Raw genomic sequence first — 57,671 nt, forward strand, 5'->3', positions numbered from 1 at the left:
ATTGGACATGTTTTCACTATGTTATTATAGCATATTTCAGCTAACTCTACCAAAAAAAGAGGTGAAAATCAATATTCTTCCGACAAAAAGCCCTTTAGATTTATCTAAAGAGCTTCTCGCCTTATCTGATGACTATGCATATACTAATTCCTGAGAATTATTCGAAAAAGCACCAATAATATCTTGAGTACCTTGAACTATTTGGCCTGTTGTATGGCTTGCAGATTGAGCAACTTCCTGACCAATGCTTATGGCCGTGGATTTCATCGCCGCTGCTTCTTCCTTCACCATTTGATATTGACTCTTCATTGAATCCATGCGATTACTTATCTCTTCTCGCCCTCTTTGAAAATCTTCCGGAATGCTGTTCAGCGGTTCAAAAGCAGTAGCCATCGTCTGGGTTCCCCGAGCCAAATGCCCAGCCCGCTCGCTTAAACTCTGATTTTTTCCAAAAGCTTCCCCCATCTGCCGAAGACCTTCCACAAGATTAGCACCAGATTGTACCACATCCTGCCCTATCGAAACCGCGGTTTTTACCCCAGCAGACACCATAGCTGTAGCATCTCCAACCATTCCTGCCGCCGCACTACTCAGACGAGCCACACTTTCAGAGGCTTCGCTTAGATGTCCTCGAACATTCGATGCCGTTTCACTTATATTGACAGCGATATTGGAAGCCGTTTCTTTTACTGTTCCAGCAACATCCTTGGCAATCGTTACAGCTGTTTCCCCTGTATTCCTTACTGTATCAGCAGCTGAGACAACGCTTTCTCTTACAGAGTTAAAAAAACCTCTTAGTCGTCCATTTCCCTGAGATTTTGTTTCAACGCTTTCAGCTTCTTTCAAGGAAGGTTCTTGGATTTTTTTTGACAGATCCATTTTTATTCCAGTATTACTATTATCCCGATTTTGCGATTCTTTTATTTGATTTTGATTCCCTATCGGTTGATTTATTTCCCGGTTTGCATGAGCTGCATTGAGATGATTCATACCTATTTTTGTCATAACAACACCTCCCTATTTAATCTTAGATTTTCTTTCACTTACTCATGTTTTCTTAGTATTTCATTTTTCTTCAAGAAGCTCCTTTTTATTGATGAAATGGGCCATAAATGGTTTGTTCATTAATCACAAAACTATCCTCTAGTATATAGCGTCCATCAATAAATAACTTTAATGTCCATTTGCCCACAGGAATCTGTTTTTTAGATTCCTTTAAATCTATCCAAAACCAAAGCTTGATTTTTTCATTGTCCGTTTCCGGCTCCACCAGATATTGCTCGGCAAACCGATCTAGGGTTCCATCCGGCTTATACCAAGCCACGGTAACACAATGAAGTCCTGTAACATCGCTAAAAGTAAACCGGGCGGCTACTTTGGGATCCATCCGCTTATTAAAGTTTTTTTTAACCGTTACCATTTCCTGTTCCGATATAAAAGAACTCAGTTGGTAATGATCAATATGCAGCCGATATTCTTTATTATTGTATAAGCGCTGACCCTCTTCATTGATCAATATTACGGACCATATCTTCTGATTTTCATCCGGTGCGTACATATTTGCTTCCGGATCATTGAGCCTTAGGTTCCCATTAATCAAAAAAGCATAACGATGTTCTCCAGAAGGCAGGTTTTTTTCCAGAACCCATTTATTTCCCTTTTTTTTCATAGGAATCTTTTCTTCAGGAGATTTATCATTATAAAAAAGACAATCCACCTCTTGAACCATTATTTTTTCTGAATTTTGATAGCTTAGCAACGTAGTCATCTCAACCACCTTCTATTACCTTTATCATTCATTTTATCGTTTTAGGCTTATTTCTCAAGTAAAATCTCTGTTTATTATATACCCTGCTTGAAAAGAGTATAACACTTTTGATCAAACTTTGATACTTTTATAACAACATTTGCGTCATTTTCTTTCTTTTTCGGTAAATTCTTAGGATTCCACGCGGTTTTTCCCACTTTTTTTAGCGATATACATCGCCTGATCGGCGGCTCGAATCAAGTCTTCCGGCAACTTGTTCAGCGATGGAATAATGCTAGCAACACCTATGCTTACAGTTACTCCTATTGCTTCAACAGCCCTTCGTAATTCCTCAGCTACTGTGATTGCACCCGTCTGATCAACGTTAGCCAAAAGTACCACAAACTCTTCGCCTCCATAACGAGCCACTACATCTATTCTTCGTTTGATCTTTTCCTGTAGAACCTTCGCCACTTTTACCAAACAATCGTCTCCTGCCTGATGACCAAATTGATCATTATAGTCCTTAAAATCATCAATATCCAGAAATAACAAAGATACTGGAGATTTCGTCCTTAGAGCACGCTGCCATTCAAAGTCGAGAGAGTCATCAAAGTACCTTCGATTCCACACATTCGTAAGAGCATCTTTCTGTGACATTTTTTCCAGTTTTCGGTTCGTTTTTTCTAATGCATGCTTTTGTTCTTCAATTTTTTGATAGGATTTTCGTAAATCGGTTGTTCTCTGCTCCACCAACTGTTCCAAGTTTTCATTAAGATCAATCAGTTCATTAGTCATTTTCTCATTTTTGTTAAACATCTCCGCATATGTAATCGCTAAGGCAAAAGAATGCGTAAGAGAAAAAACAAGTAATCCAAAAGAAGAAAGATTGCCCCTGCGAATAATATTATTTAAGAACTGATAATCACTCATAAGAATGCTTGAATAAATAAGATCGTGAAAAACTGTAACAATTAAAACGACATACCCAAAAGCAATAAATAGCGTTCCTGACTCTTTTTTCTGACATGTCCGAAAAAGAATTACCAATATATAACCGCTTACCAGAATGGTAAACACTTGAAAAACAGGATTAATATGATTAAACACTCGTGCAGGCGTTGCCAATACCAGTAAACTAAAGATGCCCGTTGTCACCATGCAGCTATTTACTACCCAAACCGGAACGTAAATTCGATACCTTTCTCTAAAAAACAACATCAGAATCAAAACGGCGCTATAATAGCTAAGCGTTTGCATTTTATGCGCTACTTCCCAATTGAAATTTGGATACACTTGAATAAAGAATATTTCACCTACTAAAACTGTTCTCAATCCTATAACGAGGCAGTAAATAGAAAAAAACAGAAGCGCTCGGTCTTTTTTACGATAATAATAGAGCACCAAGTGATATACGCCTATTACCATCAAGCTGCCAAAAAGAAAAAGTTCGTACGCTAAGGCATTTTTTGTTGAAGCAAGAACTTGCTCACTTCTTCCAACATAAATATTTTCTAAAATCCCTCCACTTCGATGATTAAAATTCGATACTTGAATAATAATTTCCGCAATATCTTCTTCAACCTTCACAAAAGCTTGTTGTGTCAAATACTGCGGTTTACTTTCACTTCGACAAGTACCTACCCTTCCTGCTCCAGCTATTTCCTCGCCATTTACCCACATTCGATAGGCCGTTAATATTCGTGGTATCTTAAAGGCTATGATATCCTCCCCGTTTGCCCGTACAAAGGTGCGATATGTTGCATACCCATCTCCTGTAAGTTGCTTTCCGTTAATCAAATAACCATTCCAAGCTCCTGGAATCAAAACATGTTCTGCTGATTCGACAGGTCTAAGTCGAAAATCCTCTGGCTCTAATAACTCATTCCAATAAAATTCCCACAGACCTTCCAGGGGTTGCAGTGAATCCTTATTACACCTTAAATCAACAAGGTGTTTATGCTCTGATGCCTCCACTGGCTTCATTAGCATAATAATAATAATAATTCCCATTACTCCAACAACAGCCAACTTTCTCATTTTCTCACTCCACTAGGTTACTGTTTTTTTTCTTCTTTCTTTTTATAGGACTATCTTATCATATTTTGAACAAACCATACCAGAAGTAATATGGTTATAAGAAACCATCAACAGCAGGTAAACCCCTGCTGGTTATCTTAAAATTCCAAATTAACTATCAGGTAAATTTTTAGGATGATTTGTCGATAATCTTATAGGATGTTATTATTGAAAAATGATATTATTATTAAAAATCCACACCTTATGCCCCTTGCGTAGACTAGAAAGGAATTCTTCGTATGAACAAAATTTTTCAGCACTTACTTTCGTTTACTATCCCTTTCCTTTTTTTAGTGATTGCCTATGTAACCCATGCAAGCTTCGAAATACTCCCTGTTTCCTGGATAAATGCCATGCCGCTTCTAACCGTCACTCTTTTTGCTCTGGCGATTGTTCTTGGTATATGGTTTAATCGTGGTTCCATTGTCTTTACATCTATCGTTTTGCTTTTTCTCTGTTATAACCAAGCGGAAGGACTTGGTTTTTCAGATAATTTTATCTCAGCGGACCAGCCGCAACATACACTGATTCTGATCGTAGGCATCTCAAACCTGCTATTTTTTTCCTTTTCCACCGAAAGGGGAGTTTTTAGCTTTTGGGGAAAAATCAAACTTACTGCCCTTGCTTTTCAGGGCTGGCTGCTTCTTTCTGCATCCAAAAGTTTAAGTACCGACCTTGATCGCCTGTTGCTGGAGCATGTATCATTTCCCCTTGTCAAAAAAATGGATGTTCAAACTTTTTCTCTTATCCTTCTTACGGGGACCATTTTTATCCTTGCGATTAAAGCTATCAGAACCGGTTCTTTTACAGACCGATCCATGGTAACCAGCGTCCTGATAATTGCTATCATTATTTTTATGGATATTCCATCAGAAACTGTGCCTATCTTTTATGCTACCATAGGCCTTCTCCTGATCCTCTCTGTGATTAGCTCGTCCTATCATATGGCTTACATAGATGAGTTAACACAAATTCCCTCCCGAAGAGCTTTAGAAGAAAAACTGTTGCAGTTGGGGAATCACTATACCATTGCCATGCTTGATATTGACTTTTTCAAGAAATTTAATGACCGGTATGGCCATGATGTAGGGGATGATGTGCTTGCTATGGTAGCATCTGTCTTGAAAAACGTGGAGTCCGGTGGAAAAGCTTATCGTTACGGAGGAGAGGAGTTTACAATTGTTTTTCCAGGCAAAGGCTTGACAGAGATTCTCCCAGTCTTGGATGAACTAAGAAAAACCATCGCTCAACAAACTTACCTTTACAAACCTAAGCCGATGAAAAAACCGCAAAAGCGTGGCTCATCCAGAGGGAAAAACCTCAGAGTCACCATTAGCATCGGGGTCGCCGAAAAAAATCATCGGTTCAAAACTCCTGAAGAGGTAAGAACTGCTTCGGATAAAGCTCTTTATCGCGCAAAGAAAAAAGGGCGAAACTGTGTAAGCAAATGAAAAGATAATCACATCAAAAAAAGATCGCTACCTATCAGCGATCTTTTTTCCTTAGATAAGACACAGCGGCAGAAGCCTTTTTTATAGCCTGACCGCCTTTAATTTCACGATATCATTCCAGTTTTTAGACGTTACCATTTCTATGGTGCTCAAATCCTGCCTTGTTTTTTGTGTCTCTTCGTAGACATTTTGTATTTCTGTTTTCAACTCTTCTCTGGTGATTTCATGTTCCTGGGTTAATCGTTGATCTATCAATGCCATCTGTTGACTCAGGTCTTCTTTGGTAGCTGTTAATGTTTTTTCCAAGTTGTTTTGATTTACCTTAAGTCCTTTTACTTCTTCTCTGGTTTCAGCCATTTCACCACGAATTTGGATTATATCGCCTTTTATTCCACTGATGTCTTTCTTCATTCCGTTAATCTCTACCTTCATTCCATTCATTTCTGTCTTTATTCCACTGATGTCTTTCTTCATTCCAGTCATTTCTGTCTTAATTCCACTGATGTCATTCTTCATTCCAGTCATTTCTGTCTTTATTCCATCAATTTCTATTTTCATTCCAGCAATCTCTGTTTTCATTCCATTCATTTCTGTCTTAATTCCACTGATGTCATTTTTCATCTCATTAATATCAGTCTTGATCCCACTCATTTCTCCTAGAATCTGCTTTAATAAGTTTTCCATCGTCCCGACTCCTTTTCCCTCAACCGCATCCTTCTTCTTGTCTCTCATTATATCTTCTTTGAGTCCCGTCTACAAGCGTATCATTTTTCTTTCTATCCAGGGTCTGTTAGAGAACCTTCTGCATGATTAGATTTGTATCCGCCTCTTTGAAACCTGCTTTTTTATACAGATTTAAGGCGTTTTTATTTTCTCCTGCCACCAGTAAAGAAGCTGTTTTTATTTCCTTTTGTTTTAGTTCAAGAATGCACCGTTGTAATAAGTAACTCCCCCATCCTTGCCCTCTATAATCTTTCACTACGGCAACATCAAAAATATATCCCAGGGATAGGTTTTTTCTAAACTGTATCGTCGTTGACCCTATCTTTTTCCCTTTATGCTCCAACATATATACCGACACGGAGGGATCTTTCAGTAATTGTTCCAGAGCATCTGCCCCTATATCATCTCCAAAGCATTCATGCATCATCCTTGCGTAGTCGTCGCCATCTTCTATCGTTGCTTTTCTAAAACAATGATTCTCCTTCTCTTCATGGATAACCATAGTTTCCGCTGGTATTGCCTCTAATTCCAGCTCCATCTGCCAAGAGTATAGAACCACTCGAAAGCTTCTTTTCTCAGCAAAGCCAACAGCATCATTCAGTCTTTTCTTAACATAAGCTTCTACTGTTTTCACCTGTTGTTCCTTGGCATGTTCCACTATTTTATTATATAAACTAGATCCAAAGCCTTTGTTTCGAAACTCAGGATGCACCACTACATTAAATATGGCTTGACCAATGTCTACTGAATTGACCATACAGGTGGCAAGTCCTATTAGTTGGTCGTCATCATATCCTACCAATATTCCTTCTCCTGCTTCAGTAATAACATAATCAAACCACGCTTCTGTCAGGGAGTATCCCAGGTTATCTATTTTATTGACTACCTCTATTAAATCATTAATGCCTTGTTTATCCTTTTTTTCAATCCTTCTGATCCTTAAGGCCATGATCCTATTTCTCCCTTGCTCAATCAGTTTTTCTCGCTTACTCTCCAGATCCCCACTTGCGGTTGTCAAAAATACCTTTGCTGATTTTAAAGTAAATTATTCAAGCCTGACCCCGCTTTACCCCGCCTTACACTTTATACATTGGTTTATTAATGGCCATGAGGATCCTTCGGTTACTTATTCCATGTTTTCTCTGAAGTTTTTGATGCCCTCGCCGTAGGCTTCCAGGGTTTCTCTTCCGGATAGGCCGGTAAAAAAGTCTTCCAGGGTTTCCTGCCTTAGGGCTTCGTCTTCAAATTTATTAATGATTGTTCCTGTGGTGTTAACAAAATCATTAAAAATCTTGGACAGATCTTCTCTTTCCCCTTCCATACTCAGAATGTCTCTTGTGGTGTTAATAAAACCATCTTGATTAGATGCGGTGTCCAGACTGCTAAAGGTCTTTAGCCAGGTGCCCATTCGGTTGCCACTGTCCTCTATTTCATGGACGGCGGTGAAAAAGTTGGTGAGAAAGCCCTCTTCCGCCTGTCTTGTCTGCATGATGTTGGAAAAATCCATGGCTAACTGGCTGTTGGGGGTTTCTGTCAGGTGAATGGCCATTTGACGCAGGCCTTCCAAAGCTTCCTGGCTTCCTTCGCTTCGCAGGGTTTCGTGGTAGTCGGCAAAGTTTTTGCCCACGAAGGAGAGGGAGACGGAATCCATGGCTGTGGAGATGGCTCCCATCATTTCTTTTTCATGGCTAACGTCTTTGACCTTCATCAGGTTTTGAATCAGCATTTCATTCGTGTTGTAACTGGATATTTGATTAACAGACATCTTCACACCTCCTTTGGGTGCTTATTGCTTGGGTCGGATCCCCATGGCCGTTAGGGGTTTTCTTCCAGTTCCTCTTCCATTTTTTCCAGCATCTGGTCCGCCTCTTTGCTTTCCCGGTCCAGAGCTCCCACTTCTTTTTCCAGGCGGTGCAGCTCGCTGTTCATGGCTTCAATGTCTTTATTCGTTGTTTCTGACTCCAGGGCTTCTCGGGCAATTTTTCGCATACGCCGGAGTTTTAATTCCATCTGGTCTAGAGCTTCCTGTCGCTGCTGAATCCATGCCAGCCAGTGTTGGTATTTAGCTCGTTTTTCCTGCCTTTCTGTTTCTGTCAAGAGGGTCGACTGGGGTTGGTTGCTGTGTTGGGATGGTTTCTGAGGGTGAGTAGTTGTTGATCTGGATTTGGCTTTTCTTAGGATGCGAAGCATCTTAAACCCTTCTTTCCATTATCTGAATATTCAAACTTAATAAGTCAAGTGACTGGCACCATCGACTTAGCACCATCGACTTTGGAATCAATCATAGTATGCCATCGATACTTTTTTATCTCTATCTACTGCTGGCTCATACTCATCAGAATTACATATCGGACATCTGGCTTTTGCTTTTATTCTATATTTGCCTCCCCTACATTCACCTGCATATGCCTCTATTCTTTCATGATATGAAATACCTGACTGATCAATGAGTGGCACATTTTTATCCAAATCGTTTTTCGTCAATAGCTTTTCTTTACCACACGTATCACAATGAAGAAGTACAGAATCTTTCCCGCCTCCTTCTCGAACATTAAAAATTTCACCACACTTTTTGCACTTTGCTAAAAACTCCCTACCCATACAGTAACATTCCCTTCTATTTAAAGTTCTTAGCTCAATAGCTGCAATACAGTTCGTGGCCGTTGATTAGCCTGTGAAAGCATTGCCATCGATGCCTGCTTCAATATATTTTGTCTCGCTAATTCCATCATTGTTTTCGCCATATCCACATCTCTTATTCTGCTTTCGGCAGCAAGCAAATTCTCTGAAGCATTATCCAAATTTGCAATGGTATGCTCCAGTCTATTCTGGAAAGCCCCCAACTTACTTCTTTCACCGGAAACTAATTCTATGGCATTGTCTACAATCGAAATAACCTGAGATGCCTTTTGATGGTCTGTTATATCCAACGTATCACCATCCTTTGTTATCCCTAATGCTTCTGCTGTCATATTAGCCAATTCAATTTTCATACTTTGTCCAGCATTAGCACCTATTTGAAAAACAAGTGCCGCTTCCTTTTTCGCGCCATCGTCAGCCTCTTCTTCGTCGGTTTCCATTCCTTCTGGCCAAATAATATTAAACCCTAACAAAGGTTGTTCCAGTTCAGGAGCGTCGACTCCACCTGCTTGAGGTAAAATAGCTTCTTCTGTTAAGTGTTCATCACCTGTAATAGAAGAACCAAAGATGGAACCTGTATCTTCAGCTACAAATCTTCCATCTACAACATTGAAATCTAGCTGTATTCCTGTGTGAGTCTCCAAGGCATCAAAATGATCAACATCTGTCTTAAACGCATCGATCCATCCACTGTGATTGTTAAAACTTATTAATCCTTCTTGATGCAAATGTGTGAGTCCGTCATCAATCGTTCTTGAATCATCATCTGCCAAATACTTCATTAAAACCTTAATACCGTCACTGTCTCCCGCTATACCTGCATTAGGGTTTACCATATGATCATCTTGCCTAATTTGCCAATCTAAATATCTTACCGCTACATAGGCTGCCGAATAATCAAGGGACGTCGAGTTCCAATCGGAGTCATTTCCATTACCGATCGCATCGATTACTGCCTGTAATCCTGTATTTTTTTCAGCTTCACTCATGGGAACAGAAATTGCTCCACTATTGGCATAAATATTATTCATAAGTCTTTCGTCTGCCCCATGAATAAATTCAGCTGTGCCTTCATTAAACCATATGCCTAAGTCTTGAAAGTTCATGGTGGTCATCATAACAGCATGCACCATTTCATGGGCCATCACTCGGCTAACATACTGTGGAGGTGATCCACCGTCTGTATTTTCATCCACTGGCCTAGAGTGAGCCAGGTTAATTTCTAAGGTAAGATTACTCCCTCCTCCGGTAAGACCAGGGGTTCCAACATTATTTGTTCCATCTACTGTAAACTCTGCTCGTACCAGTGCAGCTGCAGGATGATCCGGATCATCAAACATAATCACTTCCATATCAATATTCTGAGATTCTATTCCATATCCTTCTTTTACCAACTTCTCCGCTTCCGCCAACCACCACTTTTTAAGGTTTGATATGATGATTTCTTCTTCCGTAAGATTTGCGGAGGGGCTACTTTCCTCCACTTTCACTTCTCTATTAAGAAGCTGAATGGTGTTAAACTCTGTGGTATTGGCTATTCGATCTATCTCTTCTGTTAGTTGATTGATTTCTTTTTGAATTTCTTCTCGATCCCTTTCAACATAGGTATCGTTAGAAGACTGTACTGAAAGTTCTCTCATCCTTTGAAGAATTGCTTGCGTCTCACTAAGAGCCCCTTCTGCTGTTTGAATCAAAGATATTGCATCCTGAGCATTTCTTGATGCTTGGTTTAATCCTCGAATTTGCGCTCTCATTTTTTCGCTGATCGCAAGCCCCGCTGCATCGTCCGATCCTCGGTTGATTCTCAGGCCAGAAGACAATCTTTCCATGGCTTTTCCAATAGCGTTATCGACAATACCCATCTGTCGATGGGTGTTTATTGCCATTAAATTGTTATTAATCCTCATAGAATCACCTTTTCCTCTGATTATAATAGTACCTCTTTTAGTTTTTTACTAAAATGGACATAAAGGTTAAACTACCTGATCTTTTTCTTTTAACTGAGCAATCTTTTTGGGTGTATAGCTATTGTTATGCAGAAGTATGTTGGATAACAATTGTACCCATTTCACCACTAAAGCATCCGTTAAACCTTGATGGTATCCTGCTATGTAGGTTGTAAAACTATTCTTTTTTTATCCGTCATTGGTTTTTCTTCTCTTTGATTGGCAAAAAGGGCCAGAGGAAAAATCCTCTGACCCCCATTTGCCAATCTTTGCTATTTAAGCTACCAGTTTTATCCCAGTAACTGAAGTACAGATTGAGGAGCTTGGTTGGCTTGAGCAAGCATAGCCGTTGAAGCTTGTTGTAAAATATTTTGTCGAGTAAGCTCCATCATTTCCTGAGCCATATCTACGTCTCTGATTCTGGATTCTGCTGCCTGTAAGTTCTCAGCAGAGTTATCCAAGTTAGAAATAGTATGCTCTAATCGATTTTGGAATGCACCAAGATCAGATCTTTGAGCCGACACTTTTTCAATTGCATCGTTAACAGTTGAAATAGCTTCTTGAGCACTCTCACTGCTAGTTAAGTCTAATGCATCAATGCCAAGAGCTTCCGTTCCCATGTCTTCAATGCTTACACTCATGGTTTGATCTTCGTTAGCACCAATTTGTAATTGAATAGAACGATCTTCTACATCTTCTGGCGTCACTTCTGTCATTTCTCGTTCCATATCTACTGTGATTTCAAAGTCATCTTCCGCGTCCGCGTCAAAGGTTTCAACAGTAAAGGATACACCATGATTATCATACACAAAATCCGCGCCTGTACTACTAAGATCTACATCTTCGTAAGTATCTTCTGAAAGAGCATTGCCATCAGCATCTAATATACTTACGATCATAGTATTTTCACCATCATCATAATCAACCGTCACCTGTGCTGCTTCGGGGAAATCTTGCAATAAAGCACTAGCATCAATGCTTATTTCGTCATTTTCGAAACTCGCTGTGCCATCAGTGAATGTTTGTCCTTCTAAATTAACACCGCCGGTAATATCGTAACCATCATCATCTGGAACTTCTTCAAAATCTAATTCTATTTTTGCATCTGCTGTAGCCGCATTCCAAGCTTCTTCTGTGATAGTAAAAGACACTCCATGGTTATCATAAGTGTACTCACCATCCACAAACTCAGGTGTTATAATATCGTTTGAAGTAAGTTCTACATCACTACCCTGTTCTTGAGCATTAATATTAACAATTAGCTGGCCATCTTCATTCTTGAAGATTTCTACACCTGTATCTGCTTCTTGATCTACATCTTCCCAGTCAAAATTATTATAGCTAGCGTCAAAATTGATTTCACCATCTACTAATTCTAGAGCACCCTCATCAATTGACAAATAAGGAACATCTGAAATTGTGATGTCTTGATCTATAGCTCTTAGTTCTTCAACTGCTCCACTTGCAGAGTATGTCGAAGAAAGAGATCCATCTAAAAGTGTCTGAGTATTAAACTCTGTCGTTTCTGCAATTCGATCAAGTTCTTCTTGTAGCTGGTTAATCTCTTTCTGAAGTTCTTCACGATCGATTTCTACATTGGTATCATTCGCTGACTGTACTGCCAATTCTCGCATTCTTTGAAGAATTGCATGAGATTCGTTCAAAGCACCTTCTGCTGTTTGAATCATTGAAATACCATCTTGAGCGTTTCGAGAAGCTTGATTAAGTCCTCGAATCTGACCTCTCATTTTTTCACTGATGGCCAAACCTGCTGCATCATCGCCAGCTCGGTTAATTCTGAAGCCAGAAGATAATTTTTCCATTGATTTTGCTCCGCCACCCTGTGCAATACCAAGCTGTCTGTGAGTGTTCATAGCCATTAAGTTATTATTAATTCTCATTGTTAATTCCTCCTTGAAATTTAGTTGCCCCGTCTGGCATCCTTGCCATGGGGTGGGTTTTTGCCTTCCCTGTCTTCGGCCGAATAAGATCAGGCTTTGTTAACATTTTTCTTGCTCATTAATATTATCGGAAGGGAAAATAAAAACTTTAGAGAAATTCAGTTAAAAGTTTTAACTTCAGCTAAGAGTTATGAGTTAAAATCAAAAGATAAGTCAAGGGCGTCATTCAAGGTCAAAAGAATGAAAAAGCAGGGTGCAAGGGAATAGGTTAGAGGTTATAGAGGAGAAAACAGAGAAGGATTAAAAACAAGCTCCCAGAAAAATTGGGAGCTTGTTAGGAAGGGTCGTGCTGATTTATTTTTTCGTCATGACTTTTTTCAGATCGGCGGCATTAATCTTAAAGCCGGCGGCTTCTTTGTTTTCTTTCTGTATTTCCAAATATACTTCTTTCCGATGGATTTCCACATGCTTTGGTGCTTTAATGCCTATTTTAACTTTTCCTTCTTCCAAGGAAAGTATTTTTATTTCGATATCGTTTCCTAAAACGATGCTTTCTTCTGGTTTTCTTGTCAGTACCAGCATTATTTCTCCTCCTCTTTAGAGAGGGTTTCATTTCGTTTGAATTCATCCATTACCCGATGACGGGTATGGTACTGGTTTTCGTTTAGTACCACCTGCTGAGCCTTATTGTTTTTCTCGTTGATCACAATAGGGGCTAAGAGGTTAATGGTCATTTCTTCTATTTTTTCCGGAATTTTAACAATGGAAAAAAATTTCAGATCTTCCGGTGCTTCAATTTCCAATTTATCAATCACTGACTGAGGCAATTCGAACTCATAGTCGAAGCGGCATAAAAAGGGATTGACCACCACAAAGGCTAATTCTCCATCATCAATAGATTGAATCCAGTGGAAAGGAACATTTTCTTCCGGATTCTGGATAAAAACGTAGCGTTTCAGGTTTTCAAATCCTGGAATTCCTTCAGGAAAGTGAATGATATTGTCTTCTTCGATCTCTAACATGCCGAAGTTTTTGGTTTCCAGTTGCATGGGATACACTCCTTTGGTTAGGGGATAGGGATTAGGGGTTAGGGGAGAGGGTTCCTACTTATCTCAAAAAGTCCAGCAAGGATGGTTGAATCACTCGGGCGCCTACGTTCAATGAGGCTCTGTAGACGTTTTCTTCGTTCATCAGGTTCATACTGACTTCTGCCATGTCCGCATCTTCTATCTTTGACATCAGCTCCCGGAAATTCAGCACATCGTCTTCAATCCGGTATAAAATCAGTTCTGTCCGATTGGCTCTGGCTCCTGTTGAAGAACGGGCGGTCAGCATCGAATCCATATGAGCGTCAATATCTCCCAACATATTGCTAAGGGCTTCCTGATTGCCATCCAGCATGTTTTTCTCTAAATCATCTAGCAACTGGAAGAGTCCGGCTCGTTGGCCTTCGACAATATACTGATGTTTCCCTTTGCCCGCTACCACCAACTGGTCTTTTTTGAAAGCTTCTCTGTCAGTAGGGTCTACGGGAAGCAAGGAACCGCTAAAGAATTTTTTATTATGCAAGGTATCGGATTTTTTTGGTGCTATGGCTTTCAGCCCGTCTGCATCTCCAACAAAGGCAAAGCCTTGGACTTGAGAACCTCTCTGATCCGATAGTTTATTCAGTGCCTCGGCATAAGATTCCATGTAGTCTTCCTCACTGATGTCATCCGGATCTCCATGAACCGTTAATACAATTTTATCTTTGCTGGCTAATTCTTCCGGAATCACCACTTCCGCTGGATCGGCATCTGGATCACCTTGCACCAGCACTACTTCCGCCCCTCCAAAACTAAAGCTTTGCGGGGTTCCATTGGCAAAATTCGGGGTTGAAAATTGGTCTTCGGCTAAACTCCAAGCCGCTTGGGTTTCAAAGGTGTCTTCAATGACCCCATTCACTGGCACCGCTTTTAAGTAATTAATCTCTTCACTCGTAATGGCCGTACCATCATAGCTGGATTGCCGGTAGTCTGCCACTTCAAACTGATAGTCGATAATTCTTTCGCCTTCTATGGCTTTTATTTCTTTCATGGCTTCCGTTACAGAGTCTTCCAAGGAACCTTGCCAACCAGCTCCTACGGTCCAGTTTCCATCCGCCTCTTTTGTTGGTTCGCTATCGTCACCATCTCGTATGGTAAGCTCCATCTTTCCACTTCCATCGACATAGGGCAACTCGATGGTTGTATCTTCTCCTGCCACTACTTCTGCCCGAACAATCTCGTTGGATTCTGCTTCGAACACTTCAAAGCCAAGGGTGTTCACTTGAATTTTTTCTCTGGTACTGGTTTCAAAATTCCATACGTCATCGTTCATGGCCGGATTTTCATATTTTACTAAATCCATCTGGTAGTAGCCTTGACTATCCAACAAAGGTTGGTTGGTTTTCGTTCCGGAAAAAATATGTTTTCCAGAGTAGGTATAATTTGCCATATCAATCATTTGCTGACGTATTTCTTCAATTTCGGCTTGTATTTTAATGGTTTCGTCCTGAGTTAAGGTTTCACTGGATGCCTGGACCGTCAGTTCCCGAATTCGGTTCATTCCTTCTTGCTGCATATTTCGAATGGCTGTTTCGGTGGTGTCCATAAAAGAGTAGGCATCATTTACATTTCGTTCGTACTGTTCCATAGCACTGATATCACTGCGCAGGCGCATGCTTTTTGCAATACCTCGGGGATCGTCGGAAGGTTTATTGATCCGTTTTCCCGTGGCATACTGTGTCTGTGCCTGATTTAACCGGGTAGCATTGCGGTTCAAATTGTTTAACATGGTTTGTACCATCATATTATTCGTTATTCTCATCAGGTTTCACCTCGGTTATTGATAGTTTATCTACCTACTAATCCTACTCGGTTGATGACCACATCCAACATTTCATCCATGGTGGTAATCATCCGGGCAGAAGCATTATAAGCATGTTGAAATTTCACCATGTTTGCCAGTTCTTCGTCCTGAGATACGCCGGAGTAGCTCATTCGTTGATAATTAATCTGTTGGGTCAATACTTGCTGATTTTCCGCATTTCGCATGGCCTGTTGCTGATCTACTCCTAAATTAGCAACCAAGGTGCGCAGAAAATCTTCCGGTCGACCTTCCGCAAACATACTGTCTTTATTACGAAGTTCCAACATTTCCATCACGACGGAAGCATCGCCGGGTAAAGCGTCCGGCGAGCCTGCTGCCGGTATTTTATTGAGATCCTGCATATCCATAGATACGCCGATGTTTTTTGCATTAATAGCTGTATGCATCACATTACCGTTTTCGTCGTACATTTCGGCGGAGGTTTGGCCGTTAGCCGTAAACATTAGGTAGCCGGCGCCATTGGTATCATCGCCTAATGGATTTCCATCGGAATCTCGGAGAATTTCACCTTTTAACCCATATCCGGTTTTTGCTACTTCGTTTATTTCTTTCGCCAAGGTCTGAGCAAATTCATTGAGTTTGCTGATGTAATAAGGAATTCCTTTTTTCTGGGCTGTGTTCCCGTCCCGAAGTTCTATCAAGGCTTTCAATTCACCTTCTAAACTATCAGGATTTAAGTAACTGCCATCGGCCCATTGTACCCTATTGATTTCCATATCAACGCCCATATCATCAAAAAAATCACTTTTCTCCTTTTCAGAAGCGTCCAGTTGATAAGCCTTTCCATGATATACCAAAGGCTGTCCGGCGATCTGTAAAACCATTTTTTGAGGAGCGTTAGGAGAAGTATCTCTGGGATCCGTCACCATTTTAACATCCACTTTTACCAGTTCTGAAAGTTCATCGATCAGCAAATTTCGACGATCTTTAAGATCGTTAGCGCTGCTGCCATCCACTTCATATCGGAAAATCTGTTCGTTCAGACTGGCAATTTGTTCGGCGTAGAGGTTGATGGTATCAACGGTTGTTTTAATTTCTTCATTGACATCCACCACCATTTTTTCCAATTGATCGTATTGATGAGAAATACTTCCCGCCAAAGCTTCACTCTGATCATATACCAAAGCTCTGTGGGTCAGTTCATCCGCATTCTGTTCTTTACTTAACTCTTGAAGGGAATTAAAGAAATTGTCTACATTAGACAACATCCCTGTTTCGGAAGGTTCATTAAAACTGGCTTCGATAAACGAAAGCCCGTCTCTCCGTGCTTCCCAGTAAGCCATATTATTTACCTCGAACCGATATCGAAAGTCCAGAAATTCATTACGCATTTGTTCAATGCCTGTTGTTTGAACCCCTGTTCCCAACACACCTTTGCCACCACCAATGCGCCATCCGTCCGCATTGGATTGTTCTACTCGTTGACGGGTATAGCCAGGGGTGTTGACATTCGCAATATTGTGACCGGTAGTATCCAGGGCTCTTTGGGATGCAAAGAGGCCGGAGGTAGCTGTATTAAATCCTAAAAATGTTGATCTCATTGTTTTCACCGTCCTATTGTTAAGAGCAATTGTAAAAGCAGTTATAAAAGCAGTTGTAAAAGCAGTTGTAAGGGCAGTGGTAAAGGCAGTGCCTGTTCCCTATAACCTGTAACCTTTTCCCCTATAACCTGTAACCCGCTCTCTTGATTTTCCAACTTTTAACTCTTCACTGCACTTCTAACTGCTGTTCCCACTGCTGTTCCAACTGTTTTTATTAGTATTTCGCATCAAAAATTTGCCTGGTCTGCTTGTTTTTTGCGTCTGCTTTTTCTCCGTAAGGGTTTCCTGTTTCTAGTTGTGTAAGGGCTTCCAGGTTTACCTGAATAAAGTCCAAGCTTTGGTTAATCAAGGTTTCGTTTAACCGGTTTTTTTCGCTGATTTCCTGGATGGTCACTACCAATTGCTGACGAAGAGACTCTATTTCTTCCACTTCATTTTCGGGCAAAAAAGAAAGAAGGGCAGACAGATTTTGAGGCACTTCCGCGAGCTCCTTCTCTTTGGCAAAGTGGCCAAGTAATGATTGGCGTATTTGTTCAAAACGGCTTATTTCCCGGATAAACTGCTGTTCCTTCAGCGTTAGTTTTTCCAGTTCTTTGACTTTGTTTCGAACAACCATTAATGTTTTTTGATCCGCCAGTTCCAGTACTCCCTGATAAATCTGCTGTTCCTGGCGCAAGGCTTCTTTTAATTGTATGATTGCTTTAGACATAGGCACTCTCCTAGTAACTTCCAAACCGATACAAGTAATTAGATCTTGCTACGCATATTCAGATCCGCCAGCATTTTTTCAACCACTTCTTCCGGCGTGGCGCCTTCTCCCCGAGCCATCTTTTCTTTTACTTCCTGCACCCGTTCTTCACGAATTTCCGGCAGTTTCTGATAAGCTTTCACTGCTGTCTGAAAGTCGATGGCTTTTTCCGAAAGATCCATTTTATCTTTAGCCATAGACGTTTTTTCTTTTGTTTCTGTTGCCTTTGTTTTGTTATTTTGATAACTACGCATGGCTTGAATGATCTGTGGATGATTTTGAATTTTCATAAAAAACACCTCTTTCTAGCCGTATTCATCCTTCTAAGAAGAATATCGGCAGAAACAGGTGTTTCTTGAGTGAATTATTCTTTTTTATTTTTTCCGCCGGACATCCACATACATTCTTTGGCTTTTTTTGGTTTTCTCCGGTTTTTTAGGTTCTTCCTTTTGTTTTGGTGTTGCCGCTGATCGAAATTCGTTGGCCATTTCATGAGTGCATTTGTCACAAAACCTTCCAGATTTAATGCCTACTCCGCAACGTTCACAATCTAAAAAGAAATTGTTTTCATCCTTAATTTCCAGTCGGCCTTCCCGGAGAAATTTCAGTATCTTTTTCTCACTTACCTCCGTTTCTTCGGAAACTTCTCCCACACTGGCTCCTGGGTTATCATATAAATATTCTTTTACTCTTTTGTACTCTTCCTCACTATCTTGTCGACATCGCTTACAGAAAGCGTTGCCGTCGTACTGATAGGCACGTCCGCAATTTTTACAGTTTTTCAGATCTAAGGTCATGGGCACTCCTTCTCCTTTCTATTTCTCCCAATCAGTTCTTTTAGGATGGGGTTATATCAGCCAAGGCAAAGGTGATAACTGTGACACCTTCCGCTCCTGCCTCTTTTAAGGAACGGATACAGGCCTGAGCTGTCGCACCGGTTGTATAGACATCATCTACCAACAGAATCTTCTGATTTCTAATTCTATACCTTTCTGTCTCCCGAACCGTAATGCTATTCCACATATTCTGAATCCGCTGAAGGCGGTTCAGCCGGTACATTGGTTCCGTCTCCCGATTTCTTATCATTGCATTGGTTTCACATTCTAATTCTACCATGCGGGCAATATGTCTGGCAAGCCGTTCTGCCTGATTATATCCCCGCTGCCGTTGCCGACGCTGATGCATTGGCACCGGTATGACAAGTGAACTTCCTTTCGGCTCCAGATGTTGAAGCATTAGATTCGCCATTGGTTTTGCCAAATAAAGAGCTTCCTTGTATTTTAACCGATGAACCAAGGACTGGGCTGCTCCGTGATAGTGGGCCAAGGCCTGGACATTGGGCGGATTTTCTTCTTTTCGAAGAAAAGGAAAACTCTTAAAACAGGAAGGGCATAAGGAACCTGTCTCGCCTTTAATAGCTATGTCCGTTTCAAAACAATGGGGACAAGGATGATAGGGTGGATAGACAAGGTCTAAGAGCATTTCCTTGATAGGTTTGATCATAAAGGACTCTCCATGTATTCCATGACTTGTTTTAATCTTTCTTCTAATCCAGAAAATCGTTCCTGGGTTCGATTGTTTTGAATCATCCGGTACAAGACTTGTTTATGACCAATGAGCACCACCAAAGAACGAGCTCTGGTAATAGCTGTGTAGAGAAGGTTTCTGGTCATCAGCACCGGCGGTCCCGGATACATAGGAAGTACTACGGCGGGAAATTCACTTCCCTGAGACTTATGAATCGTGATGGCATACGCTGGTTCCAGTTCATCTACCAAGGCAAAGGGATATACAACCTGTCGATCGTCATCAAAAAGGATGGTCAGCAACTCTTTTTCAACTTGGATGGCGGCAATATGTCCAATGTCTCCATTAAAGACACCTCTTCCTGTTTCTTCCATTCCTAAAGGATCGATCCGACTCCACTCTAGGCTGTAATTATTGCGAATTTGCATGACCTTATCTCCTTCCCGAAAAACCTTGGAGCCAAAGGCTCTTTCCTGTCGGTCTTTTTCCGGTGGATTTAAGACTTGCTGCAAATGCTGGTTCAGATTAATGGTTCCGGTAATCCCTTTCTTGGTTGGTGTTAAGAGTTGAATGTCTTTGATCGGATCAAAATGGTAATGGTCCGGTAGTCGTTTGACCAGTAACTGCCGAATTTTTTCCAAGGCTTTATGAGGGTTTTCCTCTGTCATAAAGAAAAAATCCCGATCCCGATGGTTCAGCGTAGGTACTTCCCCTTCATTGATACGGTGAGCGTTCATAACAATCAGGCTTTCCTGTGCTTGGCGAAAGATTTCTGTTAAACGAATAACGGGAATAATGCCGCTATTAATAATGTCTTTCAGAACAGCCCCTGGTCCAACGGAGGGAAGCTGGTCCACATCGCCCACTAAAATAAGGGTGGTGGAGGTGCCGATGGCTTTTAATAAATGTCGCATCATCAGAATATCAACCATGGACACTTCATCAATGATTAAAAAGTCGGTTTCCAGCGGATTTTCTTCGTCACGGCCAAAGTAATGTTCTCCTGTCTCTTCTGAAAAGCCCATTTCCAATAAGCGATGGATGGTACTGGCTTCTTTTCCACTGGTTTCGGTCATTCGTTTGGCGGCTCTTCCGGTCGGTGCGGCTAACAGGACGTCCAACGCTTCTTCTTCAATTAAACGTATTAAAGAATTGATCAAAGTGGTTTTTCCTGTGCCTGGTCCACCGGTAATCACAAGGCTTCGGTGGTGAAAAGCCGCTTCCACGCCTTCTATCTGCGCTCTGGCTAATTGAATGTTTTGTTCTTTTTGGGATTGTTCCAGCCGTTTTTTCAGGTTTTCCGGTGCTGGCAAGGGAACGGTGCAAGCCAGCTCCAAAAGTTTTTTGCAGGTATCACTTTCTGCCTCAAAGCAGGAAAGCAAGTATACCCGCTGATCTTCCGCACCGCCGGTAAGTTGAATGCGCTGATCATAGGCCAGGGATTGGATGGTTTCCCTGGTGATTCCTTCTTCTACCCTCAGCCCGTCACATACCCGACGAAGCAGTTCTTCTCCCGGAAGATAGGTGTGTCCCTCAAAACTTGCCGCGGCAAGAGTGTGGAGAATGCCAGCTTCTACTCTTTGCGGATCTTCCGGCTCTCGCCCTAGCTTTAGAGCCATTCGGTCTACCGCCTTAAACCCTATCTCCGGCATGCTTCCCAATAATTGGTAAGGATTGGTTTCTACGATGGCTTTGGCTCCACTGCCAAAAGCCTGATGGATCCGAAGGGCAAAACGGGATTCAATGCCTTTTTCCGCTAACCAAAGAATCAATTCCCTCAACTGATTATGGGTCTGAAATGCTTCTGCCATAGGACGCCAGGTTTTTTTTCCTATGCCTTGGACCTCTTGCAGTCTTTCCGGTTCTTGTTGCATGATGGTAAAGATATCGGTTCCAAAGGTTTCCAGCATACGCCTTGCCATAACTTCTCCTACGCCGGGGATTAACCCGGAGGCTAGGTATTCCATCATCCCTTCCTGACTTTCCGGTAATAAGGGATAGTATTCCTCTACTTTTAGCTGTTCTCCATAGCGCTGATGCACTTGTTTTTTTCCCCGAACCCGAATCCGGTCTCCGGCATTGAGTCCGGGAAGAATGCCTACCACTGTCAGAACCTGTTCTTCACACTCTAAAATGCCTACCCGGTATCCGTTTTCATCGTTCTGGTAAATCATTTCTACTAATTTGCCTTCGTACTGTTCGGCTGAACTCAAGATGCCTTCACCTTCTCTCTTTCTCTCTCTTCTTTTTTAGCGCTTTCAGATCTTCATCGATAAATTGATGCCGCAAGTTTGCCACATCAAATCGAAACAGGTGAAAGGCAAACTGAACCATCGGACCGATGGTCAGCACAATCAGCAAAGTCCCCAAACCTACATGACCACCCAGCAGCCAACCGGTCACTAGGGCTATTCCTTCCATACTGCCACGAATAACTCCTACCGGGCGTTTGGTTCTTTTTACCAGCGCTACCATTAATCCATCTCTGGGACCACAGCCCAGACCAACGCTAATATATAGAAAACTTCCTATTCCGATAACAAAGAGGCCCGCCAGCACTTGTATGACTCCCAGCCAAAAGGTGTTTTGTATTGGTATGATTTCATTTATCATATAAAAATCAATAAAAAGGCCAATAAAAAGCATATTGCCCAAGGTTCCCCATCCAATCTTTTCACCAAAGATAACGTCCAGGATCACAATCAACAAGCCCATTCCAATGCTAGCCTGTCCAATGGTAATGCCTAAGGTTTTTGACAAGCCTTGATGGAAAACATCCCAAGGAGCTAGCCCTATATTTCCATGAATGGTCATCACAATCCCGGCTGCAAAAACGGCAAAGCCAATAATCATCCTGATGATTCGATACATCATATGCCTTTGTGTGGGATCTTTCATCCTGATCCTTCCTTTCCTTGTGAAAAAGCGTCCTTATTTTCCTCTTATATCTGGTTATATCTGGTTTAAAGGGGAACGGTCTACTCATTATAACATGTGGTTGTTCTTTATAAAAGAAGCCATCTTAACCATCGGCAAAACCTGTTTTCCTGGTGGTTTTTGTTGTATACTGGAGAAAAGAGGGAAAGGGTGAGGCTTGTGTATTATATCGGAATAGATCTTGGGGGAAGTTCTGTCAAAGCCGGTATTGTAACAGAGCAGGGCACGGTGGTTCTGAAAGATAAAAAGCCAACCAGGTCGAAGGAAGGGTCCGATACGATCATAAGAGATATCGCAACTTTGGTCGAGGAATTATTAGTGGCATCGGAGCTGGATGGTCAAGAGGTAGGTGGCATTGGGGTAGGTATACCAGGAGCTGCCAGCAAGGAAGGTTTTGTTTACTTTGCCACTAATATTTTTTGGACCGATATCCCCTTGGGAGAAACCTTGGGAAAAATGACAGGAAAACCTGTATTTGTTGCCAACGATGCCACCATGGCGGCGGTGGCGGAATACCGGCTGGGCGTTACTCAACAGGCTGCTAACTCTGTTTTTCTGACCCTCGGAACCGGTCTAGGCGGTGGCATTATTATTAATCATCAGGTATATAGTGGACATCATGGAATTGGTACAGAAGTTGGCCATATGACCGTAGGTCATAACTGGGATTATGACTGTACCTGTGGTAATAACGGTTGTTGGGAGACTTTCGCTTCCGGTACAGCGATGAAAAACCATGCTAAAAAGCTGCTTTCACAAAAAACGCCCAGTGTTTTAAAAGAAAAAACAAAGGATGATCCGGATCATATCAGTATATGGCATTTATTTGAAGGGGCAAAAGAAGGGGATGAGGTTTGCTTACAAGTAGTTCAACGAATGACTCGTTATTTAGCCGTTGGCATTGCCAATCTTATTAATCTATTTGATCCTGAAATCATTGCTCTGGGAGGCGGTATCTCTGCCGCATCAGATTTTTTTCTTGATGAGTTGAAGCTTCAGGTCAGCGAACGGATTTATGTAAAAAAGATGAACCTTACCCGTATTGAAGTTTCTCAGCTGGGCAATGATGCCGGCATCATTGGTGCTGCCATGTATGCCAGAGATGAGGAAAGAAGAAACAATCTTTAAGTTGTCTTTAAGTTGTCTTTTATCTAAAAAAACCCGCCGTTGGCGGGTTTTTTATGTTTATTCTTGTTCTTATCGCTGTGCTTCAAATTGTTTGAGAAGTTTTACAAAAAGCTCTGGTACTTTTTTCATGTTTTCCGGTGATTCAACAAAAGAAATTCTGAACTGGGTGCTTCCCGGATTTGGTTGTCCTTCTTCAATATCATAGAACCCTTTCATTGGTGCTACCAACAAAGTGGTATCGATACCGTCTATTTCTGCAGACCCTTTACCGGCGCAATATAATACGAAATCTCCCGCATCAAATCCTGGTTTTACCACGTTTCTTACATCAATAACGGAATAAATAGAAGCATCCGGACTGGAAACAATCAAGCCTGGCTCATTTTCTTTCAGGCCTTTGTTTACCATTAGAATTTGCTCTTTATAATAATCTCTCATTTCTTTGCACCAGCCAAGAATAGACTCTTTGCTTTCTTTCGCTAAGGCGGCAAAGATATATTGACCAATGGCATTGGCGCAAAGATTCGCTGTATATTCAGCAACGGAACGGGTGTGGAATTCTTTGTTATCCGTAATAAGGGCGCCTATCCGAAGGCCACAGGCATTCCAAACTTTTGAAGCGGTTTCGATGCTGATGCGTCGTCCTTCAATCCCAGGAACTTCTTTATCTGTAAGGCCCCAGATGCTGACCAGTTTATTGTTCTCATCGTAATATAGTTCACGATAAGCTTCATCGCTAATCATCCACATATTATATTTTACGCAAAGTTTTGCCAGATCTACTAATGTATCATGCTTGTAGAGTTGTCCTGTAGGATTATCGTAAGGAATCACCAGCATACCGCCCGGTTTGTTGGTTTTAATAACCTCTTCAATTTTGTCCAGTTCCGGCAAGGTAAAGGTACCATCGTCTCCTAACTGACGCTTTACGGTGATGGTTTTTCGTCCAACCCGTTGTGAAAAGGAAATATAGTTGGTATAGGCCGGATCGATCATCATCAGTGGTTTTTCACCGGTAGCTGCCGCACCACAAATTCCCAGAATCGCCAGCTCCATAGCGGCTGATCCTCCGTCCGTTACCTGTACAAACAAATTGTCTGTATCGAAACCTTCACATGTAAGAATGTTCTTAAAGGCATCTCGACACTCCTCCGTACCGGCGGTTCCTGTGTAACGGATAACCCCTTTTGAAAAAGGACTTTCTGGAGCGTCCAAACCAAATAAACGTTGCTTCATCGCCGGATTAGTAGGTAATGAAACGTTCCCAATCCCCACATTAATAACGGCTTCCGGTTTGACTTCCCGCTCATCGTACTTCATCTGAGCTAGTCGTACATCAGAAGGTTCTCTGGATTCAAAATGCGCTGACAAAACAGGTTTGTTCATCAATATTCTCCTCCCCACTTTGTAATAGTCCTTACGGACAATTTTTTCATGATTGTTACCTGCAATCATCTTAACATATTCCCGAATCCTTTTCATTCTTTTTATCAGCTATTTTGAACCTTGTGTAATAATCGAAATTATCTGATTAATCAAACATTCTATAGGCAGATTTTTCCAGATTTGTTTTTTGTAGCTCTTTTCTTCATCTCAGATTCCCTGAATCAAAATCTGTTCTTCTAAAAGTGCTTTTTTTATTTTTTTAACAAATTCCAAGGCCTGAGGGCTATCTCCATGAACACAGATACTGTCTGCCTGAATGGTAATATCTTCACCCGTAATCGCTTCCACTTTTCTTTCTTTTACCATGCGAAGTACCCGTTTTATTGCCAGGTCTGCATCTTTAATCATTGCGCCCGTATGACTTCTGGCTACCAAAGATCCGTCCGGCTGGTAGGCTCGATCGGCAAAAACTTCATGAACTACTTTCAGTCCTACGGTTTCACCAGCCTTTACTAGCTGACTGTTTGCCAGACCTACTAAAACCAGTGATGGATCAACGGCTTTTACTCCTTCAGCAATAGCAAGGGCTAAGCCTTCATCTTTTGCTGCTGTATTGTATAAGGCTCCATGAGCTTTCACATGGCTTAACGTCACATTCAAAGATTTAGCAATGGCTGCAAGGGCGCCTACCTGATAGAGGATATAGGCTTTTGCTTCTTCATGACTTATTTTCATTTCCCGACGTCCAAATCCCATTAAATCCGGATAACCAGGATGTGCTCCAATGCTAACGCCTTTTTGTGCAGCGATTTTTACTGTTTTTAACATCACCAGCGGGTCACCGGCATGCCATCCACAGGCGATGTTTGCTGAAGTCACATGGTGAAGCACTTCTTCGTCCATGCCCATTTTCCATGCTCCGAAGCTTTCACCTATGTCACTGTTCAAATCAACCTTCATTTTTTCCATCGGCGTCTCCCCCTTCCTGAATCTCTTCAATCACCAACGCATATTGTTTTTTTCCTTTTCGATAGCGAAATAATTCTCTCCGATAAGGACTTTTATTCTTTAATATTTCCCGATATGCTTCGAACTCGTCTTCTTGTTTTTTTAGTAATGCTTGAGCTTCTTCCACCGTTACCTTTTGAAACCTTATCTGATCACCAGGTTTTGCCTGAGCCATTTTAGGAAGATCCACCGTAATTACATTGGCAATTTTTGTATAGCCCCCAGTGGTTTGCCGGTCTGCCATCATCACAATCGGCATTCCATGACCCGGTACCTGAATAGCCCCCATTGCAATCCCATCTGAGATAATATCGCCACCGTTTTTATGGACAATTTCTGAACCACTGAGCCGATATCCCATTCGATCACATTCATTGGTGACAGCGTAGCGTGAGCTGTAAAATATTTTTATACCTTCTTCTGTAAATTCATCTTCCTGGGGCCCTGCCACTACTCGAATGTTTATTTCCTGCGGGTAATCCACCACTGCCTGCGGAAGACTGCGTTCTATCAATGCTTCTCTTTTGATTTCAGGTTTTCCAGTCTCCAGTGTATCACCAGCTTTTAAGCTTCGCCCTTCATACCCTCCCATTTTTCCTCTTGTATAGGTTGACTTGCTATTCATTACTAATGGAACTTGAATGCCTCCAGCGATGGCTAAATAGCTTCGGCAACCTTGTTGAATTCCTTTGAAGGTCAGTGTTTCTCCCGATCGTACCAAAATCGCATGGTATAACGGGATTTTTTCTCCTTCCAGGGAAGCGGCTAAATCAGCCCCTGTTAAAGCGATCACCATGTCTTCCTGAAATTCAAGTTCCGGTCCTAACATGGTTATTTCCAGTACCGCTTCCTGTTCCTTGTTGCCTACCAGCAGGTTTGCTAATCGATAAGCGTAGTCATCCATCACTCCAGATACAGGAACTCCATATTGCTGATAGCCGTGTCTTCCACCATCCTGAACAGTTGTCAATAATCCTGGCTTCCTGACAAGAATATTACCCATGGATTTCACCTCCCTGCCTGGATATTACATTGCACCGATAGCTCCGGTTTTCGATCTGAGGTTTTATTTTTTGATAATCGGCTTCTGTGATAGACTCGAACCGGACATAATTGCCAGCTTTTAATAAAAATGGTTTTTCTGATTCCGGATCATACAGAGGTACTGGTGTCCATCCGATGAGTTGCCACCCACCCGGGCTGTCGATGGAGTAAATACCCGTCTGCTTTCCTGCAATTCCAACGGAACCGCCTCTTATTTTTGTGCGTGGCGTTTCCAATCTTGGCGTAGCTATCCGTTCATCCATTCCACCAAGATAAGGAAATCCTGGGGTGAATCCCAGCATATAGATCAAACAATCTCGGGAAGTATGAATCTGTATGACTTCTTCTTCGGTTAAACCACTATGAGCGGTGACCGTCGCCATATCAGGGCCATACTCACCTCCGTAAAGGGTCGGAATCACCATCACATCCGGTGCTGGAAGCTCAATCTCCTGAAGTGTTTCTTCCAGCTCCACCAATTGTTTTTTCAATGCCTGAAAAGAAACAGTCAGTGGATGATAATGAATCATTAAAGATCGGTAGGTGGGAACCACTTCGACCACACCTTTTATTTTTCTTTGATCAAGAGCAATGGTCATGGCTCGTATCTTCTCATTAATCCTGGTGTTTATTTCATTTCCGAACTCCATTACCAAAGCCCTATCTCCTGCCGCCATATAACGTGTATTCTCATCCATCGTATCAACCCCTCTTTCTCTAGAACAAGTTTGCGATGTTCTGTAATGACATAAAACCACTGTACGCTGTCAACACAACGGTTATCACTCCTAATACAATTAGCCAGGTCGGATGCTGATAATCCCCGATAATGTCTTTCCTTCTGGAAGCTAACAACATACTGCCCAAGGTGACTGGCAAAATCAATCCATTTAACGATCCAGCTAATACTAGTAAAGTTGCCGGACTTCCTACAAAGCTCATGACAAAGGTTGAAAAAGCGATAAATCCAATGATGAATTTTTGTTCATGCCTGTCAATTGTGCGGCTAAGCGTCTTAAGAAATGAAACAGAGGTATAGGCTGCACCGATTACAGATGTTATGCCGGCTGACAGCAGAACAATTCCAAAAAATCGATACCCAATAGTTCCAGCTCCATGAAGAAAAGCAGATGCTGCTGGATTTTCCGGATCAAGGGCCAGGCCTCGATGAACCACCCCTAGTACCGCCAGAAAGAACAGTACCCGCATGACAGAAGCAACGCCTATACCCGTTACAGCACTGCGGGTAATGTGGCCTAAATTCTCTTCTCCCGATATCTTCGCATCAATGAGGCGATGAGCACCGGCAAAAGTAATGTAACCGCCAACCGTCCCTCCTAGCAGCGTAATAATAGGAAAGACTAACAACATCGGGTTTTCTGGTGCAATGCTTCGGATAGCCGCTTCTCCTACCGGCGGGCCGCTGGTTGCTGCCACATAGGCTACCAAAATAATCATTAGAATCCCCAGGGTTTTGGTTACTTTATCTACAATGGGTTTTGCATCTTTGCTTATAAAAATAGTAATGCCTATAATGCCAGCGATTAAACCACCATACTGTGTATCAAGACCGGTTAAGACGTTGATTCCCAAGGCGGCTCCTCCAATATTCCCAATATTAAAGGCAAGTCCGCCAAGTGCTACCAGAAAAGCAACAAAATAGCCTAAGCCAGGCAATACCTTATTGGCAATATCTTGTCCACGAAGACCAGACACGCCGATAATTCGCCAGATATTTACCTGTACCACCAAATTAAGAATAATTGATACGAGAATAACAAAAGCAAAGTTGGTACCGTATTGCTCTGTAAAAGTTGCCGATTGTGTAAGAAAGCCGGGGCCGATGGCAGAAGTTGCCATGATAAAGGCAGCTCCTAAGAGTGCTGCTGCGTTTTGTTTTTTGGGATCAATGTTCATTTTTTTCCTCCTTTAATATGATTGATAGGAATAAGAGACATTCAATATGAATGCAAGTATTATGCCAGTTTCATTTTTGGCTAGGTTTCAAATATTTTAACTATTTTGGAGGCTTTGTTTTTTTCTTTTTTGAGCGATATTGCACAAAAAAAGAGCGCTTTCGCACTCTTGGTCATTTCTTTCGTTTTTCTGTACGGCGCTTTAAGGCAAATCGGCTAATCCCCAACAATTCTGCCGCCTGGGTATGATTATGATGGCATTTTTCCAATGCATGATTCAGATAACAGGCTTCTATTTCCTTCAGGTGCTCTTCTAAAGAAAATCCCTCCGGTATTTCCGTTTCTTCCATCATCCAATGCTTCTTTTCCTTTGGCGTCTTCTTATTGTTTTCCCCTATATCCGATGGTAAGGCTTTTTCATCAATGGTTTTACCCGTATGCAAAATCACCATTCGTTCCACCACATTTTTGAGTTCCCGGATATTGCCTTTCCATGGATAATCCAGCAAGCATTTTTCTGCTTCTTTGGTGAAACCTTCTATTTGCTTATGAAATTTTTGGTTATATAGCGTCAAAAAATGGCGTGCAATCAATAAAATGTCTTCTCCACGTTCTCTCAACGGCGGTAAGCAAACAGGCACTACATTCAACCGATAATATAAGTCTTCCCGAAACTCTTTTTCTTCTATGGCTTTTTCTAAGTCTTTATTGGTAGCTGCAATAATACGCACATCTACCTGAATATCTTCTAATCCACCGACTCGTTTCATTTTTTTATCTTCCAGCACTCGCAAAAATTTTGTTTGTGTATCCGGCTTCAACTCTCCTATTTCATCTAAAAAAACACTTCCACCATCGGCAATTTCTATCAGTCCTTTTTTCAATGCATTAGCGCCTGTAAATGCATTTTTCTCATGACCAAACAGTTCGCTCTCTATAAGATTTTGAGAAAGAGCGGCACAATTAATGCTGACAAGAGGGGCATTTTTTCGGGAACTGGCGTGATGAATGGCGGAAGCTACCAGTTCTTTTCCTGTTCCTGTTTCTCCACGAATCAGAACGGTGACATCATCGTTTTTTGACAGCACTTCTATTTTATGAAAAACATCACTCATCGAAGGATGTTGACCAATAATTGGTTGACGTATCAGAGCATCGGATTCCTTTTCCAAGAGAAACAATTTCTGCTTCATTCTTAGGGTTTCTTCGATTCGTTTAAGTATTACTTGAATTTCGTCCAGATCAAAGGGTTTATGAATATAGTCAAAGGCCCCTTGTTTGATCGCCGATACGGCTGTTCTAATATCGCCATAGGCTGTCATAATGATAATCTGTATGCTTTCATCAATTGCTTTGATTGACTGAATGAGTTGTAGTCCATTGGCATCCGGCAACCGTATATCCAGCATCACCGCTTGTGGACCTTTGCTTTCGATGGCTTCCATTCCTGTTTTGCCATCTGAAGCTGCATAAACATTATGCCCCATATCTTTCAGTCCTTCTACCAAAGACATTCGAAGCGTTTCTTCGTCATCAATAATCAATATTTCCAATGCCATATTTTAGCCTCCTTCTCCAGAAGCCTCCGGAAATAAAATCCGAAAGCAGCTACCTTCACCCTCTTTACTATTCACTTCAATTTTTCCGTTGTTTTCCTTCACTAATTCATGTACCACAGAGAGACCTAAACCGGTTCCTTGAGGATCTGTTGTGTAAAAGGGAAGAAAAATCTTTTCTATTTCATCTGCTTTCATTCCTTTGCCATTGTCCTTAAACTCAATCACTACCTGTGAAGGATTGTCAGCACCGATTCCTTTCTTTTTTTGATCTGAAAAAATATTTATTGTTAACGTCCCTTCTCTTTTCATAGCATTGATAGCATTGATCATCAGATTTAGAAAGATTTGTTCTAATTGGTGGCTGTCCGCTAAAATGCATAGCATTGAATCGGTTAGGTTCATCTCTACATGAACCTTTTTTTCTTCAATGGATTTTCGTTGCAATTCAAGGGTTCTATAAAGCACCTTGGATACGTCCACTATCTCATATGTCGGTTTTCTAGGGCGAGCAAAATTTAACAGTTCGGTGATCAGACTGTCAATGCGGTCAATTTCATACAAGGTGCTTTGAAAAAGTCGGTGGCTGGTTTCGTTTTCTGTCGATTGGCTTCTCCGCTGCAGCACTTGAAGGCTGGTTTTCATTCCCGCCAATGGATTACGAATTTCATGAGCCATCCCTGCCGCTAACTGCCCGATGGAACTAAGGCGATCTAAAAGTTCCATATTGTTTTCAATTCGTTTTCGTTCTGTAATGTCTCTAAAGCTACAAATAACGCCTATGACTTCTTCCTTTTCATTTTTTAGCTGAGACGTCATGCTGTCCAGGTATCGTTTTTCAGCTAACCCTTCCTTTTCCAAAGTGTGCAATCTGTTCAAGCATTTTCCGCGGCTTAGAGTGGTGTTAATCTGATGGCGTATTTCTTTTACATTTATCAAGTCATCCTCAGGGTCCTTCGGAAAGGTGTTTAAGATTTCTTTTGCCGCCGGATTAGCGGAAAGTACCTTTCCATCCGCATCTGTTGTAATGATTCCCGTCGTAATGCTCCTTAAAATATCTTCATTAAATCTGGTCATATCCAACAATTTCGTAGTACTCAGGCGCAATCGTTCCATCATTTCATTAAACGCTTCTGCCAGTTGTCCAATTTCATCCTTCCGGCTAAAAGAAATTTTTTCGCTCATATGATCTCGCCCTATGCGACTAAAGGCGTCCACTAACTGCCGAACAGGGTTTGAAATATGGTACGCAACCAAAATTGCTGCCTGCATGGATACTACCAACGAAACGATGGCCAGTAAAATAATATATTTCTGGCTTTCTAAGACGGTTTCCGAAAATAACTGGCGATTCATTCCATAGCCTAATGTCCAGTTCCAAGGTGGGTATTTGCGGTATACCAACACGCTGTTCCCTACTTTCATACTTCCGCCAGCATCCGACTTTTCTTCTTGCGCAAAGGTTGAAATCCATTCTTCTTCTGTGATAAAAAGACTTGCTAATAATCGGTCCTCTGCCATAATGAACCCATTTTCGGAGCCATTCAGGTAATAAAAGGCAATCGCTTTGCCTTTAGCTTCCTCCAGTGCTAACTCTCCTGTTTCTACCTTGGCATTTAATTCATTAAGGTACACAGAAAAACTCTGTAGGTGTTTTTGAAGGTGATCTGTTTCGTTTCGAAGCAACATTTGATACCCCGTCCAGTAAGAAACACTTCCTAAGGTAACAATCGCTAGAATAAAGAGGATCATAAAAGGGATTAGTATTTTGTTTTCAATATCAAAACGAAACCATTTCAACCTGACCCGCTCCTTTAATGATTACCATTGATGTTTTTTTCTTTCTTCTTATGAACAGAGTAAAAACTCATAGAAAAAAAGGCTGCGCTGGATGCTAAAAATCCAGGAAAAGCGGGATGAATATGAAAACGAGCTTCCACGTTCATTCCCATTGCCAGTCCCATAACCATAAATCCTGATAAAAAAGATGCAACCGCCCCTTTATAGCTGGCTTTTTTCCAGAAAAGGCCTCCATAGAGAGGAAGAAAAAAACTTACGGTAAAAAATCCCCAGATGTAACCACCATATACTAATAAACTTTCCGGTGGTTTTAAGGAAAGAAGTAAGGAAATAGTTCCGGCAAAAAAGACAAAGGCTCTGTTAATCAATAGTAGTTTTTCTTCCGTTACTTGTGGGCAAAATATGTTTTTATAGATATCATAACTAAACCCACTGGCTGCCACTAAAAGTTGGGAGTTCGCTGTCGAAATAGCGGCGGCCACAATGCTAATCAGTAATAACCCGCTAAACCGAGAGTAAATAACATTATTGATCACAAAGGGCAACACTTCGTCAACAGACTGAATCCCAATAATTTCTGGCTGTAATACCCTACTACCAATTCCAATAATTAAAATGCCTATATACATGGCCGCCAGTAACAGTACCGAAAAAGAAATCATCCGAAGCGCCGTCCCTGTACTCTTAGCCGAATGGATCCGAAGGGCATATTGAGGGTTTGCGGCCAACCCCATCCCCCACCCAAATAAAGAGGTCACCGTTAACAAGGGCGGAGCCGCTGATTTAGAAAAAGGATCTAGCAAGCCGCCCGGTTCAGTCGCTTCCGGTAGCCCCGGAAAAGCCTTCGTGTCAATCAAGGCTGCCTGATGGTGCATTTCAGTAATGCCACCTGTTTCTTTCAGGATTAGGATGGCGGCTAAAAAAATGCCCGTCACAATTAATGTGATATTCAAACTGTCTGTTCTTGCTACTGAAAACAAGCCTCCAAAACTAGTATACATCACAAACAAATACACCAGTAAAATAGAAAAGGTATAATTGATGTCTAAAAATTCCGAGATAACAATACCGAAGCCTCTTATCTGAATAATAATGTATAGAATATAAATTATGACAATCATTACCCCTCCAGCGGCCTGCATATTCTTGCTACCGTACCTTATGTAAAAGTATTCCGGAACTGTCATCAAATCATATTCCCGCAGTCGAGTTGCTAACAGCACCAGCATGACAGCGCCTAAAAACCAAGGAATAACGGCATAAAGCACTGTATTATAACCGTAAGCAAAAATAGACCCAGAAACGCCTTGCATAGAAGCTGCACTAAACCAGGTGGCCGAAAAAGTGGCCATACTCATTAAAAGGCCCAGGCTATTGTTTGCTAAAAAGAAATCTCTCAGATTATTGGTTCTTTTAAATCCGCCTTTCCCTATAAATAGAAGGATCATTGTATATCCCGTAAAATAGATTAAATAAACAATTGACTTATTCATCCTTCCAGACCCCTTTCTTTTTCAAATAGTAGGTCAGAAGTGTCGGAGCAAAGGCAGACAATAAAAATAGCCCTCCCACAATCACAGTGGTGGCAGGGGGTAATCCTAGAATGAGAAAAGAGTTGCCAGTCATAGTATCAGACCCTTTCATCAAGTAGTAAGAAAAAGCCTCTCTCTCATTTTACTGAATATTTCTCTTTATGGCAATGAAAGGAACTGTTGAACGATTATGCCAAGGCGAGGATGATCGCCATTGATCCCCCGCTCTGGCCATCTCTCAATTAATCGATTCTGTCTCCAATTTTAGATGCAAAGGTATCATATCGACTCCGAGCTTGTTCCTGCCCTTTGATTCGACTTTCTCTGATTTCACTATAACAATCCTGTGCTAATTGAACTATTTCCGGGTCTAATTCTTCTGCTTTTGCCATTTCTCCCAGAATAAGCAAGGCTTTGTCTTTTGTCATCCCTTTGCGATAGGGACGATTTTCTGTCAATGCGGTTAAAATATCCGCTACGGCCATGATCCGGCTTCCTACTGGAAGTTCCTTTCCTGTAAGCTTGAAGGGGTATCCTGTTCCGTTGATTTTTTCATGGTGAAAAGAGACATAGTCTTTGATTCGCTCCATTCCTTCAAGGTCTTTTAATAGAATATAGCCATAATAAGTATGGCCTTTCATCACATTGTACTCTTCTGCTGTCAGGTCACCGGGCTTGTCAAGAATTTCACTCGGAACCGTCAATTTCCCAATATCATGCAGGTATCCTGCTATTTCTATGTCTGTGCAATCATTTTCTGAAAGCTCCAGGCAAGAGGCAATGGTAGTAGCCACAGAAGAAACGCCTTCACTGTGAACAGCCGTAAATCGGCTCCTAAAATCGATCACTCGTGCAAAAAGTTTCGAAATAGAAAGCAGCCTTCCCTCTTCCACCTTAATATCTTCTGGTTCCGGAGGAGAGTAGCAATGTTTTTCTTTTAAGACAGAGTGTAAATCTAACCAGAAATACTCTTTGTCCGCTAATTTCTCTAAGGCCTCCACAAGCTCGGGGTGAAATTTGCTCCCTTTAAGGCTTTTAATTTTATCAACAATAGGTTTCGCCTGATTTAATGCAGTAGAATCCAGTATCGACGACGTAGTAATCCGATCGGCCATGTGAATAATATGGCTTTCCAATGGCACTTCGTCCCCTAAATTCCTTTTGCCTCTTCCATAATCCCAGGAAACATGATGATGACGAATGATTTTGGCTTCTTTTTTGAATTCAGGATAATCTTTAAGTAATAACCACCCAATTTCTCCATGAAGATGAGGGTTGATCAATTCAAAAGAGAGGAGTTTAAGCCTTTCTTTCATGCTAAGGCCTCCGATATCGTGCAAAACTGATGCGGCATATAATTCATTCATTCGCTTTGGTGTTAACCCTATCTGTTTTCCTATATGCCAGGAAATATAAGCTACTTGTTGCTGATGGCCATTCAGCGCAGGACTTACCATGTCGGATGCCCGCGATAACCGGTTTGTCAATTGTGTCAATGAAATCATCTTGTCATGCTCCTTTTAGGATAAAATGAACCCCTACCGTTTCAAAGAGTTACTCCGTTGATCCAACAAATCCTCCATAATAATCAGTAACAAAGGTTTGGTCTGATATTGGCGGACGTACATAAGCCATATCATCTTGTCGGGGTGGTAATTCAATTGGTTCCGGAGTCAAGTCCCGGTATGGAATTTGACCTAATAAATGCCGAATGGTATTAAGCCTTGCATGCCGTTTAATATCCGCGTCCACCACATACCAGGGAGCTTGCTTAATGTCGGTATGCGCAAACATTTCATCTTTTGCTTTCGAGTATTCCATCCATCTTTTTCTGGACTCCAGATCCATTGGACTTAGTTTCCATCTTTTGGTCGGGTCTTCGATCCGTGACTGAAACCGCCTTTCCTGCTCTTCATCAGAAACAGAAAACCAGTATTTAATTAGAATAATGCCGGAGCGGACAAGCATTCGTTCAAACTCCGGGCAAGACCTAAGAAATTCCCGATGTTCTTCATCGGAGCAAAATCCCATCACTTTCTCAACTCCTGCCCGATTGTACCAGCTACGGTCAAAGAGAACTATTTCTCCTGCCGCCGGCAATCGATTAACATATCGTTGAAAATACCATTGTGTTTTTTCACGTTCTGTTGGTGTCCCCAAAGCTTCTACCCGACAGATCCGTGGATTTAAGCTTTCTGTAATGCGTTTGATCACGCCTCCTTTACCAGCCGCATCTCTTCCTTCAAAAATAACCACTACTTTTAATCCTTCATGTTTAATCCATTCCTGCAGTTTTACCAATTCTTCCTGTAAACGAATCAACTCTTTTTCGTAGGGTTTTCTTTTCAGTTTTTTTTGTTTTACTCCATTGATTTTTACAATCTCATGCTCTTTTTTTTCCTTCTTTTCCTTTTCCTTTTTCTTTTGATTTTTTGATTCACTCATTTCTTTGCCTCCTTTTCTTATACTTTAAACCGCTGTACCATTTCATAGAGTTGGATAGACAGATTTTGTAAATGATCACTAGCATTTGATACTTCTGCTATCGATGCGGTTTGTTCTTCTACAGAAGCAGAAACTTCTTCGGTAGATGCTGAGTTTTCCTGCGCAATAGCTGCTAAACTTTGTAGCGTGTCCATTATGTCTGTTTTCATGGATTCCATTTCTTTCATTGAGTTATCCAGGTGACTCCGGTTTTGTTGATTGGCTTCGGTTGCCACATCTATTCTCTCGTAGACTGCTTTTGATTTTTTAACAGCTTCCTGAAGTTTTGCTAAATCTTCAAAGCCTTTTTCTATTCTTTCAACAGCACTTCTCGAGTTTTGATTTAATTCATTAACTACCTCATCAATCTGACGAGTAGATCTGCTAGACTGCTCGGCTAATTCCCTTATTTCTTCCGCCACAACAGCAAAACCTTTCCCAGCCTCTCCTGCCCGTGCAGCTTCTATTGCTGCATTTAAGGCTAAGAGATTCGTCTGTTCTGCAATAGCTGTAATAACATGACTAGCTTGACTTATTTTTTCAGCACTTTCATCCGTTTGCTGGATACCTTGATGAACCTCTTGCATTGCTTGATCTGTGGTTTCGTAGCTTTCAGAAATATTCCTTATTTCTTGAATGCCTTCTTGAATACTTAAAAACACTTCTCTTGACGAATTTTTAAGTGCTTCCATTAACTTAGTATTTCCCTCAATCTGCTCTCCTAATAAGGCCGCTTTAGCAGAACCTTCTTCCGTTCTTTCCGCCTGATCAGTAGCTCCAGAAGCTATGTCTTCCACCGCTTTTGCCACTTCTTCAGATGCTCTGGTATTTTGATCAGAAGTTTCTGTGAGAGATCTAGAAGATTTTGAAACTGCTTCCGAAGCTTTTTTTACATTTCCTATTATTTCTCTTACCGTTTCAACCATATGATTAAAGGAATCAGCCAGTTGACCAATTTCATCTCGGGAATGTTTTTTACACGCAACGGTAAAATCTCCGGTTTCTACTTTCTGAATACTCTCTCGCAAGTCTTGTAGTGGTCTTAGGATCGACTTTCTTAATAATAAAAACATCGCTAATGCTAGCAAAATAGCCACAGAAGCGGAAATGATATATGATACCCGGTATATTTGCTGATAATATCCCAGTATGGTACTTCTATCGGTAACCACTTTTATATATCCGCCTACGTTTCCCTGATAATCGTAATAAGGAATCATTAAAATACTTTCTTTTTCACTTTCTGACCGTAGGCTAACCGTTTCACCAGCTTCTAGGTTGTCTCTATAGGACAACTCCGGTTGCCACTCATCAGAACTCGCCGTAGAAGCCAGGAAACTTTCCTCCTGACCCTCAACCCAAGAAACGGAATCATCTGTTAAGGAGTAGATAAAGTAGTCTCCCCCGTAATCTTCTTTCAAGTCTTGCAAAAATCTTGTTCCAAAGTCGCTGCCATATTCTACCGATCCGGTATGGCGTCCCTGATAAAACATTGGCACCACTACCCGGAATCCATAACCGCCCCTCCCTTCTTCCAGTCCTTCAACAATTTCTTTTTTTTCATTAGCTTCGTTGACTGTAAATCGAAAATCTCGCAAACTATCGCCATAGTTTTCCGGCATATGAAGTCTTAGAAAAGAATCTGAGTTTGGAAGATGAAATTGTATCTGAGCTACTTCGTCCTTTAGTATTTCATACACTGGCATTAGCTCTTCTGATAGCTGCTCACGATCTCTCTCAGCAAAAAGCGCTTGAATCCTCGTGTTATTGGCAATAGTTAATACTGACATTCTCGCACTATCCAGTTGAGCATCCATTTGAGCATAAACAGCACTTTCTAATAGCTGATTATAGTCTGATTCCACAGAGTCAATCATTTCACCTACACGATGATTGATTGCTATGGTCAATGCCAACATCGCAACAACAATGCTAATTCCAATTCCACTAATAAACTTTGTTCGTAGCTTCATAATCCCCTTCCTCCTGTCTTTTCTATTCATTTATATGATTTCCTATTCCCATTAAAAATTGAACCTTCTTGAAAATGATTCTTTTCCAGTAAAATCCATTTTATCCACAACCACCACGATGTAAATTTATCAAATCTCTAAGGACCGATGCCGCTGCCGCCGTCAGGCCGGAGGCGCCGCCTAAAATCCCTATGTCTCCTAAAGTATCCGTTGTATAGTGAACCCCTTTATTTTTACCATCTACCTGAAATAAAAAATCTTCTGGATAGAGGGTTTCCGGTTGAACCGTCATAAGAATTTTCTCTTTCTCTAACCGGGTTCTTCCCACCAGTTTTATTTTGCCACCTTCCCCGGTGGCTCTGCCTATCTCCGCCTGGTCAATTTCTGTAATCCCTCTTACCTTTATATCCGAAAGCTGTTTGTTTTGATTCATCAACACATTGGTCAGAATTAATAATTTCATCGCCGTATCCCAGCCTTCTACATCTAAAGATGGATCTGTCTCGGCAATTCCGTCCTTCTGTGCCTTTTGCAATGCTTCCCTATAGGTACATTCTCTGGTTTTCATTTCTTCCAGAATATAATTGGTAGTGCCGTTCAGTACGCCGGTAATAGAGGTGATTTCCGAACCAGCAAGATCTATCAACCCGCCGTTAATAGCTGGCAAGGCACCACCGGTAGTACATCCTATCCAAAATTGTCGTCTTTTCCGATTTGCCAAGGCTTTTAATGAGTGGTAAGCAATCATTACCGGCCCTTTATTGGCCGTGATCACATGAATCTCATTTTCCAGGGCTTTTGTGATATGTCCTATCCCTGGTTCACCGGTTTTTTTATTGGTAGGTGTAAGCTCTATCAGCACTTCCATACTTTTTTCCTCTAAAATATCATCGATGGATAAACCAGCCGATCCTCCTTTTGGAAAATCTTTCAAAGGCTCTTTTTTTTCGTTGTGTTGCATTAGTCGTTTTAGATCAATACCTTCAAGATCATAAATACCGCCGGTACTGTCCAAATGAGCACAGATTACAGGAGTTAGTCCTTCTTTAGCCAGTGTTTCTTTTTTTTCATGAATCAACCGGATAAGGGCTTTTCCAACACCGCCATTTCCAATAATTCCTATTTTCACCTTGTTTTCCTCCTTCGAAGTCGTCTTTCTTACGGATAGATGCTTTTCCTATTGAAATCTTCATTTCTTTTGAATACAATAGTGATGTATTCAAAAGGAGGTTGTTCTTATTAAATCTATCATCGCTTCTATGGGTTATCTGGATATTTTTCTGTTTCTGATTTCATTTCTGATGGTTTATTGGCTAATTCGGGAGCTGACTCGCCAGCGTTGGGCCGGAGTTTTGCTCAAAAAACCAGCCACCCAAAACAAAAATATGTCTTTTTATTTATGGATCCTGCTCTTGTTTTTTTGGGTCTTTTATGCCGGTGAGTTTTTAAGAGCCCTTCAGGAGGCTGTGCTCCGCTATGACGCTATCCCTGAAGGTGAACTTTCGGACCTTATTACCAGGGGAATCACCAGTGCTTTCTGGATTCTTTTCAGTTGGGTTAATACGTTGCGTGCCAAACACCAGCCAGCCCTTCACGAAAAAGGTTTTTTTGTATCAGAAGGTTTTGTTCCTTGGAAAAACCTTCGATGGACCCAATGGAATGATGCAGGGCATTTGGAGCTCATCTATTCCCCTACCCTTCCAACACCTTTTGCAAAGGAAATACGACGGGTATGGAAAATCAGGTTAGAGGAAATCGAAGAGGTGCAGCAGCTCTTAGAACATCTTGCCCCTACGAGTGTGGGGCAAGTATTGGTGGATGAAAAAGGAAAACCGAAAAATCAGAAAACTAACAAGAGAAAAAAGTGACGCACTATTTATGCGTCCACTTTTTTATTATGTGGGATAATTGCTTAAAATCGATGGGTTTTGCCATGTAATCATCCATTCCTACCGCCAAGCATTCTTCTTTATCCTTATTCATGGCATGGGCACTAATGCCAATAATCGGTGTATGCTCATCGGTACGGGATTCAAAGGAACGAATCACCGAGGTAACTTCCAACCCACTAATGGAAGGAAGTTGTACATCCATTAAAATAAGGTCATATTGGTTTTCTCCATATGCTTCTATGGCTTTTAATCCATCTGCTACTACCTCTAAGTCAAATCCCATCTCTTGAGTTAGTTTTTTTAACAGCAGCTGACTTATCTTATCATCTTCAACGGCAAGAATCTTGCTCGGCTTTCTTTCTGTCGCCAGCAACTCCTCCTCGGATGATTCCGAAAGACAGTTTTCGGATGTTTCCACTCTCAAGGGAAGATCAAAATAGAAAAGACTTCCTTTATGCGGACTACTCTCCACATGAACCGTCCCTCCCATTTGTTCTAAGAGTTTATGCACAATGGTCAGACCTAAGCCGGAACCTTGATAGGTTTTTTTATTCGAATCATCTAATTGCGTAAAGGTATTAAACAATTGGTGCATTTCTTCCTGATGAATACCAATGCCGGTGTCTTTGATCATAAACCGGAAAATACTGATTGGTGTTTGATATTCTTTTAATGAAACTTCTACAACAATCTGTCCTTTCTTTGTAAACTTAAAGGCATTTCCTATTAAATGATATAAAACTCTCCGAAGTTTTCCAGCATCGCCCCACACTAAAGGGGAAGTGTCCACATGACACTTAAGAAGGAATTGTATCTTTCGTTTTTCTCCCATTTTCTGAAAAGGTTCAACGGATTTTTGAAGGGTTTTACAAAGATCAAATCGCTCTTCTTTCAGAACAACAGCACTTTGCTCCAGTTTCGAAATATCCAAAAGATCCGCTACTGTATTCATCATCCGGTCAGATGATTCCTTTAGCATTTCTACCAATTCCTGTTGTTCTGCCGACAATTCTGTGGTCTCCAACAACATGGCCGCTCCATAGATCCCATTCATGGGAGTGCGCATTTCGTGACTGATATTAGAAAGAAACCGGCTTTTGGCTTCGTTAGCCTGATCAGCCTCTTCTTTTGCCCTTCGGAGTATTTCTTCCTGCTCTTTTCGATGGCGAATGTCTGTATAAATAATTTGGTGTCCTATTATTTTTTCATCTAAATAGTAGGGTTGGGATCGGATCATAACGGGTACTAGGCATCCGTCTTTTCTGGTTCTCTGTGTTTCAACTTCCAGATCCAGAGTCACTCTTGCACGGCGATTAAGTTCCTGAGCCGCCTCACGTTGATTTTGGTTAGCAATCAGCTCATCAACATGTTTTCCTAACGCTTCCTCAGCTGCATAGTGAAATATTTCTGTAAACCGTTTGTTTATCCTTAAGATAATCCCCTCACAATCAATTAATACCAAGGCATCCGGTGATGTCCGAAACAATCCGTCCATGATTGCTTTTTGATGCTTTAGTTCCTGGCTGGCTTGAATCCGTTCTGTAATATCATTAAAGAGGACAGCAAAGTAACCGGTTTTTGGGCAATAAGCGTCGACTTCATAATAACGATTTAATGCTTTTGAAAACTGGATAAAATGTTCAGATTTTCCGGATAATGCTACGTTCCCATACCTTTCTATCCATTCCTTCTCCGTTTCTGGCAGTACTTCTAAAACGGTTTTTCCGATCAATTCTTCTTTCTTTAGACCTGTATGCCGCTCGAAAGCATTATTTACTTCTAAAAATAAGTAGTCACGAGGATTTCCTTCTTCATCGGTGATGATTTGATGATAGGCCATCGCCTGTTTCATTGTATTATATAGTAATTGATACTTTTCTTCACTTTTATGGATTTTATCAATCATCTGTCGCTGTTGGGTAATGTCTTCGTGTATCCCTACCATACCAAGAGGCTTCCCGTTTTCATCCCGTTCCACAAATCTTCCACGGGCTCTGATCCAACGATAGGAGCCTTTCTTTGTCCTCATGCGGAATACCACATGAAATTCCGGCAGCTCTCCGTTAAAATGTCTCTCTCTGGCTTCCAGTTCCCTTTTTCGATCTTCTGGATGAATGGCTTCCTTAAAAAAATCCAAGGAGCTTTCCGCTTCATCTAAAGGGTATCCTAACAACTTTACCCAGGTATCCACGGCTGATATCTTATTAGTACAGTAGTCCGTAGACCAAAGAACAGTGCCTGAATGATGTAAAGCCTGTTTAAGAATTTTCAGTTCTTGCTGACATTTTTTCAATGCCCGGATGTTTATCTTTTGACCAGGTCTTATGATTCGCTTATTGTTTTTATTAATCATTCAGCACCTCCACCCTCTTATTTCTTCACTTCGTCATAAGATATACCCTAAAAACTTGTTTTTATAGCACAAAAAACAGGCCCTGTTCTTCCAGAGCCTGTTTTTACGAGTGCTTTATTTTATTTTTCTGTTGCTACATGATCAGCAGCCACTTCTGTATTCATCATTCCTGCTCTTAACATTGTAATCGCTGTATAAATAATGATACCAATTACTAACCAGGTTAATACATTAATCGGTAATCCAGTTACCAGATAAGCTGCAATAAACACAGCTGGGATACCACCAAGGGTTAAACCAAGCGCCGCTTTAGCATCAAAAGCGCCATTTTTAAGGAACTTAGAGCTTCCTACTGGCATTAAGTAAGCGCAAGATCCCATCATGATTGGGAAAGCAACGATAGGGCTCATTCCTAAAGCATATACCAATGCCATACAAGGTGCATACAGGCCAATCCCTAAGGTCATTAAAGCGCCCAAAAAGAAGTTAACGACTACACCAATAACCAGCGGTAATCCTGTAAGACCAACAGCTTCTCCACCTCCTGGCATAATCCCTACCTGACCAGCAAACATAAAGGCAGCTGTTACAAATAATGCAAAACCCATTCCTAACTGAACTTTTTTCTCTGGCAATCCAGAAACAATATCAGCACCAAAGAAAGCACCACCAGCCGCTGCTAGCAACATTAACACCAAGGTTAATGGCTCTACTTCTACACGTTGAATAAAGATAAAAGACATTACTACTACAGGCAGGGTATGACCTACGTTTAGTGAACCTGGAATAACACGGTCCGGAGCAAGGTTTGCGCCTTTTAACCATGCGGTTGTTGGTGCAAAAGATCCGATTCCTAAGGTGTCAAAAAAGTTGGTCACAAATCCTACGGCAATTCGATGGAATCCTGGGCTACCTGACGGGCTATCTTTGTAAACTTTAATCCAGTTGAACACAAACCATAGGGTCATAACCCCAAGAACTCCTAATACAGCATTAGCTAACATATAATTCCCTCCTTAAATTCTTTTCTTTATTATTTTATTTATTATATCATGGAGAAAGCAGGTTTCTCCTTTTTTTATTCTGTTATCCTTATTTTTTTCTTACAGAGAAAAACCGTGCTTCAGTGGATCGTCCGGATCGATGACAAAATGGTTAAATCCTGTGATATAAGCGCTTCCTGTAATTTCCGGAATAACCGCTTTAAAGTCACCCACTTCAGTAGTTTCCATAATTCTTCCTTTGAACATAGTACCTGTAATGCTTTCGTATACAAACTTTTCATCAATGCCCAGCTGTCCTTTTGCATGTAAGGTAGCTAGTTTTGCACTGGTACCAGTACCGCAAGGTGATCTGTCCAGCTGACCCTGTCCAAAGACAACTACATTTTTGTAATCCGCTTCTTCATTGCTAGCCTCATCGTAGATTTCCACTAAGTCCACTGTCTTAATATGCTTTTGCTCTGGATGTTGCATTTCAACTGTATTGTTTACAATATCACGAATTTTAAGTCCTAGCTTTAAGAGTACATCTGCTTGTTCCATCTCTACTTTAACGCCTAATTCTTTAGCGTTAATGATGGCAAAGAAACTACCGCCGAAGGAAATATCCATTTTTACATCGCCTATCTCAGGCACTTGAATCACCACGTCTTCTTTATAAAGGAAGGATGGAACATTTACAATGGATACTTCTTTTGCTTTTCCGTCTTCTACTTTTACTTTTGCTTTGATTAATCCAGCAGGAGACTCCATCACTAAGTTTGTGTAGGGTTCTTCTACTTCAACCATTCCAGCTTCTACAGCTACGGTAGCCGCACCGATAGAACCATGGCCGCACATATTTAAGTATCCGCCGCCATCCATGAAAATAATACCGAAATCGGCTTCTTCTACGGTTGATGCCGTAATAATAGAACCAAACATATCGTTATGGCCTCTTGGTTCATGCATTAAAGAAGTTCTCATATAGTCCAGATTGTTTTCAAGATGGCTTTTTTTGTCTGCCATAGTCGTTCCTGGAATTTGAGGAATTCCTCCAACCACAATTCGAGTTGGTTCTCCCATGGTGTGTGAATCAATGGTGTGAATGCCTTTTGTAAATTTCATTGTTTTACCCCCTCATTTTTAGTTTCAGGAAAGCCAGTGCTTTTCTGGCATCAAGCCGATTCATATTGTTTTCGCCTACATTTTCTGTTTCGATGCCTGCTTCTGATTTATTAATATCCACAATCGCATCCATATACTGGTTTTTCACTACAAAATTTGCTTGTGTTCCGATAAAGCTAAGGCCCGTAACCGGTATCCCTCGCTTTCCAATTTCTTCAATGGTATTCGCATAATCTACATGACTGTTTCCCCAGCCATCGACAGATACAATAACGCCATCCACCCGCATGGCTTCCAGCCATGCAGCCGTTCTTTTTCCTACAAAATATTTTTCATCATTGCTTTGTGGGGTGCCAACAATAATGACGCCCGTTAGATCAATATCTTGATCCGTTTCCAGAACATCTAGCAGTGGATCTCGAAAATGATGCAATGTTGTTTCCTTAGTTGATGGTCCGACTCCCATAAATAATCACCTACCCTATGTCATCGCCCGTAGAGCACCATCTCTGTATTCGTTAGGCGACAGAATAATGGGAACGTTTGCCATATCAATAATCGATCGGCCACCTTCCATTCCGGATGGTTCTTTGGACAATAACTGATTATCGTACATAGCGCCCTGACCGGCCACTTGTTTTACAATGGCTACTTTTTTCCCACTGGGATTGTTTCGGTCATAAAACTCATGTTTTTCTGTATAGGAACGGCTATCTGCTTTTTTCAACAGATTTCGTATTTCCTGTATAAAATCATCGCAGCATCGATGAGCCTGAAGAATGGCGGCTCGATTAGTGCCTTGTTTTTCTTTTAATGTCACATTAAAAGAAATAATATAATCTCCTTCCGATGGTGTGCCAGCCTTATTCAGCACTAGCTTTTCTTTAAGCGTTCCTTCGGAAGAACCAAATTCAGCTACTTGTTGACCCGCTTCGTCAACCCCTGTCAGCATGACATACACTCCGGTTAATGTATGGGTGGTTCCTTCTCCAAGATTACCCAATACTTTTGTTGAAATCGGAATGATATCCATGATGCTGTTTGTCCATCGGTCATGTTTTTTGGGTTCAATAATTTCCAGTTGAATATCCTTGATCTGTTCATAATTTGACATTTTTTTATCAAAATTAGGCATAGTAATCGAAAGTTTTTGGTTCTCTATCTTTGTCTGACCTCCCATTGTCACCTGATTAATATGGAAGGTTTTAATGACTAATCTTCTGTACTGTTTCTCTTTGACTGACATAAAATCACCCTATACTTTTAAGTTCTTCCGGCCGGAAAAATCCGGCCGGACTTTCAGATGATTAATTCTATACCTTTGCGATGTATTCGTAAGGTAGTGGAACAATTTTTCCTGCACTTGTAATTTCTACCAATTGGTTCAATGAATCAATACAAATATTTTTTTGCATTTCTACATCATTTGGCGCCCCTGCATTAGCACCCATTGGTACTAGTGGTGCAACGGCTCTTGGTGTACCATTTTGTCTTACAACTGGCGGTAATGCCGCAATGATAATTGTAGGAATCCCCGATTCCTCTATCGCTCGCTGTACAATAACAGCGGAACGGTGGCAGGTACCTCAGCCAGCGGTTAGAAGAACGGCATCAACGCCTTCTTCGTTAAGCTGTTTGGCAATTTCCGGACCAGTTTCTTCTCTGAACTTTGTCTGGTCTCCACCGCCACCCATAAATCCATGATTTACAGAAGATATTGCTTTGATAAACCCTTCTTCCGCTAATTCACGAATTCGGTCAATCGGAAACATGCAGTTAATGTCTTTGTTAACATCCGCATTGTCGTAACCACCGTGGGATACCATCATGTCTTCAACAGGAGCATCTCCTGGGATCACGCGGAAAGAAAAGTCTCCTGCTAGGTTAAACCTCTTGTCGGACTGCAAATGCACGCCGGCTGCGGTTACAAGAGCTATTTTCATATCTTTAAGCTCTTTTGTTACCGGTGTCCAGACAGGAGGAGGGGTAATAGGTACGAATATTTCTGACTGTAGATTTTTTACAATGGTCATATCAGCCATGATTATGCCTCCTTTGTTTGTTTATTTCTATTCTTCTTTTCAATATTGCTGACATAGGTCTCATTCACTTCTTCGCTCAGCACTTCGACAAAACTCATGTTCAGACCAACTTCCTGTCCCACTTTCAGCGGGTAATCATTGATCAACATCCGCATGGGAACCTTCAGGAATCCTAGTCTTCCTTTCAGATCGATGGATACAGCTCCATCTTTTACTTCGATAATAATACCTTCTATATAAATAATCTTGTCTCCATATTTCATCATTTCACCCTCAATCTGAGTATTCCTAATGGTTAGTCTGCTCATGATCTTCTGCTGAATTTTGTTAAATGAGTAGGTTGCCTAACCTATGCTTCCGGCTCGTAAATTTCTAATCGTTTCTTGCTTTTGGGTAGAATCTGCTCGTTTGGAACTAAGTCCATTTCCATGCCCATTTGTTGTTCAATCATATCAATATTGTTTTCTTTTACTACTGGATTGAACTTTCTTTCCGGTTCTTTAATTTCTTCACCAGCCATGGCTGCTTTTAACATTAAAGTAGCTCGAATCGCATCTTCTTCGCAAAGTGTGTTGTTGGCCAGGATTTCGTTTTCGATTCCTTGGTCTGATTTATTATGATCTACCATGTATTTCATGTATTCGTTCCCAACAACCAAAGCTCCTTGTTGAGCGCAGAAAGACATTCCTACAACGGTTACTTCTCGCTGTCCCACTTGCTCATGATGGCTGGCAAAATCAATGTGATTGTTTCCAAAGCCTTCTGTAGTGATAAACGCTCCATCAAGATCTAGGGCTTCTACTAAGAAACCAAGTCTGTCCGATACGTAGAATTTCTCAGAGTTAGCCTGAGGAGAACCTACAAAGACAACGCCTGCCAGGTCTAATTCTTCGTCTTTCATCACATGCTCAACCAATGGCTCTCTCCAGTAATGACGAGAATTTTCCTTTGACGCTGGTCCGATGCAAGTCAGAGCATGAATACCGCCATCCAGAACTTCTAATGGGGATAATACTACTGGTACGTTGCCTAGGTCTACGTTTGGCTTTCCACCAACGATTCCAACCGGCTCTACTGGTAAGATCAGGTTGTCATGCATTGCACCTTGACCCATTACTTCCTTAATGATAAGGACTTTCTTTTTGCCTGGTCTTCTATATTGAACCAATTCTTCTTCTTCCACAACTAGGTTTTCATCCAGTTTTTTCATCGCTTCACGAATTTCCTGAGTGATAAAGTCGGTTGCTTTGTGAGCCGCCAATGGTCCCGGACGCTCCATGTTCATTTTTTCTTTAATCACAACTTCTGTTTTGATCAGGATATCGCCTTTATCAGGTGCTCCCGGACGACCCCACATAATGTTCTTCTCAAGTTCACCTTCAGAAGAACCGAACTCGCCGATCTGAACGCCTTTTTCGTCTGTTCCTGTCACTACCATAACAACGCCATCTAATACTCTCGTCGCTCCTGTTCCTAACTTGCAGTCAGGTTCTTTGGTAGCAATTGGCTGAACATCCATAATTGTTTCAGAATACTGATTGTAGTTTTCTTCTGGAATAATGTCTACTTTGATAGAAGTCACAAGGTCACTTACCTTTACAGCATCATCGCAAACATTGTTTCGTAAGTATAGAGTAGTTCCTTCGATTTTTGTTTCATCAGCCATTTCTACTTTATCAATTTTAAAGTGTTTCTTAACCAATGAACGCATTTTTTTTGCTTCTACCGGTGCTGAAACAGCTTCAGTAGCTGTCTGACCAGCGGCTGGTACTGCTGCAGCTGGAGCATTGCCGGCGGCAACAGGCGCACTGCTGGCTACCCCGCCTGTTAAACCAATAGGAAATTCAAGGTCAATGTTTTTTCCTTCTCCAATATGAATCTTTACAACGCCACCAGCATTTTGTACTACTGGTTGTTGAACAGCTTCACTTACTGGTGCTGCTGGTTGTGTAGCAACTTCTTGTACTACCGCTTCTTTTTCTTCTTTTTCTTCTGATTCTATTGCCTGGATTCCTTCCACTACATCTGGAGTAAGAGGAGTAAGAGAATCAACGGTTTTAGTAACCTTTGCTCCTAATACCTCTCCAATTTTCAAACAATTTTCTGGTACGGTTAGTAATCCAGAATCTTCCAGATCCGGAAAAATCGCCGGATCTTCAAGGTTGCTTGCTTCCAGAACGGTTCCTGCTTCTGTTCTGCAGCACACAACCGCAACTTTGTTCATGTTTTTCTTTGCAGCTTCTGCTGAAATTGCCATGCGAATCGCCTCCTATTCTTATTGTTTCATTAATCAATCTCGTCTTCACATCTTCTGATTAATTTTTCACCGGCGGCTCGCAAGACATGATCCGTACTGTGGTAAGTTGGAACTCCCAACCTGGGAGCTACAGTCATCACTGTGTTCGTTCAGTCTCCGCAACTGCCGGTAAGCAAAACCTGCATGCCCTTCTTTTTCATCTTCATAACAGTTTCTGCTTGTCCCGGACATTCGCCGGGTTTATCGCAACGGTATCTACCGTTAACTTCAACCATTCTTTTGCATTTTTCTTCTGCTACTACTTCGGCACCCATTGCTTCTGCAATTTCGCGAAGTCTTGGTTCCTGAGCACCACATTCACAGGCTAAAAGTCCGATTTTTCGACTTTCCTGCGGAAAGGGCATTGAAACCAATACGCCACCCAAAGTCTTTACTACTGGAGAATCTTCTTTCCCGGCACTACCGGTAAAAGGACCACCTAATGTTATTTCACCGTAAGGCTTAACATATCCGCCTGCCATTTCAATATATTTCCCAACCGGTTCACCCAGGGGTACGTCAAGAAAAACTTTTCCTTTTTTCCCCTCTTTCACCCGGCCAGCTACTGTTAAATCTTTATCGATAAAAGGCTTGCGTTTTTCAATAGCATTAACGATATGTTTAACGGTTTCAACATTTTGAACCACTGCATCTGCTTCCAAGGGAAGTTGGCCTGGCTCCAGCTCAACACCCAGCAACTCTCTGACAACTACTCTTTCATCTCCAGATGGGTATATATCTGGTAGATAGGCAATTTCAATGCCTTTTTCCAACGCTGCCGCTCGTTTTAAAGCTCTCACCGCTTTTTTATACTTTGCTTTAACCGCAATATAGGCTTTGGGTGCTTTTGTTATTTCCATCATATACTTAGCACCGCGAACAACAACGCCGGGATCATCTTCCATTAACAATAGATTATGGGCCAGGAGTGGCTCACATTCGGCTCCGTTAATGATAACGCAGCCTGTCGGAAGCTCTGCTTTCAGTTTGATATGTGCAGGAAAACCTGCTCCTCCAGCTCCAACAACGCCAGCTTCTTCAATAGCTTCCAGCATATTGTCTGTTGCGCTGATCTTTACATATTCATCAGGCTGATCTGCTTGTGGGCTAATAACAATCACTTCATCCGTCACTTCTTGTACTTTCCCATGAACGCTGGCATGAATATTAGCACCTAACCCCTGTGGTACGGCAATTAATTGCCCTCTTTTAACCACATCTCCAACAGAGACCTTCGGCTGACAGGGTGCTCCTACATGCTGTCTTAATGGTAAAACAATATTCATCACCTTCACCTCCTTTTGCTTGCTTCTATATTAATGCAATCTCTGTGCCAAGTTTTGATATTAATTTATCAATTTTTATTTTTTATTCCTTAATCCCTCTTGTTTCAAGCTTTTCATCCAATTTGTTTTTTAATGATTAATCTTTTCTATGGCTATATTCTTTTCCTCAATCTAAGACCACCCCAAAAATCGTCGGAAATCCGACACTTTTTGGGGTGGTCTTAGTCAGTTCAAATTTCACAATCTGTCAAAGATTGGTTGGTGCCTTCTTACTACTTGATATTCATAACTCATCACAATGTGTCAATTTTTAGACACTGCGTCAGTTTGTTGACATGCTGTTTTTCAACGCTTGTGCTATCCGTAACAAACAAGCATTATCAGAGGTATTCTTTCAGCCCGTAATATTTCAATTTATAATACAGGGTGCTCCTGGGTATATTCATGATTTTTGCTGCCTTTGCCTTGTTGTTATCAGCCATATCCATCGCACTCTTAATCGTACTTATCTCTGTATTTCTTATATTTTCCTGTAAGTCGAAACTTATTGGCTGTTGTTGTTTTTCATCAATGATTTTTTTCTCAAGAATTCTTTCTGGCAAGCTGTTTTTTTGAATCACATTATCTTTCGAAAAAATAACCAGGTGCTCAATCGTATTCTTTAGCTCCCGGATATTTCCTGGCCAAGGATAATTCATTAATACCTGAAGCACTTCCGCATCTATTTCTGGAATTCGCAGGTTGTTTTCCTCACAAAATTCTGAAATAAAGCGTCTTAAAAAGATGGGAATATCTTCCTTCCGCTCTTTAAGACTAGGCAGATCAATATATACCACATTGAGACGATAATATAAATCTTCTCTAAAGGTTCCTTTCATCACCATGGTTTCCAGGTTTCGATGGGTTGCTGATACGACCCTTACGTCAATATCAATGGATTTTTCGCCTCCTACCCTTAAAACCTGACGTTCCTGCAAAACTCGAAGCATCTTTGCCTGCATATAAAGTGGCATATCCCCGATCTCATCCAAAAACAAGGTGCCCTGGTTAGCCAGTTCTACTTTACCGGTTTTTCCTTTGTTAAGTGCCCCTGTAAAGGCGCCGCTTTCATAACCGAACATCTCACTTTCAAAAAGGCTTTCCGGAATGGCACTACAATTTATCGCTACAAAAGGTCCTTTTCGACCACTGGCTTGATGGATCGCTCTGGCAAACACTTCTTTCCCTGTGCCACTTTCGCCACCTATAAGAACGCTGCTATTGGCTAATGCCACTTTCCTGGCTTCCAATATTTTTTCTTTAATAATATCGCTTTTTCCAATCACATTATGAAAAGAGTACTGTTCTTCATTGATTTTTTTTACTTCCGTTTCCAGAAGATCCAGTTTTTCCTTTGCTGTCTCCAACTCTTCCGAAAGATTAGTTGTCTCTGTAATATCTCTATCCGTTGATACAGCGGCTATCATTTCACCACCAATAAAAATAGGAATTGAGCTGATAATCGCATAGCTTCCAGGACGGGGGCTGTGATATACGTTGCGAATGGGTTGTTTGCTATTGAGGGTTTTAAGTAATAGGGCCGTTGGAAAAAATTCTTCCAAATTCCGGCCAACGATCTCTTCCTGATTCACCTCATAAAGTTTTTCAATTCCTTTTGACCATAGCAAAACCGTCCCTTCCGGATTCACCACACAAACTCCTTCGTAAAGACTATCTAGAATCTTTTCCAGGGCCGCATGCATTTCATCGATTTTTGAATATACTTTATTCAATATATCATTGACACGAACAATCCCTACCACTTTTTCTTCCCGTATTACTGGAAGTCTGCCAATGTGGTTTTTTCTCATCAGGTTTCTCGCTTCAATCGCTTGTGCTTTTTCTGTGGATACAATAACATTTTGACTGACTAAGTATTTCAGGGGTTTCGTTAAATCTTCTTCTGATCTGATTTGTTTCATTAAATCCTTAAACGTCAGGACGGCGACCACTTTTTCGGTTTCATCCGTTAAAATAATATCATCTAAATTATGACTAATCATTGTATTGATCGCTTCTCGGCTATTGGCTTCTTCCCTTAACTTAATCAGTCGGCGGTCCATAATATCGCCAACGGTATATTGATCTAACTGATGCAAAAACATAGCATCTCTCCTTGAATCTGTTGATGATTACCTCTTTACTTGATGGAAAAAGAAACCCATCTTTGATGGGTTTCTTGCTTTCTGTTATCTATCCATTCACCTTATCCATCGCTTCTTTAATGAAACGGACTGATTTCCTGCATTTTGCTTCTGATACGGCGCAGGGAGCAAATCTTAGTCCTCTCCCTAAAGGCAGTAGAAATAAATGGTTTTTTGCCAGTTCATCCGCCACCTTATCTGGATTCTCACAGGGAATTGTAATAAAGAAACCTGCCCGGTAAGGGAATATTTCCAGTCCTACCATTTCTGCTTCTTCCACAAAAGCATGAGCCCGTGTTTCCAACAACTTTTTGAAAGAGTCTCTTTCTTCATTCACTTTTTTCAACAAGCTTTCATCGCTATATACCTTGGCTAGCAGTTTCTGTGCTCCCCTGGTTCCATTAGACCAGCAAGCACGACTGGAAAAAGTACCCGCTGCCATAAACTCATCGGCGATCTCTTCGCTGCTGCTCAGGCATAACAATGCCCCGCATCTAAGTCCATAGAAAGTAAAGGCTTTGGACATACTGTAACCTACCAGGACCAGAATGCTTTCTGGCAGATTTTCAAATTGCTTCATAAAACCTCTGGAGGTTTTCATGTCTCCCGCAAAATCGATATAGGCAATATCCAAGTAGAGAATGATCTTTTTCTGATCTTTTGCCTGTTTTTCTTTCAGGTAATCCAATACTTCTTTCCATTCTTCTTCCGTCAGACTGTAGCCTGTAGGATTATGTGCCGGTGTATTCATCATAATAAGGAGTCTTTCCTGCTTTCCAAGCAGTTCTTCCACTTTTTCTTTAAAGGAAGGAAGGTTAAAGGCTTTGTTTTCATCAAACAACTGGAAAGTGTCCAGTTTCCGACCATGTTCTTCTGTGATGGTTTTATAGGGAGCCCAGTACCAATCGGCCGTAAGCATTGTATCTCCCGCTTCCATATAATTCCATACAGCATGTCGAATACCACCTGAACCACCTGGTGTCGCAACAGCTCGAACGTGACCGGCCGGACGATATTCATCAAAAACGGCTTTTTCAGCCGCTTGCTGAAAATCCGGAAGGCCGGCAATGGGTGCATAAGCAGCAATCTCTGCATCCGGAAGGTCCTTAAAGGTTTTCATAACAGATTGCATGACAGAAAGACTGCCATCATCTTCCATCAATGCGCCCAAGGTTGAGTTAATCACCTGCTCAGCGCCCACCTTTTTTGCGGCTTCCTGAGCTTTTTTATTAGCTGCAAATACCTTGTCGTCCGCTATTGGACGTTTGGAATGAGGTGCTACCATGGTTGTACTCATCACTATTCCTCCTTATTATGTCTCGAATTAGTTAATCATGCCTACGCTTCCTATTATTCCACATTTTAGGGGTTTTTGCCACATCTAAAGCTAAAATCTTTCTCTTTTTCGCCTTATTTTTTCGCAAAAACAACTGACCTCTTTTTGAAGGAGGTCAGTTGAAAAAAACAGTTGCTTTTTAAGAAGCGGGTTTTATACCTTAAATTGTGCCATCAGCTGATTTAGTTGATTCGCAATTTCTGACAGATCCTGAGCTGACTGACTACTTTCTGTAGCACCCTGAGCAGCATCTGCCGCCGCTTGATCAATTTCACGAATGTTTTCCGCAATATCAACCGCACCGGAAGAAACTTCACCGTTTGCCCTGGCAATTTCTTCCATTTGCATGGTTACATTCTCACTGCTTTGTGCTACTTCATCAGAGGCTGCTGATAGTTCAGAAGCTGATCTGGCTATTTCATTCACGCCTTTTGATGCCTCAGAGGAACTTCTTAAAACGTCTTTTGAATTTTCGGTGACTTTACTGATGCTCGTCGCAATATTGTTGACTCTTTCTGAGGTGTCTATCACATTTTCAGAGATATTCCCAGTAGTAGCTGATTGTTCTGTCACAGCGGCCGCAATTTGTCCGGTGATATCTTTTACCTGCTTAATAACATTGGTAATACCATCAACGGCTTTAACCGTTCCCTGCATATCTCGCTGCATTGATGCAATTTGATTGGCAATCTCATCAGTGGCGTCACCTGTTTGTTTCGCCAATTCTTTTACTTCATTAGCAACTACAGCAAAGCCTTTTCCGGCTTCTCCCGCTCCTGCTGCTTCTATGGCTGCATTTAGGGCCAACATATTGGTCTGATCAGCAATGTCGTTGATTACCTCAACAATTTTATTGATTTCTGCCGAGGATTTATTCAGTTTTTGAATCGCTTCCGCTGTATGCTCTACTTCTTTTTCTGCCTCATCACTAATTGTAATGGATCGCTCGCAGTTTTCACTAATTTCACCTAAAGAAAGGTTAATTTCTTTTATCGCTGTCGTAATATCCGCCACTAAACTATTTACTTCCTGGGTGTCTTCTACAACGACTTCCATATCTTTGTTAACGCCTTCGATCAATTCTGTTACGTTATTAACTTCTGAGGATGTTTCTTCTGAAGCAGACGCTAAATTACGTATATTCGCCGACATTTCCTCTACAGCCGAAGCAATGGTGCTCATATTGGTACGGGCTTCTTCTGTTGCCTTTGCGGTTCCATCAATACTGGCATTGATTTGTTCTGTTGCCGCACTAACAACACCGGTTTTAGCACTCATCTCTTCGGTTCCTGCTGCCAAACTACTGGCCACGTCTAACACCGTAGTCGCCGAATGGTTCACTGAGTCAGCCTCACGCCGAATTTTTACAATGATATTTCTAAGAGTTTCTACCGTAGATGAAAGGCCATGAGCCATCTCACCAATCTCATCTTTACGTTGTTCGTATTGTTGTATTCCACCATCTTCCGTAATGGTGAAATCATAAGCAGCTATTTTCTGAATGGATTTCGCCATCACCTGCATCGGAGTGGTAATCGAACGAGAGCCAAAGAAAATAAGTAGTATGGCAATACCCACACTGACTACCGTCATTGTAATCATCGCTATCATTAATGTCCTAACACCCGCTAAGGCTTCTGCCTGGTCAATCTCCACGATCATTCCTAAGGGAGTATCACCGAGAAAAACCACGCCAAACCCACCTAAAACAGGGTTCCCTATATAGTCATCATAAACGCCTACTCCTGAAAACTCATCCACTCCCTCTTGAATCGGTCCTTTTAACTCCCGAACCGCAAAAGTGTCGATGGTCACCTGGAAAGCGGCATCTTGCCGATAATCTCCAAGAATGGTATCTGTATGCAACATTCCATCCTCGTCAATCAGATAAATATCTCCGGTTTCACCAACCAGGTAAATCCCCTCTTGAAGCATGTTTTGCAATGTATCTACTGGTATGTAGCCATTAACTGTCCCTATTACCGTCCCCGTACCACCCCTTCTCAAAGGAGTTGAAACCGTTATATAGTAATCGTCAATAATATCTGAATACTCAAACTCTGATATGTTCTGATCACCGGCCATGGCCGTTTGAAAATAGTTTCTCGGTGAGTAATCAGCACCTTCAATACGCTCCTTAAGGTCTCCGCTTCCATAAATACCTCGCCCTTCTGCATCGGTAATATAGATGCTTAAGAACCCATATTCTTCTGTCAGACCCGGAAGAAGGGCTTCTAATTCCTTGTAAGTTTCCTGCCATTCTTCACTTTGCGCTCCATAGATTTCCCATATCTCAGCCGCATTGTATACGTTTTCCATCCTCGAAAGAGTGGTGCCGTACATTGTTTTTTCACCCATATACTGATCAACCCTGCGTTCGGTCATTTCCTGGTAAAGTGCCACTTCCGAAAAAACGCTTTCTATCAGCTCATTTCTTGCCTGATGATAGCTGACAGCCGCAATAATAATCATCGGAATAAGGCCTGCAACCATAAAAATAGCAAAAATTTTATTGCGAATTTTCATATTTTGTAATAAACTCTTTTTTCCTGACATCCTCAACCCTCCAATAAAATTCTTTCTAATAATATCCGTCTTTTACTATGATGCATTAATACCCAGGACAATATCACTAAACCAAATACTTATTATTTTTTCTACTTTTACAAAATTTTTTATAAGCAACGACTACAAAATTTTTTATAAGCAATGACATTTTGTGTCTGATAAAAAAACCTCCGATTTCACCGAAGCTACTTCTTCCGGCAAATATCGAAGGAATTTTAATCATCATCACAACTAGGCTTTCGCTATATCTTCTCTTAGTCGTTCTGCCTTATCGGTTCTTTCCCAGGTTAAATCAAGATCTGTCCGACCCATATGGCCATAAGCCGCAATTTGTCGATAAATGGGTCTTCTGAGATCTAAGTCTCGGATAATCGCCGCCGGCCGCAAATCAAAATGGCGTCGAATAAGTTGAATAAGGGTTTCTTCTGGTACTTTTCCTGTTCCAAAAGTGTCCACCAAAATAGAAACTGGCTGAGCAACGCCAATGGCATAAGCAAGTCCCACCTCGCAACGGGATGCTAAGTCTGCCGCAACAATGTTTTTTGCCACATATCTGGCTGCGTAGGCAGCTGACCGATCTACTTTTGTTGGATCTTTACCTGAAAAAGCTCCACCGCCATGCCTTGAATAACCTCCATAAGTATCTACAATTATTTTTCTGCCCGTAAGCCCGGCGTCTCCTTGAGGGCCACCCACAACAAATCGTCCGGTGGGGTTAATGAGATATCGGGTATTTTCATCAATAAATTCCGTTGGCAACACCGGTCGTATTACGTATTCAATAAGGTCTTTTTCTATGGTTGCATGATCCACTTCCGAGCTATGTTGAGAGGAAATGACAATAGCGTCAATCCTTACGGGTACATCGCCTTCATATTCTACGGTTACTTGGGTTTTTCCATCCGGTCTCAAGTATTGAAGGGTTCCCTTTTTTCGAACCTCCGCCAGCTTTTTAGCCAGTTTATGAGCCAAAGAAATTGGCATGGGCATTAATTCCGATGTCTCTTTGCAAGCATATCCAAACATAATCCCCTGATCCCCGGCACCTGTTGACTCAAGACCGTTTTCTTCTTCGCCCCCACGCCTTTCCAGAGATTCATCCACCCCCATAGCAATATCGCTGGACTGTTCATCAATAGCGGTCAATACGGCACACGTATCACTGTCAAAGCCAAACTTAGCTCTTGTATAGCCAATTTCTTCTACTGTTTTTCTTGCTATTTTAGGAATATCCACATAGCAGTTTGTTGTTATTTCCCCCGCTACCATCACCATTCCCGTTGTAGCGATGGTTTCGCAAGCAACACGACCGTTAGGATCTTTTTCAAAGATCGCATCCAAAATAGCATCAGAGATTTGATCGCATATTTTATCCGGATGTCCTTCTGTTACTGATTCTGAAGTAAAAAAGCTTCTTTTCATTATTTTTCCTCCTCGTTGTATTCCTATTCACAAAAAAACCTCTTCAAATAGAAGAGGCTTCAAGCTCAATTAAAGCGATGGTTGTACCCTTCCTCATCTCTCAGAATCCTCATTCTGCAGGATTTAGCACCATACATCACTGACTATGGTTGCCGGATTTCATCGGGCCCGTCCCTCCATCACTCTTTATAAGGTATATGTGTTTATT

46 protein-coding genes, 1 pseudogene and 1 riboswitch are annotated in these 57,671 nt (G+C 41.4%); of the genes and pseudogenes, 3 read left to right on the forward strand and 44 right to left on the reverse strand.

Annotated elements, in window-relative coordinates; translation table 11 throughout:
* Window positions 1-132: 132 nt before the first annotated feature.
* From BLV55_RS04815 to BLV55_RS04825, 3 genes are all read right to left on the reverse strand, one after another.
* Entirely contained in the window at window positions 133-1,005 is an 873-nt protein-coding gene (locus BLV55_RS04815) for a hypothetical protein (protein WP_093311793.1), read from the reverse strand.
* Window positions 1,006-1,090: 85 nt separating this feature from the next.
* Window positions 1,091-1,768: an early set domain-containing protein gene (locus BLV55_RS04820; RefSeq protein ID WP_093311795.1), complete on the reverse strand. Its 678-nt coding sequence runs from the start codon at window positions 1,766-1,768 to the stop codon at window positions 1,091-1,093.
* Window positions 1,769-1,939: 171 nt separating this feature from the next.
* A complete protein-coding gene (locus tag BLV55_RS04825; RefSeq protein WP_093311798.1) occupies window positions 1,940-3,787 on the reverse strand; it encodes a sensor domain-containing diguanylate cyclase in 1,848 nt (615 codons plus the stop codon).
* A 278-nt stretch (window positions 3,788-4,065) separates the two neighbouring features.
* On the opposite strand from BLV55_RS04825, the gene BLV55_RS04830 reads away from it, so the two are divergent.
* Window positions 4,066-5,277: a GGDEF domain-containing protein gene (locus BLV55_RS04830; RefSeq protein ID WP_093311800.1), complete on the forward strand. Its 1,212-nt coding sequence runs from the start codon at window positions 4,066-4,068 to the stop codon at window positions 5,275-5,277.
* A gap of 81 nt (window positions 5,278-5,358) precedes the next feature.
* On the opposite strand, the gene BLV55_RS04835 is transcribed toward BLV55_RS04830, so the two are convergent.
* From BLV55_RS04835 to BLV55_RS04920, 17 genes are all read right to left on the reverse strand, one after another.
* A complete protein-coding gene (locus BLV55_RS04835; protein WP_093311803.1) occupies window positions 5,359-5,961 on the reverse strand; it encodes a hypothetical protein in 603 nt (200 codons plus the stop codon).
* Between the two features lie 106 nt (window positions 5,962-6,067).
* Entirely contained in the window at window positions 6,068-6,949 is an 882-nt protein-coding gene (locus BLV55_RS04840) for a GNAT family N-acetyltransferase (RefSeq protein WP_093311804.1), read from the reverse strand.
* 177 nt (window positions 6,950-7,126) lie between these two features.
* On the reverse strand, window positions 7,127-7,765 hold the full coding sequence (locus BLV55_RS04845) for a hypothetical protein (protein ID WP_093311807.1): 639 nt from the start codon (window positions 7,763-7,765) through the stop codon (window positions 7,127-7,129).
* Between the two features lie 50 nt (window positions 7,766-7,815).
* Window positions 7,816-8,190, reverse strand: coding sequence for a hypothetical protein (locus BLV55_RS04850; protein WP_093311809.1), 375 nt, complete (start codon window positions 8,188-8,190; stop codon window positions 7,816-7,818).
* Between the two features lie 87 nt (window positions 8,191-8,277).
* The gene (locus BLV55_RS04855) at window positions 8,278-8,601 is read right to left on the reverse strand and encodes a hypothetical protein (protein ID WP_093311810.1); all 324 of its coding nucleotides are present in this window, start codon (window positions 8,599-8,601) and stop codon (window positions 8,278-8,280) included.
* A 29-nt stretch (window positions 8,602-8,630) separates the two neighbouring features.
* A complete protein-coding gene (locus BLV55_RS14560) occupies window positions 8,631-10,547 on the reverse strand; it encodes a flagellinolysin (protein ID WP_176968265.1) in 1,917 nt (638 codons plus the stop codon).
* A gap of 329 nt (window positions 10,548-10,876) precedes the next feature.
* Window positions 10,877-12,487 (reverse strand): flagellin N-terminal helical domain-containing protein, encoded by a 1,611-nt coding sequence (locus tag BLV55_RS14845; protein ID WP_093311812.1) that lies wholly within the window; start codon window positions 12,485-12,487, stop codon window positions 10,877-10,879.
* Between the two features lie 354 nt (window positions 12,488-12,841).
* Complete coding sequence (gene csrA / locus BLV55_RS04875; RefSeq protein WP_093311814.1) at window positions 12,842-13,069, reverse strand: carbon storage regulator CsrA; 228 nt, start codon at window positions 13,067-13,069, stop codon at window positions 12,842-12,844.
* Complete coding sequence (gene fliW / locus BLV55_RS04880; RefSeq protein ID WP_093311817.1) at window positions 13,069-13,536, reverse strand: flagellar assembly protein FliW; 468 nt, start codon at window positions 13,534-13,536, stop codon at window positions 13,069-13,071. Before fliW ends, csrA begins: the two co-directional genes overlap by 1 nt.
* Window positions 13,537-13,594: 58 nt before the next feature.
* Window positions 13,595-15,334 (reverse strand): flagellar hook-associated protein FlgL, encoded by a 1,740-nt coding sequence (flgL, locus tag BLV55_RS04885; protein WP_093311820.1) that lies wholly within the window; start codon window positions 15,332-15,334, stop codon window positions 13,595-13,597.
* Window positions 15,335-15,360: 26 nt separating this feature from the next.
* Complete coding sequence (gene flgK / locus BLV55_RS04890; protein WP_093311822.1) at window positions 15,361-16,938, reverse strand: flagellar hook-associated protein FlgK; 1,578 nt, start codon at window positions 16,936-16,938, stop codon at window positions 15,361-15,363.
* Between the two features lie 214 nt (window positions 16,939-17,152).
* Window positions 17,153-17,647 carry a flagellar protein FlgN gene (locus BLV55_RS04895; RefSeq protein ID WP_093311825.1) on the reverse strand — a complete coding sequence of 165 codons (495 nt, stop codon included), beginning with the start codon at window positions 17,645-17,647 and terminating at the stop codon, window positions 17,153-17,155.
* 38 nt (window positions 17,648-17,685) lie between these two features.
* On the reverse strand, window positions 17,686-17,976 hold the full coding sequence (locus BLV55_RS04900; RefSeq protein ID WP_093311827.1) for a flagellar biosynthesis anti-sigma factor FlgM: 291 nt from the start codon (window positions 17,974-17,976) through the stop codon (window positions 17,686-17,688).
* Window positions 17,977-18,060: 84 nt separating this feature from the next.
* Window positions 18,061-18,483, reverse strand: coding sequence for a TIGR03826 family flagellar region protein (locus tag BLV55_RS04905; protein WP_093311830.1), 423 nt, complete (start codon window positions 18,481-18,483; stop codon window positions 18,061-18,063).
* 40 nt (window positions 18,484-18,523) lie between these two features.
* Window positions 18,524-19,189 carry a ComF family protein gene (locus tag BLV55_RS04910; RefSeq protein ID WP_093311832.1) on the reverse strand — a complete coding sequence of 222 codons (666 nt, stop codon included), beginning with the start codon at window positions 19,187-19,189 and terminating at the stop codon, window positions 18,524-18,526.
* Window positions 19,186-21,426, reverse strand: a complete 2,241-nt coding sequence (gene recD2, locus BLV55_RS04915) for an SF1B family DNA helicase RecD2 (RefSeq protein ID WP_242870036.1) — start codon at window positions 21,424-21,426, stop codon at window positions 19,186-19,188. The genes BLV55_RS04910 and recD2 overlap by 4 nt, the downstream gene beginning before the upstream one ends.
* Before the next feature lie 7 nt (window positions 21,427-21,433).
* Window positions 21,434-22,111 carry a YczE/YyaS/YitT family protein gene (locus tag BLV55_RS04920; protein ID WP_242870037.1) on the reverse strand — a complete coding sequence of 226 codons (678 nt, stop codon included), beginning with the start codon at window positions 22,109-22,111 and terminating at the stop codon, window positions 21,434-21,436.
* Between the two features lie 198 nt (window positions 22,112-22,309).
* On the opposite strand from BLV55_RS04920, the gene BLV55_RS04925 reads away from it, so the two are divergent.
* On the forward strand, window positions 22,310-23,278 hold the full coding sequence (locus BLV55_RS04925; protein ID WP_176968266.1) for an ROK family protein: 969 nt from the start codon (window positions 22,310-22,312) through the stop codon (window positions 23,276-23,278).
* A gap of 69 nt (window positions 23,279-23,347) precedes the next feature.
* On the opposite strand, the gene BLV55_RS04930 is transcribed toward BLV55_RS04925, so the two are convergent.
* The 12 genes from BLV55_RS04930 to BLV55_RS04985 all read right to left on the reverse strand — a co-directional run bounded on the left by BLV55_RS04930 (window position 23,348) and on the right by BLV55_RS04985 (window position 39,106).
* The gene (locus BLV55_RS04930; RefSeq protein ID WP_093311837.1) at window positions 23,348-24,664 is read right to left on the reverse strand and encodes a pyridoxal phosphate-dependent aminotransferase; all 1,317 of its coding nucleotides are present in this window, start codon (window positions 24,662-24,664) and stop codon (window positions 23,348-23,350) included.
* Between the two features lie 207 nt (window positions 24,665-24,871).
* On the reverse strand, window positions 24,872-25,633 hold the full coding sequence (locus tag BLV55_RS04935) for a LamB/YcsF family protein (RefSeq protein ID WP_330386575.1): 762 nt from the start codon (window positions 25,631-25,633) through the stop codon (window positions 24,872-24,874).
* Window positions 25,614-26,675, reverse strand: coding sequence for a 5-oxoprolinase subunit C family protein (locus tag BLV55_RS04940; protein ID WP_093311839.1), 1,062 nt, complete (start codon window positions 26,673-26,675; stop codon window positions 25,614-25,616). Before BLV55_RS04940 ends, BLV55_RS04935 begins: the two co-directional genes overlap by 20 nt.
* A complete protein-coding gene (gene pxpB / locus BLV55_RS04945; RefSeq protein ID WP_093311842.1) occupies window positions 26,668-27,414 on the reverse strand; it encodes a 5-oxoprolinase subunit PxpB in 747 nt (248 codons plus the stop codon). Before pxpB ends, BLV55_RS04940 begins: the two co-directional genes overlap by 8 nt.
* Window positions 27,415-27,433: 19 nt before the next feature.
* Window positions 27,434-28,633, reverse strand: a complete 1,200-nt coding sequence (locus BLV55_RS04950; RefSeq protein WP_093311845.1) for an NRAMP family divalent metal transporter — start codon at window positions 28,631-28,633, stop codon at window positions 27,434-27,436.
* A gap of 172 nt (window positions 28,634-28,805) precedes the next feature.
* Window positions 28,806-30,191: a sigma-54-dependent transcriptional regulator gene (locus BLV55_RS04955; RefSeq protein ID WP_093311848.1), complete on the reverse strand. Its 1,386-nt coding sequence runs from the start codon at window positions 30,189-30,191 to the stop codon at window positions 28,806-28,808.
* 3 nt (window positions 30,192-30,194) lie between these two features.
* On the reverse strand, window positions 30,195-31,988 hold the full coding sequence (locus BLV55_RS04960; RefSeq protein WP_093311850.1) for a sensor histidine kinase: 1,794 nt from the start codon (window positions 31,986-31,988) through the stop codon (window positions 30,195-30,197).
* 14 nt (window positions 31,989-32,002) lie between these two features.
* Window positions 32,003-33,481 carry a sodium:solute symporter family protein gene (locus BLV55_RS04965; protein WP_093311852.1) on the reverse strand — a complete coding sequence of 493 codons (1,479 nt, stop codon included), beginning with the start codon at window positions 33,479-33,481 and terminating at the stop codon, window positions 32,003-32,005.
* A 281-nt stretch (window positions 33,482-33,762) separates the two neighbouring features.
* Window positions 33,763-35,025 carry an HD-GYP domain-containing protein gene (locus tag BLV55_RS04970; protein WP_093311853.1) on the reverse strand — a complete coding sequence of 421 codons (1,263 nt, stop codon included), beginning with the start codon at window positions 35,023-35,025 and terminating at the stop codon, window positions 33,763-33,765.
* Between the two features lie 49 nt (window positions 35,026-35,074).
* On the reverse strand, window positions 35,075-35,965 hold the full coding sequence (ppk2, locus tag BLV55_RS04975; RefSeq protein ID WP_093311855.1) for a polyphosphate kinase 2: 891 nt from the start codon (window positions 35,963-35,965) through the stop codon (window positions 35,075-35,077).
* Window positions 35,966-35,982: 17 nt separating this feature from the next.
* Window positions 35,983-37,977, reverse strand: a complete 1,995-nt coding sequence (locus BLV55_RS04980; protein ID WP_176968267.1) for a methyl-accepting chemotaxis protein — start codon at window positions 37,975-37,977, stop codon at window positions 35,983-35,985.
* Between the two features lie 100 nt (window positions 37,978-38,077).
* Entirely contained in the window at window positions 38,078-39,106 is a 1,029-nt protein-coding gene (locus tag BLV55_RS04985; RefSeq protein WP_093311861.1) for a homoserine dehydrogenase, read from the reverse strand.
* A 337-nt stretch (window positions 39,107-39,443) separates the two neighbouring features.
* Between BLV55_RS04985 and BLV55_RS04990 the strand changes: the two genes are divergently transcribed.
* On the forward strand, window positions 39,444-39,845 hold the full coding sequence (locus tag BLV55_RS04990) for a hypothetical protein (RefSeq protein ID WP_176968268.1): 402 nt from the start codon (window positions 39,444-39,446) through the stop codon (window positions 39,843-39,845).
* 4 nt (window positions 39,846-39,849) lie between these two features.
* On the opposite strand, the gene BLV55_RS04995 is transcribed toward BLV55_RS04990, so the two are convergent.
* From BLV55_RS04995 to metK, 12 genes and pseudogenes are all read right to left on the reverse strand, one after another.
* Window positions 39,850-42,222, reverse strand: coding sequence for a PAS domain S-box protein (locus BLV55_RS04995; protein ID WP_093311864.1), 2,373 nt, complete (start codon window positions 42,220-42,222; stop codon window positions 39,850-39,852).
* Window positions 42,223-42,341: 119 nt separating this feature from the next.
* Window positions 42,342-43,226 (reverse strand): sulfite exporter TauE/SafE family protein, encoded by an 885-nt coding sequence (locus tag BLV55_RS05000; protein WP_093311865.1) that lies wholly within the window; start codon window positions 43,224-43,226, stop codon window positions 42,342-42,344.
* Window positions 43,227-43,325: 99 nt separating this feature from the next.
* Entirely contained in the window at window positions 43,326-44,330 is a 1,005-nt protein-coding gene (locus BLV55_RS05005; RefSeq protein ID WP_093311868.1) for a proline racemase, read from the reverse strand.
* Window positions 44,331-44,334: 4 nt separating this feature from the next.
* Window positions 44,335-45,576: pseudogene (prdD, locus tag BLV55_RS14990) on the reverse strand (proline reductase cluster protein PrdD).
* A gap of 67 nt (window positions 45,577-45,643) precedes the next feature.
* Window positions 45,644-46,372 carry a D-proline reductase (dithiol) protein PrdB gene (gene prdB, locus BLV55_RS05020; RefSeq protein ID WP_242870038.1) on the reverse strand — a complete coding sequence of 243 codons (729 nt, stop codon included), beginning with the start codon at window positions 46,370-46,372 and terminating at the stop codon, window positions 45,644-45,646.
* A gap of 2 nt (window positions 46,373-46,374) precedes the next feature.
* On the reverse strand, window positions 46,375-46,680 hold the full coding sequence (locus tag BLV55_RS05025) for a CBO2463/CBO2479 domain-containing protein (protein WP_330386576.1): 306 nt from the start codon (window positions 46,678-46,680) through the stop codon (window positions 46,375-46,377).
* A 41-nt stretch (window positions 46,681-46,721) separates the two neighbouring features.
* Entirely contained in the window at window positions 46,722-48,629 is a 1,908-nt protein-coding gene (gene prdA, locus BLV55_RS05030) for a D-proline reductase (dithiol) proprotein PrdA (protein WP_093311874.1), read from the reverse strand.
* Between the two features lie 29 nt (window positions 48,630-48,658).
* Entirely contained in the window at window positions 48,659-49,954 is a 1,296-nt protein-coding gene (gene prdC, locus BLV55_RS05035; RefSeq protein ID WP_176968269.1) for a proline reductase-associated electron transfer protein PrdC, read from the reverse strand.
* A gap of 380 nt (window positions 49,955-50,334) precedes the next feature.
* Window positions 50,335-52,098, reverse strand: coding sequence for a sigma-54 dependent transcriptional regulator PrdR (gene prdR / locus BLV55_RS05040; RefSeq protein WP_093311879.1), 1,764 nt, complete (start codon window positions 52,096-52,098; stop codon window positions 50,335-50,337).
* 88 nt (window positions 52,099-52,186) lie between these two features.
* Window positions 52,187-53,434, reverse strand: a complete 1,248-nt coding sequence (locus tag BLV55_RS05045) for a pyridoxal phosphate-dependent aminotransferase (RefSeq protein ID WP_093311882.1) — start codon at window positions 53,432-53,434, stop codon at window positions 52,187-52,189.
* A gap of 192 nt (window positions 53,435-53,626) precedes the next feature.
* Window positions 53,627-56,029, reverse strand: coding sequence for a methyl-accepting chemotaxis protein (locus BLV55_RS14565; RefSeq protein WP_093311885.1), 2,403 nt, complete (start codon window positions 56,027-56,029; stop codon window positions 53,627-53,629).
* 243 nt (window positions 56,030-56,272) lie between these two features.
* A complete protein-coding gene (metK, locus tag BLV55_RS05055; protein ID WP_093311888.1) occupies window positions 56,273-57,463 on the reverse strand; it encodes a methionine adenosyltransferase in 1,191 nt (396 codons plus the stop codon).
* A 90-nt stretch (window positions 57,464-57,553) separates the two neighbouring features.
* Window positions 57,554-57,658, reverse strand: a riboswitch (SAM riboswitch).
* Window positions 57,659-57,671 lie beyond the last annotated feature (13 nt).

Origin of the sequence: Tindallia californiensis (assembly GCF_900107405.1) — a bacterium.
GTDB classification, from domain to species: domain Bacteria; phylum Bacillota; class Clostridia; order Peptostreptococcales; family Tindalliaceae; genus Tindallia; species Tindallia californiensis.

Coding starts and splice junctions, on each gene's coding strand:
- BLV55_RS04970 (WP_093311853.1), bottom strand. CDS start 35,025: ATGATTTCATTGACACAATTGACAAACCGGTTATCGCGGGCATCCGAC.
- BLV55_RS04835 (WP_093311803.1), bottom strand. CDS start 5,961: ATGGAAAACTTATTAAAGCAGATTCTAGGAGAAATGAGTGGGATCAAG.
- BLV55_RS04930 (WP_093311837.1), bottom strand. CDS start 24,664: ATGAACAAACCTGTTTTGTCAGCGCATTTTGAATCCAGAGAACCTTCT.
- BLV55_RS04910 (WP_093311832.1), bottom strand. CDS start 19,189: ATGATCAAACCTATCAAGGAAATGCTCTTAGACCTTGTCTATCCACCC.
- BLV55_RS04845 (WP_093311807.1), bottom strand. CDS start 7,765: ATGTCTGTTAATCAAATATCCAGTTACAACACGAATGAAATGCTGATT.
- BLV55_RS04850 (WP_093311809.1), bottom strand. CDS start 8,190: ATGCTTCGCATCCTAAGAAAAGCCAAATCCAGATCAACAACTACTCAC.
- BLV55_RS04905 (WP_093311830.1), bottom strand. CDS start 18,483: ATGACCTTAGATCTGAAAAACTGTAAAAATTGCGGACGTGCCTATCAG.
- BLV55_RS04825 (WP_093311798.1), bottom strand. CDS start 3,787: ATGAGAAAGTTGGCTGTTGTTGGAGTAATGGGAATTATTATTATTATT.
- ppk2 (WP_093311855.1), bottom strand. CDS start 35,965: ATGAGTGAATCAAAAAATCAAAAGAAAAAGGAAAAGGAAAAGAAGGAA.
- BLV55_RS04955 (WP_093311848.1), bottom strand. CDS start 30,191: ATGGCATTGGAAATATTGATTATTGATGACGAAGAAACGCTTCGAATG.
- BLV55_RS05005 (WP_093311868.1), bottom strand. CDS start 44,330: ATGAAATTTACAAAAGGCATTCACACCATTGATTCACACACCATGGGA.
- BLV55_RS14845 (WP_093311812.1), bottom strand. CDS start 12,487: ATGAGAATTAATAATAACTTAATGGCTATGAACACTCACAGACAGCTT.
- BLV55_RS14565 (WP_093311885.1), bottom strand. CDS start 56,029: ATGTCAGGAAAAAAGAGTTTATTACAAAATATGAAAATTCGCAATAAA.
- BLV55_RS04840 (WP_093311804.1), bottom strand. CDS start 6,949: ATGGCCTTAAGGATCAGAAGGATTGAAAAAAAGGATAAACAAGGCATT.
- BLV55_RS04820 (WP_093311795.1), bottom strand. CDS start 1,768: ATGACTACGTTGCTAAGCTATCAAAATTCAGAAAAAATAATGGTTCAA.
- BLV55_RS04855 (WP_093311810.1), bottom strand. CDS start 8,601: ATGGGTAGGGAGTTTTTAGCAAAGTGCAAAAAGTGTGGTGAAATTTTT.
- fliW (WP_093311817.1), bottom strand. CDS start 13,536: ATGCAACTGGAAACCAAAAACTTCGGCATGTTAGAGATCGAAGAAGAC.
- BLV55_RS04895 (WP_093311825.1), bottom strand. CDS start 17,647: ATGTCTAAAGCAATCATACAATTAAAAGAAGCCTTGCGCCAGGAACAG.
- flgL (WP_093311820.1), bottom strand. CDS start 15,334: ATGAGAATAACGAATAATATGATGGTACAAACCATGTTAAACAATTTG.
- BLV55_RS05000 (WP_093311865.1), bottom strand. CDS start 43,226: ATGTTAGCTAATGCTGTATTAGGAGTTCTTGGGGTTATGACCCTATGG.
- prdR (WP_093311879.1), bottom strand. CDS start 52,098: ATGTTTTTGCATCAGTTAGATCAATATACCGTTGGCGATATTATGGAC.
- BLV55_RS04965 (WP_093311852.1), bottom strand. CDS start 33,481: ATGAATAAGTCAATTGTTTATTTAATCTATTTTACGGGATATACAATG.
- metK (WP_093311888.1), bottom strand. CDS start 57,463: ATGAAAAGAAGCTTTTTTACTTCAGAATCAGTAACAGAAGGACATCCG.
- BLV55_RS05045 (WP_093311882.1), bottom strand. CDS start 53,434: ATGAGTACAACCATGGTAGCACCTCATTCCAAACGTCCAATAGCGGAC.
- BLV55_RS04940 (WP_093311839.1), bottom strand. CDS start 26,675: ATGGGTAATATTCTTGTCAGGAAGCCAGGATTATTGACAACTGTTCAG.
- BLV55_RS04815 (WP_093311793.1), bottom strand. CDS start 1,005: ATGACAAAAATAGGTATGAATCATCTCAATGCAGCTCATGCAAACCGG.
- BLV55_RS04920 (WP_242870037.1), bottom strand. CDS start 22,111: ATGAAAGATCCCACACAAAGGCATATGATGTATCGAATCATCAGGATG.
- BLV55_RS04935 (WP_330386575.1), bottom strand. CDS start 25,633: ATGGAAAAAATGAAGGTTGATTTGAACAGTGACATAGGTGAAAGCTTC.
- BLV55_RS04830 (WP_093311800.1), top strand. CDS start 4,066: ATGAACAAAATTTTTCAGCACTTACTTTCGTTTACTATCCCTTTCCTT.
- csrA (WP_093311814.1), bottom strand. CDS start 13,069: ATGCTGGTACTGACAAGAAAACCAGAAGAAAGCATCGTTTTAGGAAAC.
- BLV55_RS04980 (WP_176968267.1), bottom strand. CDS start 37,977: ATGAAGCTACGAACAAAGTTTATTAGTGGAATTGGAATTAGCATTGTT.
- pxpB (WP_093311842.1), bottom strand. CDS start 27,414: ATGGATGAGAATACACGTTATATGGCGGCAGGAGATAGGGCTTTGGTA.
- BLV55_RS05025 (WP_330386576.1), bottom strand. CDS start 46,680: ATGAGCAGACTAACCATTAGGAATACTCAGATTGAGGGTGAAATGATG.
- prdA (WP_093311874.1), bottom strand. CDS start 48,629: ATGGCAATTTCAGCAGAAGCTGCAAAGAAAAACATGAACAAAGTTGCG.
- BLV55_RS04950 (WP_093311845.1), bottom strand. CDS start 28,633: ATGAACATTGATCCCAAAAAACAAAACGCAGCAGCACTCTTAGGAGCT.
- flgK (WP_093311822.1), bottom strand. CDS start 16,938: ATGAGATCAACATTTTTAGGATTTAATACAGCTACCTCCGGCCTCTTT.
- BLV55_RS04995 (WP_093311864.1), bottom strand. CDS start 42,222: ATGATTAATAAAAACAATAAGCGAATCATAAGACCTGGTCAAAAGATA.
- BLV55_RS04900 (WP_093311827.1), bottom strand. CDS start 17,976: ATGAAAATTCAAAATCATCCACAGATCATTCAAGCCATGCGTAGTTAT.
- BLV55_RS14560 (WP_176968265.1), bottom strand. CDS start 10,547: ATGAGGATTAATAACAATTTAATGGCAATAAACACCCATCGACAGATG.